The organism is Streptomyces sp. NPDC001292 (assembly GCF_042896465.1).
Lineage (GTDB): Bacteria > Actinomycetota > Actinomycetes > Streptomycetales > Streptomycetaceae > Streptomyces.
The window spans coordinates 57154-114824 of the sequence record NZ_JBIAXG010000025.1 but is presented as its reverse complement, the minus strand read 5'-3'; the positions used below and the strand labels follow the sequence as shown (position 1 = coordinate 114824).

Annotated in this window: 41 protein-coding genes and 3 pseudogenes (2 of these 44 only partly in view); 28 read left to right on the top strand and 16 right to left on the bottom strand. The window is 70.5% G+C overall.

The features are described from left to right. Positions 1-108, bottom strand: the 5' end (the start) of a protein-coding gene (locus ACFY4A_RS24885) for a hypothetical protein (protein WP_390831559.1). It extends 243 nt beyond the left edge of the window; only the first 108 of its 351 coding nucleotides appear in the window; the start codon lies at positions 106-108; the stop codon falls past the left edge of the window. 179 nt (positions 109-287) lie between these two features. On the opposite strand from ACFY4A_RS24885, the gene ACFY4A_RS24880 reads away from it, so the two are divergent. Both ACFY4A_RS24880 and ACFY4A_RS24875 read left to right on the top strand, forming a co-directional pair. Beyond that, positions 288-1403, top strand: coding sequence for a PLP-dependent cysteine synthase family protein (locus tag ACFY4A_RS24880; RefSeq protein WP_390831558.1), 1116 nt, complete (start codon positions 288-290; stop codon positions 1401-1403). After that, a complete protein-coding gene (locus ACFY4A_RS24875) occupies positions 1400-2641 on the top strand; it encodes an MDR family MFS transporter (RefSeq protein WP_390831557.1) in 1242 nt (413 codons plus the stop codon). The genes ACFY4A_RS24880 and ACFY4A_RS24875 overlap by 4 nt, the downstream gene beginning before the upstream one ends. A 19-nt stretch (positions 2642-2660) precedes the next feature. On the opposite strand, the gene ACFY4A_RS24870 is transcribed toward ACFY4A_RS24875, so the two are convergent. Next, positions 2661-3050 carry an ArsR/SmtB family transcription factor gene (locus ACFY4A_RS24870; protein WP_390831556.1) on the bottom strand — a complete coding sequence of 130 codons (390 nt, stop codon included), beginning with the start codon at positions 3048-3050 and terminating at the stop codon, positions 2661-2663. Positions 3051-3187: 137 nt separating this feature from the next. Here ACFY4A_RS24870 and ACFY4A_RS24865 point away from each other — a divergent pair, with 137 nt between their 5' ends. From ACFY4A_RS24865 to ACFY4A_RS24855, 3 genes are all read left to right on the top strand, one after another. Continuing rightward, positions 3188-5170 (top strand): heavy metal translocating P-type ATPase, encoded by a 1983-nt coding sequence (locus ACFY4A_RS24865; protein WP_390831555.1) that lies wholly within the window; start codon positions 3188-3190, stop codon positions 5168-5170. Continuing rightward, a complete protein-coding gene (locus tag ACFY4A_RS24860; protein ID WP_390831554.1) occupies positions 5167-5562 on the top strand; it encodes a (2Fe-2S) ferredoxin domain-containing protein in 396 nt (131 codons plus the stop codon). The genes ACFY4A_RS24865 and ACFY4A_RS24860 overlap by 4 nt, the downstream gene beginning before the upstream one ends. 899 nt (positions 5563-6461) lie before the next feature. Next, on the top strand, positions 6462-6698 hold the full coding sequence (locus tag ACFY4A_RS24855; protein WP_390831553.1) for a hypothetical protein: 237 nt from the start codon (positions 6462-6464) through the stop codon (positions 6696-6698). 162 nt (positions 6699-6860) lie between these two features. Here the strand turns inward: ACFY4A_RS24855 and ACFY4A_RS24850 are convergent, their stop codons facing one another. From ACFY4A_RS24850 to ACFY4A_RS24835, 4 genes are all read right to left on the bottom strand, one after another. Continuing rightward, positions 6861-7445 (bottom strand): TMEM165/GDT1 family protein, encoded by a 585-nt coding sequence (locus ACFY4A_RS24850; RefSeq protein WP_390831552.1) that lies wholly within the window; start codon positions 7443-7445, stop codon positions 6861-6863. A gap of 1036 nt (positions 7446-8481) precedes the next feature. Next, positions 8482-8922 carry a YkvA family protein gene (locus ACFY4A_RS24845; RefSeq protein ID WP_390831551.1) on the bottom strand — a complete coding sequence of 147 codons (441 nt, stop codon included), beginning with the start codon at positions 8920-8922 and terminating at the stop codon, positions 8482-8484. A 13-nt stretch (positions 8923-8935) separates the two neighbouring features. Continuing rightward, on the bottom strand, positions 8936-9553 hold the full coding sequence (locus tag ACFY4A_RS24840) for a Chromate resistance protein ChrB (protein ID WP_390831550.1): 618 nt from the start codon (positions 9551-9553) through the stop codon (positions 8936-8938). 284 nt (positions 9554-9837) lie between these two features. Continuing rightward, positions 9838-10845: a DUF1259 domain-containing protein gene (locus ACFY4A_RS24835; RefSeq protein WP_390831549.1), complete on the bottom strand. Its 1008-nt coding sequence runs from the start codon at positions 10843-10845 to the stop codon at positions 9838-9840. Positions 10846-10946: 101 nt separating this feature from the next. Here ACFY4A_RS24835 and ACFY4A_RS24830 point away from each other — a divergent pair. Then, positions 10947-11231: pseudogene (locus tag ACFY4A_RS24830) on the top strand (flavoprotein); the annotation flags it as partial. Positions 11232-12305: 1074 nt separating this feature from the next. Here the strand turns inward: ACFY4A_RS24830 and ACFY4A_RS24825 are convergent. Then, positions 12306-12701, bottom strand: a complete 396-nt coding sequence (locus tag ACFY4A_RS24825) for a hypothetical protein (protein WP_390831548.1) — start codon at positions 12699-12701, stop codon at positions 12306-12308. Between the two features lie 228 nt (positions 12702-12929). Here ACFY4A_RS24825 and fabI point away from each other — a divergent pair, with 228 nt between their 5' ends. The 13 genes from fabI (at position 12930) to ACFY4A_RS24760 (ending at position 37570) form a co-directional block, all read left to right on the top strand. Beyond that, complete coding sequence (gene fabI, locus ACFY4A_RS24820; RefSeq protein ID WP_390831546.1) at positions 12930-13766, top strand: enoyl-ACP reductase FabI; 837 nt, start codon at positions 12930-12932, stop codon at positions 13764-13766. Between the two features lie 261 nt (positions 13767-14027). Beyond that, complete coding sequence (locus ACFY4A_RS24815) at positions 14028-15053, top strand: zinc-binding alcohol dehydrogenase family protein (protein ID WP_390831545.1); 1026 nt, start codon at positions 14028-14030, stop codon at positions 15051-15053. A gap of 4 nt (positions 15054-15057) precedes the next feature. Then, positions 15058-16404 carry an NAD(P)/FAD-dependent oxidoreductase gene (locus tag ACFY4A_RS24810; protein WP_390831544.1) on the top strand — a complete coding sequence of 449 codons (1347 nt, stop codon included), beginning with the start codon at positions 15058-15060 and terminating at the stop codon, positions 16402-16404. Between the two features lie 50 nt (positions 16405-16454). Continuing rightward, positions 16455-25226, top strand: a complete 8772-nt coding sequence (locus tag ACFY4A_RS24805; RefSeq protein WP_390831543.1) for a type I polyketide synthase — start codon at positions 16455-16457, stop codon at positions 25224-25226. Next, positions 25223-29689, top strand: coding sequence for a type I polyketide synthase (locus ACFY4A_RS24800; RefSeq protein WP_390831542.1), 4467 nt, complete (start codon positions 25223-25225; stop codon positions 29687-29689). The genes ACFY4A_RS24805 and ACFY4A_RS24800 overlap by 4 nt, the downstream gene beginning before the upstream one ends. Continuing rightward, on the top strand, positions 29686-31344 hold the full coding sequence (locus tag ACFY4A_RS24795; RefSeq protein WP_390831541.1) for an FAD-dependent monooxygenase: 1659 nt from the start codon (positions 29686-29688) through the stop codon (positions 31342-31344). Before ACFY4A_RS24800 ends, ACFY4A_RS24795 begins: the two co-directional genes overlap by 4 nt. 128 nt (positions 31345-31472) lie before the next feature. Next, positions 31473-32894: an FAD-binding oxidoreductase gene (locus tag ACFY4A_RS24790; protein ID WP_390831540.1), complete on the top strand. Its 1422-nt coding sequence runs from the start codon at positions 31473-31475 to the stop codon at positions 32892-32894. Between the two features lie 39 nt (positions 32895-32933). Beyond that, a complete protein-coding gene (locus ACFY4A_RS24785) occupies positions 32934-33188 on the top strand; it encodes an acyl carrier protein (protein ID WP_390831539.1) in 255 nt (84 codons plus the stop codon). Next, complete coding sequence (locus tag ACFY4A_RS24780) at positions 33185-34522, top strand: beta-ketoacyl-[acyl-carrier-protein] synthase family protein (protein ID WP_390831538.1); 1338 nt, start codon at positions 33185-33187, stop codon at positions 34520-34522. Before ACFY4A_RS24785 ends, ACFY4A_RS24780 begins: the two co-directional genes overlap by 4 nt. 64 nt (positions 34523-34586) lie before the next feature. Then, positions 34587-35309, top strand: a complete 723-nt coding sequence (locus ACFY4A_RS24775) for an ABC transporter ATP-binding protein (RefSeq protein ID WP_390831536.1) — start codon at positions 34587-34589, stop codon at positions 35307-35309. Continuing rightward, positions 35309-36046, top strand: a complete 738-nt coding sequence (locus ACFY4A_RS24770) for an ABC transporter permease (RefSeq protein WP_390831534.1) — start codon at positions 35309-35311, stop codon at positions 36044-36046. The genes ACFY4A_RS24775 and ACFY4A_RS24770 overlap by 1 nt, the downstream gene beginning before the upstream one ends. 26 nt (positions 36047-36072) lie before the next feature. Then, a complete protein-coding gene (locus tag ACFY4A_RS24765; RefSeq protein ID WP_390831532.1) occupies positions 36073-36696 on the top strand; it encodes a TetR family transcriptional regulator in 624 nt (207 codons plus the stop codon). A gap of 202 nt (positions 36697-36898) precedes the next feature. Further along, positions 36899-37570: a response regulator transcription factor gene (locus tag ACFY4A_RS24760; RefSeq protein ID WP_390831531.1), complete on the top strand. Its 672-nt coding sequence runs from the start codon at positions 36899-36901 to the stop codon at positions 37568-37570. Between the two features lie 513 nt (positions 37571-38083). On the opposite strand, the gene ACFY4A_RS24755 is transcribed toward ACFY4A_RS24760, so the two are convergent. After that, entirely contained in the window at positions 38084-39550 is a 1467-nt protein-coding gene (locus ACFY4A_RS24755; protein ID WP_390831530.1) for an amino acid adenylation domain-containing protein, read from the bottom strand. Next, positions 39547-40683: an acyl-CoA dehydrogenase family protein gene (locus tag ACFY4A_RS24750; protein WP_390831529.1), complete on the bottom strand. Its 1137-nt coding sequence runs from the start codon at positions 40681-40683 to the stop codon at positions 39547-39549. The genes ACFY4A_RS24755 and ACFY4A_RS24750 overlap by 4 nt, the downstream gene beginning before the upstream one ends. 433 nt (positions 40684-41116) lie before the next feature. Between ACFY4A_RS24750 and ACFY4A_RS24745 the strand changes: the two genes are divergently transcribed. The 6 genes from ACFY4A_RS24745 to ACFY4A_RS24720 all read left to right on the top strand — a co-directional run bounded on the left by ACFY4A_RS24745 (position 41117) and on the right by ACFY4A_RS24720 (position 45809). Beyond that, on the top strand, positions 41117-42400 hold the full coding sequence (locus ACFY4A_RS24745; protein ID WP_390831528.1) for a cation:proton antiporter: 1284 nt from the start codon (positions 41117-41119) through the stop codon (positions 42398-42400). Further along, entirely contained in the window at positions 42397-43089 is a 693-nt protein-coding gene (locus tag ACFY4A_RS24740; protein WP_390831527.1) for a 4'-phosphopantetheinyl transferase family protein, read from the top strand. Before ACFY4A_RS24745 ends, ACFY4A_RS24740 begins: the two co-directional genes overlap by 4 nt. Before the next feature lie 159 nt (positions 43090-43248). Then, the gene (locus ACFY4A_RS24735) at positions 43249-43539 is read left to right on the top strand and encodes an acyl carrier protein (protein WP_390831526.1); all 291 of its coding nucleotides are present in this window, start codon (positions 43249-43251) and stop codon (positions 43537-43539) included. Positions 43540-43730: 191 nt separating this feature from the next. Then, positions 43731-44378 carry a helix-turn-helix domain-containing protein gene (locus ACFY4A_RS24730; protein WP_390831525.1) on the top strand — a complete coding sequence of 216 codons (648 nt, stop codon included), beginning with the start codon at positions 43731-43733 and terminating at the stop codon, positions 44376-44378. After that, positions 44362-45030, top strand: a complete 669-nt coding sequence (locus tag ACFY4A_RS24725; RefSeq protein ID WP_390831524.1) for a TetR family transcriptional regulator — start codon at positions 44362-44364, stop codon at positions 45028-45030. Before ACFY4A_RS24730 ends, ACFY4A_RS24725 begins: the two co-directional genes overlap by 17 nt. Continuing rightward, on the top strand, positions 45027-45809 hold the full coding sequence (locus tag ACFY4A_RS24720; protein ID WP_390831523.1) for a thioesterase II family protein: 783 nt from the start codon (positions 45027-45029) through the stop codon (positions 45807-45809). The genes ACFY4A_RS24725 and ACFY4A_RS24720 overlap by 4 nt, the downstream gene beginning before the upstream one ends. A 59-nt stretch (positions 45810-45868) precedes the next feature. Here ACFY4A_RS24720 and ACFY4A_RS24715 read toward each other — a convergent pair. Together ACFY4A_RS24715 and ACFY4A_RS24710 are read right to left on the bottom strand one after the other, a co-directional pair. Further along, positions 45869-46792 (bottom strand): annotated as a pseudogene (locus ACFY4A_RS24715) (lipid II flippase MurJ); the annotation flags it as partial. After that, positions 46738-47207 (bottom strand): annotated as a pseudogene (locus ACFY4A_RS24710) (TetR/AcrR family transcriptional regulator); the annotation flags it as partial. The pseudogenes ACFY4A_RS24710 and ACFY4A_RS24715, both read right to left, overlap by 55 nt. A 70-nt stretch (positions 47208-47277) precedes the next feature. On the opposite strand from ACFY4A_RS24710, the gene ACFY4A_RS24705 reads away from it, so the two are divergent. From ACFY4A_RS24705 to ACFY4A_RS24695, 3 genes are all read left to right on the top strand, one after another. Beyond that, positions 47278-48471, top strand: coding sequence for a hypothetical protein (locus ACFY4A_RS24705; RefSeq protein ID WP_390831522.1), 1194 nt, complete (start codon positions 47278-47280; stop codon positions 48469-48471). A gap of 398 nt (positions 48472-48869) precedes the next feature. Further along, on the top strand, positions 48870-49304 hold the full coding sequence (locus tag ACFY4A_RS24700; RefSeq protein ID WP_390831521.1) for a hypothetical protein: 435 nt from the start codon (positions 48870-48872) through the stop codon (positions 49302-49304). Beyond that, entirely contained in the window at positions 49229-52327 is a 3099-nt protein-coding gene (locus ACFY4A_RS24695; RefSeq protein WP_390831520.1) for an AAA domain-containing protein, read from the top strand. Before ACFY4A_RS24700 ends, ACFY4A_RS24695 begins: the two co-directional genes overlap by 76 nt. Here ACFY4A_RS24695 and ACFY4A_RS24690 read toward each other — a convergent pair. From ACFY4A_RS24690 to ACFY4A_RS24670, 5 genes are all read right to left on the bottom strand, one after another. Next, positions 52303-52938, bottom strand: coding sequence for a M15 family metallopeptidase (locus ACFY4A_RS24690; RefSeq protein ID WP_390831519.1), 636 nt, complete (start codon positions 52936-52938; stop codon positions 52303-52305). The genes ACFY4A_RS24695 and ACFY4A_RS24690 overlap by 25 nt on opposite strands. A 75-nt stretch (positions 52939-53013) precedes the next feature. Then, entirely contained in the window at positions 53014-54213 is a 1200-nt protein-coding gene (locus tag ACFY4A_RS24685) for an NUDIX domain-containing protein (protein WP_390831518.1), read from the bottom strand. Between the two features lie 29 nt (positions 54214-54242). Next, the gene (locus ACFY4A_RS24680) at positions 54243-55070 is read right to left on the bottom strand and encodes an NUDIX domain-containing protein (protein WP_390831517.1); all 828 of its coding nucleotides are present in this window, start codon (positions 55068-55070) and stop codon (positions 54243-54245) included. A gap of 324 nt (positions 55071-55394) precedes the next feature. Continuing rightward, the gene (locus ACFY4A_RS24675) at positions 55395-56885 is read right to left on the bottom strand and encodes an NUDIX domain-containing protein (RefSeq protein WP_390831516.1); all 1491 of its coding nucleotides are present in this window, start codon (positions 56883-56885) and stop codon (positions 55395-55397) included. A 57-nt stretch (positions 56886-56942) separates the two neighbouring features. Beyond that, positions 56943-57671, bottom strand: partial view of an NUDIX domain-containing protein gene (locus tag ACFY4A_RS24670; RefSeq protein WP_390831515.1) — the 3' portion only. It continues 411 nt past the right edge of the window; 729 of the gene's 1140 nt are visible here — the last part of the coding sequence; its start codon lies off the right edge, out of view; the stop codon is at positions 56943-56945.

Below are 57671 nucleotides of genomic sequence, written 5' to 3'. Positions count from 1 at the left end.
GCCGATGCCACCGTCGACCTCGGGTCCGGTCGCATCGGTGCGGATGCCGCAACCTCCCCGGTGGCGGGTGCCACGGCCGCGTACGCCGCCTGGGCCGGTCAGCTTCATGTCCCGCGTGCCTCGGACAGCCGTGGCACCCTCACGCTCCACTGCGTCTGGCGCGTCTAGGCGCCGTCCGCACGCCCGACCTCGCCCTGACACGGTGACCGAGGCGTGCCCGCGCGCCCATGAACCGCAACGACCGCACCCACCGAGGCAGGAACCGGGTGCGAAGGAGCCGCACGCCCATGTACGTCCCCCTGCTCACATACCGCGGGGCGCACGCCCCGCTGTCCGCGACCGCCCACCGCCCCGCGCAGTTGGTGGGCAACACCCCCGTCCTGTGGATCGACGAACCCTTCGCGCCTCCCGGCCGCGGTTTCTACGCCAAGCTGGAGGGAGCGAACCCCGGCGGCATCAAGGACCGCCCCGGCCTGCACATGGTCCGTGAAGCGCGACGGCGCGGGGAGCTCGCGCCGGGCGCGCCCGTCGTCGAGTCCTCCAGCGGCACCCTCGGCCTGGGGCTCGCCCTGGCCGGACTCACGTACGGTCACCCGGTCACCGTGGTCACCGACCCCGGCATGGAACCCTCCATGGTCCGGCTGCTCACGGCGCTGGGCGCGCACGTCGAGCAGGTTTCGGTCCCACATCCGGAGGGCGGCTGGCAGCGGGCCCGCCGCGACCGTGTCGGTGAACTGCTGGCCCTGACCCCGGGCGCGTACTGCCCGGACCAATACCACAACCCCGACAACAGGGCCGCGTACCAGCCGCTGGCCGCGGAGCTCTTCGCCCAGCTCGGCCGCGTCGACGCCGTGGTGGCCGCGGTGGGCACGGGAGGCCACTCGGCCGGTGTTGCGGCGGGACTGCGCGAGTGGTTCCCCGGGCTACGGCTGATCGGGGTGGACGCGGTCGGCTCCACGATCTTCGGGCAGCCCGCGGGCCCTCGTCTCATGCGGGGACTGGGCTCCAGCATCCATCCGTCGAATGTGGACTACGACGCGTTCGCCGAGGTCCACTGGGTGGCCCCGGCCGAGGCGGTGTGGGCCTGCCGCAGGCTCGCCCGCCGGTACCACGTCTCCGGTGGCTGGAGCGTGGGAGCGGTCGCGCTGGTGGCCGGGTGGGCCGCGCGTACGCTGTCCGCCGGCACCCGGATCGCCGCGATCTTCCCGGATGGCCCGCACCGCTACCTGGACACGGTCTACAACGACTTCTGGTGCCAGGAGCACGGGATCCTCGGTCAGGAGCCACCGTCGGAGCCGGACGAGATCGCCGAGCCGGACGCGTGCGTGGTGACCTCCTGGACGCGGTGCAGTCAGGTCCGCGATCCGCTGGGCCGCGAGACGGCGAAGGCGGGTGTCCGATGAGGCGGTTGCGGGCCCAGGTGGCCTCCTTCGACCGCCCCGCGCGGCTGCTGATGGTCAACCAGTTCGCCATCAACCTCGGCTTCTACATGCTCATGCCCTACCTGGCCGACCACCTCGCCCACGGCCTCGGACTGGCGGCCTGGGCCGTCGGCCTGGTGCTGGGCGTGCGCAACCTGTCCCAGCAGGGCATGTTCCTCGTCGGCGGCACGCTCGCCGACCGCTACGGCTGCAAGCCGATGATCCTGGCGGGGTGCGCGCTGCGGACCGTCGCCTTCGGGCTGCTCGCGGTGGCCGGCAGCCTGCCGGTGCTGGTCCTGGCCTCAGGGCTGACCGGTCTGGCGGGCGCGCTGTTCAACCCGGCCGTACGCGCGTATCTGGCGGCGGACGCCGGTGAGGACCGGCGTGTCGAGGCGTTCGCCGCCTTCAACGTCTTCTACCAGGCGGGCATCCTCGTCGGCCCGCTCGCCGGACTCGCCCTGCTGACCTGGGACTTCGGCGTGGTGTGCGCGGTCGCGGCGCTCATCTTCGGCGCACTGGCCGCCCTGCAGGTCCGCGCCCTGCCCGCCCGTCCGCCGGCCGGCCGCAGTGCGGAACCCGCCTGGCGGGCCGTGGCCGCCGACTGGCGCACCGTCGCGGCCAACCGGCCGTTCCTCCTCTTCGCCGCCGCGATGAGCGGCTCGTACATCCTGGCCTTCCAGGTCTACCTCGCCCTTCCACTGCGCGCCCGCGAACTCTTCGGCGCGCACACCGGGCTGGTGACCGGCGCGGTCTTCGCCGTCTCGGCGCTGGCCGCGCTGTCAGGGCAGCTGAAGCTGACCGCGTGGGCGAAGCGAAACCTGTCCGGTCCGCGGGCGATCGTGTACGGGCTGGTGCTGATGGGAGCGGCGTTCCTGCCGCTGCTGCCCCGGCCGTACGAGGCTGTGGCCGGAGTGGGTGCGCTGACGCTGTGCGCCGCGTTGCTGTCCTGGGGCGGGGCGCTGCTCTATCCCTTCGAGATGGACACCGTCGTACGGCTCTCCGGTGACCGGCTGGTGGCCACGTACTACGGCGCCTACAACACGGCTTCCGGTGTCGCCGTCTCCCTCGGCAACCTGGCAGTCGGCGCGCTCTTCGACACCGGTGTGCGGTGGCTGCCGTGGGCGGCGCTGGCCGCCACGGGCCTTGTCTGCGCGGGGCTGGTGCTGCGGCTGCACCATGCCGGGTACCTCGTGGCGAGGCCGGTTGCCGTACCGGGATGAGGCGAGGCGACCGCTCGGCTCAGAGGGCTCCGGCCACCGTGGCCGGAGCCTCGGCCGGGGCGTCGCGCAGGCCGAGGCGCAGGTGCTCTACGTGGTAGAGGGCCTGCTCCAGCAGCTCGGCGACGTGGTTGTCGTACAGCGCGTAGACGACCGACCGGCCCCGGCGCTCGCCCGTCACCAGCCCAAGGTTGCGCAGCAGGCGCAGCTGATGGGAGCAGGCCGACTGCTCCATACCGACGGCGTCGGCCAGCTCGGTCGCCGCGCACGGGCCTTCCTGCAGGCGGGCCAGGATCCGCAACCGGGAGGGGGTGGCCAGGGCCTGGAGGGTGGCGGCGACGTCGGTGGCGCCGACGGTTTCGAGGCGCTCGCGCGCGGTGGCGGTGGTTTTGGCGTCAGCTCTGTGGCCCATGGCTTTCATCCTACGGAGCGGAACCCATGAACACATGAACGGCTCTTCATGTGGTCCTGTACGGTGGAAGGTAGCGGCGCCGGCGTTCCGGCTGTCCGCGATCACGTCATGCCGTCGCGAAGGGGACCTCCGCACCGATGACCTCCACACTCGCGCCCGCCACGGCCGCCGACCGCGCCGCGCTTCCCCACGACGGTGGTGCGCCCGGTCGCCGTACCCGGGTCTTCGCGCTCCCCGAGGCGCGCTGGGCAGCTGTGGCCACCGTCTTCTTCCTGCTCGCGCTGCCGCTGCAGCTGACCGGCGCCCCGGCATGGGCGTGGGGCCCGCTGTACGCGCTGACCTACGCGGCCGGTGGCTGGGAGCCGGGCTGGGCGGGTCTGCGGACGCTGCGGGAGAAGACCCTCGACGTCGATCTGCTCATGGTCGTGGCCGCCCTCGGCGCGGCGGCCATCGGGCAGGTGATGGACGGCGCGCTGCTGATCGTCATTTTCGCCACCTCCGGTGCTCTGGAGGCGCTGGCCACCGCCCGCACGGCCGACTCCGTGCGCGGGCTGCTCGATCTGGCTCCGCCCACCGCCACCCGCGTCGACGCCGACGGCGGTGAGGAGACCGTCGCGGTCGAGGCGCTCACCGGCGGCGACACCATCCTCGTACGGCCCGGTGAACGCATCGGCGTCGACGGCCGAGTGCTCGACGGGGCCAGTGACGTGGACCAGGCGACCATCACGGGTGAACCGCTGCCCGTGGCCAAGGAGAAGGGCGACGAGGTCTTCGCCGGCACCCTCAACGGCACCGGTGCGCTGAGGGTTCGGGTCGAGCGCGACGCCTCCGACACGGTGATCGCCCGCATCGTGCGCATGGTGGAGGAGGCGTCCCGGACCAAGGCGCCCACCCAGCTCTTCATCGAGAAGGTCGAACAGCGTTACTCCCTGGGCATGGTGGCGGCGACCCTCGCCGTGTTCCTGGTGCCGCTCGCCTTCGGCGCGAACCTCACCGACTCGCTGCTGCGGGCCATGACCTTCATGATCGTCGCCTCGCCGTGCGCGGTCGTGCTGGCCACCATGCCGCCCCTGCTGTCGGCCATGGCCAACGCCGGGCGGCGCGGTGTGCTGGTGAAGTCGGCGGTGGTGATGGAACGGCTGGGACAGGTCGACGCGGTGGCGTTCGACAAGACCGGCACGCTGACCGAGGGCACCCCGCGGGTGACCGACATCCGTCCGGTGTCCGGTTCCGGGCTCGACGCGGGCCAGTTGCTGATCCTCGCGGCTGCCGCGGAGCACCCGAGCGAGCATCCGCTGGGGCGGGCCGTCGTGGCAGCGGCGCGTGAGCGCGGGCTCGCCCTGCCGGTGGCGGAGGACTTCGCCTCCACCCCCGGTGTCGGCGTGAGGGCCACCGTCGAGGGGCGCGTGGTCGAGGTCGGAGCCCCGGCCCGGCTGCTGGGCGAGTCCGCAGACAGCAACTCGGCGCAGGCCGAGGTGCTCGCCGGTGAGCTGGAGGACGGAGGCCGGACGGCAGTGCTGGTCACGGTGGACGGAGCGCCAGTGGGCATGCTCGGCATCGCCGACCGGCTGCGCTCCGACGCCGCCGCGGCCGTCGCGGCGCTGACCTCCCTGACGGGGACGCCGCCCCTGCTGCTGACCGGCGACAACCCGCGCGCAGCCGCCCACCTCGCCGCCGAGGTCGGCATCGAGGACGTACGGGCCGGGCTGCTGCCCGAGCACAAGGTGAACGCGGTCAGGGAACTGGAAGCCGCCGGCCGCAAGACGATGGTGGTCGGCGACGGCGTCAACGACGCACCTGCGCTGGCCGCCGCCCACACCGGCGTCGCCATGGGCCGGGCGGGCTCCGACCTGGCTCTGGAGACCGCCGACGCGGTCATCGTCCGCGACGAACTCGCCACCGTCCCCACCGTGGTCTGCCTGTCCCGCCGGGCCCGCAGCCTGGTCGTCCAGAACCTCGTCATCGCCGGAGTCTTCATCGCCGGCCTGGTCGTCTGGGACCTGGTCGGCCACCTGCCTCTGCCGCTGGGCGTCGCGGGCCACGAGGGCTCCACCGTCATCGTCGGCCTCAACGGACTGCGGCTGCTGCGCGAGGCGGCCTGGAAGCGGGCCGCCGAGTGAGCCGCCGCAAGGCTCCCGCCCAGGCGGCGCCCCGGTGCACGGTGACCGTGTGCCGGGGCTGCTGCTGCGGTACGGCCAAGATTCCCGGTGCCGACCACGCGGCCCAACTCGCCACGCTGAAGGCCGCGCTGGGCGCGGTCGCCCAGGTCCGGGCGGTGAACTGCCTCGACGCCTGCGAGCAGGCCAACGTCATCGTCGTACAGCCGTCCTCGGCGGGGCGCGCCGCGGGTGGGCGGCCGGTCTGGCTCGGGCTGGGCAACGACCCCGACGCGACGGCCGACATCGTGGCGTGGGTGCGGGCCGGCGGTCCGGGGCTCGCCGAGCCGCCGGACATCCTCGACCTGTACCAGTTCGGTCCGTCCCGGCGCGTGCGGCGGGCTGTGGAGGACTGAGATCCGTCCGTTCGTCAGCGAACGAGTCTTTCCACGCGAATCCCGGACCGTTCGTCCACTTCTCGAACGGCGAATGTGCCGCGCATCCACGCCGGTGCCTACCGTGCGATGTCACGACATCAAGGACCAGCAGTACGCGTCAGCGTGACCCACCTCGGCCGCTGCTCGTCGACCGCCCGTGCCGGCCGGGTGCAGGTTCGCATGGTGTTCCCCTTCTTGTGCTGCCGAACTCGTGCGCGGTAGGCGGTGCTGCCGAGTTCGTGCGCGGTAGGCGGTGAGCCGTCGAGTTCTTGATCGTCGTTCATGGTCTTGTAGCGCCGAACGCGACTCGTGCAGCGATCACAGCGACCGAAGGATCACCGGCCTGTCAGGTAAGGATCAACGGCCTGTCAGGTGGGGTGATCGCTGAACCCGTCGCCGAGCTTGGCCCGTTGTGGCACGGACGGCACGAGACAAGGCTCGCGTCCCGGCCGCGGAAGCGAGCCGTGGGCGCCGGTGCGAGGCACCGGCTCGCATTCCGGCAGGCCGTGTCACACGGTTTCCGCCAAAAACGGCAATCCAAAACGGCGCCGCTTACGTAACCGAGGTACGGCTGCAGCCTGGGATACGTCCCTGGTCGGCTGGTTCCCGTGCAGCGGGGATCCTGGATGCGAGACGTGCTCCTCGAACGCGCGGGGCGACGCCCATGACCGTGCCGATCCCTTGCGGCCGCGGTCATCCATTTCGTGCCGCCAAGACCGCGCCGGCCCGGCCACACGGGCCGACGCGGCAGAAGGAAGAGTGCATTCACCATGCGAGTAAAAGGCGCTGGGCGTCTTGTCGCGACGTCAGCCGCCATTTTGATGGCCGGCGGCGCCGCAACCGGCGCGGCCGGCACGGCCGCAGCAGCAGCCCCAGCCGTGCACACCCATGTGACCACCAGCCGGTGCTTCGGCGACGACTGGCGCTGCTTCGACCACGGCGGGTTCCGCTTCGATGACGACTTCGACCACGGCGGGTTCCGCTTCGATCACGACTTCGACCACGACGGGTTCCGCTTCCATCACCGCTTCGACTTCGACCACGACGGGTTCCGCTTCCATCACCGCTTCGACCACCGGTTCGACGGTGGCCCCATCGTGATCATCGTGCGCTAGTAGCGGTCGCCGCTGAACCCAAGGGGCGCGCTCATCACGGGCGCGCCCCCTTGCCGTAGAAGATCAGTAGGCGTGCGGTCCCGCTTCCCCGTCCAGGCGCGTAGGTCTCCGCCCGCCGTCGGGGCCGCACCGCGTGTCCTGGTTGGTCACCGGTTGGTCGGGTCAGCCGGTGAAGGCTTCGACGAGGGTCCAGATGGCCAGTGCGGCCATGCAGGCGCCGCCGATGCGCTGCACGGTCTTCAGGGGTACGCGCTTGGCGATGAACCGGCCGACGAGGAGGGCGAGAGCGGAGACGGACATCAGGGCGGCGGCGGAGCCGATGGCGGTGGGGAGCCAGCCGCCCGTGGCGGCGAGGTTGGCGGTGGTGATCTGAGTGAGGTCGCCCCATTCGCTGATGAAGACGGCCATGAAGGCGGTGGTGTAGACGGGCCAGAAGCCGGTGACGGTCTTGGTGCCGGCTTCGTCGTCCTCGTCGTCGCTCCCGCTGCGCAGGAGCACGAAGGCGCCGAAGGCGAACAGGGCGGCCGAGACGAGTTTGACGGCCAGGTCAGGCAGGAGGCCGAGGAGGCTGCCGGCGCCGACGGCGATGGCGACGTGGACGATGAATGCGGTGGAGGTGCCGAACCACACGTACAGGGGCCGCATGCGGGTGCCCATGGCCAGTGAGGCGAACATCGTCTTGTCGGGGAGTTCGGCGAGGAAGATCAGCCCGAAGGCGGTGATGATCGCCAGGGGGTCGAAGGACATCGGAGTGCTTTCTGCTGGGGCCGGGCCGCGGGCTCGTACGGCACCCAGGCGGGCGACGGGGAACCTTCTCGGCCCGGCACGACGGAGCCGCCCGCACGGTCGGTGCAGGCGTAGGTCATGCGTTGGCCGAAGGTCTCGTCCACCACGGCAGTTGCCGAGGCCCGGTGGCCGGGACAGTGCCCTGTCCAGCGTGTCGACCAGCGGTATTGCGGGACTACTCCCCTTCGCTGCTCCAATGCTAAATGATCAGCAAAGGGAATGTAAGGCGGGTACTTGTGCCGCCTGTCACCCGCTGCCCGCGCGGCCCTGTGGGGGCAGGCCCTGATCGGAATCCGCCGGAAGACTGGTCGACCTCCTGTTGCCTGCCGTCGGCACGACCATCCGCAGAGCGTGGTGGGGGTACGGAGGCCATGCCGGATTCCGCCCGACGGTCGGCCGACTGGACGAACGGTGGCGTGGACCCGTTTGCCGAACGGTTCGATACGTGTCGATGCGGTCACAGAGCGCGCTGACGATCTCCATTCCATACTGCCCTCCGCGCTCTGCATCACCGTGGCGCAGGGCGGGCGGTCCGGGAGGTGTACCAGACGCTTCCACGGTGTGAGGCGTTGGGGGCCAGGTGAGCAGGCAGCGGCCTGGTGCGCGGCGGCAGGAGTTGGTGAGCGGTTCGCTGACTGCGAGTTGGACGGTCTCCTGGGCGTGGCGGGGCAGGGTGTGTTCGAAGGCGGCCTGTGCTTCGGTTCGTAACGCGCGGGCGACGGCACGGGCTTCGGCGACGGGCCGGGTCGCCGTCAGTGCGGTCCGGGTCCGTCCGGGTGTGGGGCGCCGGTCGAGGGTGGCTGCGGAGCCGACGGGGGAGGCGGCCCCGCAGCCGATGCGGATGTTACACCCGTAACATGGAGCTCTGGAGGGTCTCGTGCACTCGATCAGCACAGACACGCGGGAACCGTGGCGGCCACGAGCCGGACCGGGCCCAAGAAGCCTCGCATCGTCAAGCGCATGACGACGCCCGGCGGCCGGGGGGCGATGTGCCGGCCTACGGCTGCGAGTCGGAGAGCAGCGCAGAGTTGTCGGCGGCGCGGTTCAGTCCGGTCAGGCGCGCGAGGGCACAGAAGCCCTCCTCGGTGCCGGGCCAGTGAGCCCGCACCGCCTCGATCCCCGCGCGCCGTACGACGGAGCGCAGGGTGAACGCGACGATGATGGCGTCGTCCGCGTGGCCGATGACCGGCAGGAAGTCGGGGATGAGGTCGATCGGCAGCACCAGGTAGACCATCAACAGCCCGAGCCGCACCCGCACACCCTTGGGGAGGGTCTTGTCGGCGGCCAGGCGCCGCAGCAGGCGCACCAGGTCCGGCAGAAGGCGCACGGCCTCGGAGAGCAGCGCGCCCCTGGGGCGGATCAGCAGCAGTGCGATCAGCAGTGCCACCCAGGCGGCGAGCACGCCCGCGCCGGTCGCGATGAGTATGTCCCACCACATGTAACGGCCCCTCCTACTCGACGGCGCGCAGCTTGGCCGAGGCCGGCAGCACGCTCTCGTCGGACTCGACGGCCGGGTGGGTGCCGGCTTGCGCGGCGATCGCCGCGTCCTCGAACGCTGCCAGCGCTGCGCGGCACCGCTCCACTGCCTCCCGCGCCGCCGCACCACCGGGCGCGCCGAAGTGGTCCCGGGCGTCGATCTTGGCGAGCCACTTGTCGAACCGCTCCAGGTCCGCCTCGGACTCCTCCACCTCCGCGTAGGTGGCGTTGCCGCGAGCCGTCTCCATCTGAAGCTCCTTCAGCAGCTCCGGGGCACGCTCGACGACCTCGCCGTACTCGGCGTCGCGTTCCGCGTTGAACTCCGCCACCAGCTGCCCGTACTCCGCCTCGTCTGCGATGTCCACCGCCAACTGCCGCGCGGTGCCGCCATCGGCGCGTACCGAGGCGAGCAGCCGCGCCACCTGACGGCGGACCGCATCACGGTCGGGCAGCAGACACACCGACTGCTGCAGATACAGCGCCCCCAGCGAGCGCAGCTTCCGCCATACGCGCACCCTCGTCGCCGCAGGCGCGTCCGCGGTGCTCACCGACACCAGCAGGAACCGCTCCCGGTCCCCCGTCGTCTCTGTCATGTAACGACCGTAACATTCGCCATGAAACCATGAGCACGCGGATCCGTGGAAGGGTCCGGGCGTGTCCATAACCGACGACCCCGTGGCCGTTTTCCCGGTCAGCCGGCAGGACACCGGCTCCGGGGTGTTCACTCTGGCTGCCGCGTCGCCCTGGGGGGTGGGCCCGCTGAGCGCCCACCTGCCCGCCGTACGGTCGGCTTGGTGTGCTTGCTGGCCGCACTTCCCGCCTGGCTCGTGGACATCTATCAGTGGTTGTACTGACGAGGCTGCTCAGGACTGATGCGTTAGATGGTGGGTTGCGCGAGGTTGGTGACGTCGAGTGCTGGGCGGATGGCCTTGGCGAGGCGTGTGCCGTCGCCGTTGGCCCAGAAGTGCAGGTAGAACAGGCGTGGTTGGTCGTTCAGCATGTGGTTGTGGATTTCGACGATGTCGATGCCGCCGCGCCGCAGGGCGCGGATGACTTTGTTCACCTCGTCGGCGGTCATGACGAAGTCGCCGTTGATCGCGGCCTTGCGGTTGCCGAGGGGCTGGAAGTTGACCGAGGTGGTGATGCCCAGGGGCGGGGGCAGGATGTGCCGGCCGTCGGTGACGGTGTCCCGGCGGGGGATGGAGAACTTGTAGATGCCGCCGTCGGCGGTGCCCTGGCGGCCCACGGCGCTGTTGATGGCGGTGGTGTCCAGGTCGATGCGTGGCTGGGTCGGCTTTGTCGGTGACGCGGCCGGGAGGCTCGTGGCCGTGAGGGCCTCTTTGACGCCGCGGGCGAGGGTGACGGGGTCGCCCATCCCGTGGATGTGGGTCCACCAGATGGCGGGGGACTGCTGCAAGAGGTGCTTGTGGAGTCCTGTCTGCTCGATGCCGGCCTTCTGCAGGGCGTCCGTGACCCTTTGCAGTTCGTCCTCGGTGACCACAAGGTCGCCCATCACCATGGCGCCGTCGCGGTACTTGGCGAAGTTCGCGTAACCGCCGAGCGAGAGACCCGCTTTGATCGGCACGCCCTTGCTGGTGACTTTGAGGTCCGTGCGGGGCAGCGCGACGTGGTAGACGGTCCCGCCCATCAGCGATCCGGTACGGCCGAGAGCGTCGGCGACCGGCTTCCAGTCGGATTCCTTGGTGGACAGCGGAGCGGCGGCCTGTGAGGTGGGATCTGTGCCTCCCCCGGATATGACGGTACGTGGGGCCTCTACGGTGGCCGACGCTCCCATGAGGCTGGAGCCGACCAAGATCAGCGTGGACGTTGTCAGCAGGGCCAGTGCCAGCGCGCCGGGGTTCGATGAGTGCCATCTGCGAGGCATCGGACCTCCTCTGTATCGAGAGCCATCTCTCGCTAAAAGTAATCATTCGACTGCAAGGAGTCCGTATGGGTGTGGCGTTCGAGTGAACCGGTGATTCGCACCGACCTCACTGGGCCGCTGACGCGACCGCGGTGGCTCCAGCCACCTTCAACACGGTCAGCAAGTGGGTCGCCGGCATTCCCCACGCCCTCGCCCTGGGCATCCTGTGCGAGGCGTACGGGGAGGGGCATCCCCACCGCCGTGCTGCCGTACCTGAACGCGGCCCTAGCCGCCCACCCGCCTACCGGGAAAGCTTGGAGCAGCTGCGAGGGATGGGAGCCCTGATCGGTAGCCACGAGCCGCACCAGCTGCACACGGGCGACCAAGGCTGCGAACCCGCCCGGTGAACGCCCTGGCCGGTCGGCGGTGCGAGCAACAGCGGCGTGATCTGAAAGCCCAGGGTCAGCCACTGGGTCCAAGGAACGGTCGCCAACACCTCAAGCGCGGTGATCCGTCCGTCGTTCTCCCTGACCAAGCCGGTGATCAGCCGGTGGCCGAGCACCACCAGGACGATCGCCCACGCGCGCGAGAAGTCGACGTAACGGTCTCTGCAGCCCGCCAGCCCGGCCGATGGTCCAACTTCTGGCCGACGGTTACTCATTGCGTGTGGGGCCGTTGTACTCCTGGTCGGTGATGGGCTCGGCGCCCACACCGTTTCGGCGTGTCATCGCCGGTGCCTTCCCGCAGGGCGATGTGCTCCACGAGCCGGTCGGGACACCGGGCCCGTGCGCCCCGTCGGGCGGGCAGCTGACTGCTTTATCGGCGTGTGCCTGGAAGACGACGCCGTCACGGATGCCGATCAGGGGCGACGTCGGAAACTACGGGCAGGGCCTGCCCTGCGGTGTGGGAGTGCCGGTTGGTGAGTGCTACGCCACCTGCTGGATCCTTCCCTGAATCGATCCCTGGGGAAGCGGCGAGGCTCCGACTGGTCCGTGGCTGGTCCGGGAGTCACGCCGATTCAGGGTGAATTATGGCGGGTGGTTGCTGGGCGTTCCCGGACAGTGGCTTCGAGCCCGAGGTGCCTGGAGGGGCAAAGATCCCTCCAGGCAACCGACTTGATCCCTCTAGAACTAGAGCTCGCCCGCCGTCAGAGGGTCAGGGTTCGGCCGTCGCCGACATCCGAGCATGGCTCGATGAGCCGTCCGGCATCAGCTGGTCTACGGCAGACAGATACCACGCTGTCACCACTGCCCTGGGGACCATTTGAGGCACGATGCTCGCGACCCTGAACAGCACGCGCGGGGACGCACGTCCTGCACCCTAGTTCGGCCTGATATGTGCAGGTAGTTCCTATGGCTCTCACTCCTGGGGGTCAAGGGGTCGCAGGTTCAAATCCTGTCGTCCCGACGTGTGAAGCAACAGGCCTCTCGAGCATTCCCGGGGACCAGGCGGTCACGTCCGCTCAGGCGATCCCGGGCGGGTCAGTACTCCGTCATCCGATGCACCTCGTCCGTGAGGGCCTCGAACTCCGGGGACTGCAACGACGGCAACATCGAGCGCAGGCGGGCCACGTCGCCACCCGGGCGGATCTTGCCGGTGATGAGCCCGACGAGCGGCTTGATCTCGCCCGTGGTCAGTTTGACGCTCGTCCGGTACGCCATGCGCAGTGAGCACATGGGCTGTTGCAGTGTCCCGCGCCTGGCCTCCACCAGCCGGCCGTCGCGTATCCGGAAGTAGTACTCGATGTCGCCGCCTTCCGGTGTCTCCCTGATGACGTGCTGAATCTCCACGTTCAGCCCGGGCTTCTCGGGCATTCTGCTCCCGCGGTTTTCCAGCTCCGCCAGGTATTCGGGAGAAAGATACTTGATCTTCGGCATGGCATCTCCAGAGGAGGCGTCGGTTCGAGAACGGTATCCGGATCTCCTTTCGACGTCCTCATCAATGGTGGCGAATCATGCGGGCGGGAGGCTGCCCAGTCCCCTCCGAAAGAATGAGGCCGTGCGGTCGTATTCAGTCCGCTCCAGCACGTGAATTGTGAAGGGTCACGGAGTGATGGCGAGTGCCGGGGAGAGCCCGGGGGCCGGACGAGTCAGGAGAGCGGACCCATGCTGCTGGAGAACAAGCGCCTGCTCATCACGGGCGTGCTGACCGAGTCGTCGATCGCGTGGCGGGTGGCGCGGCTGGCCCAGGAGCAGGGCGCGGAACTCGTGCTGACCGGCTTCGGGCGCGGGCTGCGGCTGACCGAGCGGATGGCCGGGCGGCTGCCGCACCCGCCCGAGGTGCTGGAACTCGATGTGACGCGTGAGGACCACATCGCCGCCGTCGCGCAGGCCCTCGACATCCGCTGGGGCCGGGTGGACGGTGTGCTGCACGCGGTGGCCTTCGCGCCGCAGCACACCCTCGGCGGGGGCTTCCTGGCTGCCCCGTGGGCGGACGCCGCGACGGCGTTGCACGTCTCGGCGTACTCCTTCGTCGCCGTCGGCCGGGGCTTCGGCGACCTGTTGGCCGGGGCGGGCGGCGGCTCGCTGGTCGGGCTGGACTTCGACGGGAGCGTCGCCTGGCCCGCGTACGACTGGATGGGCGTCGCCAAGTCGGCGCTGGAGAGCTGCTGCCGCTATTTGGCACGTGATCTGGGAGGCCGCGGCACCCGGGTCAACCTGGTCGCGGCCGGCCCGCTGCACACCGTTGCGGCAAGGGGCATACCCGGGGCGGAGGCCGTGAGCGGTCCATGGCCGCATCGTGCACCGCTGGGCTGGGACCTGGCCGACACCGAGCCGGTCGCGCGGGTGGTCTGCGCCCTGCTGTCCGACTGGATGCCCGCCGTCACGGGCGAGATCGTGCACGCCGACGGAGGGGCGCATGCGGTCGGTGCCCCTCCGCTCCCACCAAAGGATGAGCACTCATCCTTTGGTGGCACCCGGCGAATTCATCAGGGCGACTGAAGACGGGCAGAACCCCGCGAACATAGTTTTCCAGGCATCGCGTCGAGGGACCGTGAACGCCCCGGCGTGCATGATTCCGAACTCACCGAGGGGTCTACACAGGTGATCACCACCGATGCATGGGTATTGCATGCGGGACCCGCCTCCGAGGAATCCGGAGATCCCGTTCCAGGCGAATTGGTGCGAGAAGAAATCAGCTTTCCGGACATTGCCGAGAACGAGGTCCTCGTGGCGCCGCTCTACGGTTCCTGGGAAGCCAACATGAGTCATGCGCTCGAACGCTCTCCGGTGGACGTCTGCCGGCAGCGCGGTGAGGACCGCATGGTCATCGGGAACTTCGGGGTCGTACGGGTGGTGCGCCCGGGGAAGGCGGTCACCCGGGTCCGGGAGGGGGACCTCTGCCTGATGCAGGCCTTCGCCCGCACCGACGACCACGGCTACGTCAAACTGGTCCACGCCTACGACGCCCCGGGGACCATGGGTGTCCTGGCCCGCCGGACGAAGATCGGCGAGCATCTGCTGCTGCCGCTGCCCAAGGACTCCCGCTATTCGCTCCAGCAGTGGGCGGCGTCCTACGGGCGGTACTGGACGGCATGGGACAACTGGAAGGTCGCCTACGCCTGCTGGCGCTCCCAGGTGCGCATGAGCCCGAGCGAGATGGACCCTGCGCCGCTGGTGTTCGGCTGGGGCGGCGGGGTGGCGGTGGCCGAACTGGAACTGGCCCAGCGTGAGGGCTTCCGGGTGGCGATGGCCTCCGGCAACCCGCAACGACTGGCCGAGATCGAGGCCAAGGGCATGATCCCGGTGGACCGCCGCCTCTTTCCTAACCTCCACTACGACGAGGACCGCGCCGCGGCCGACCCGGACTACCTGCGGCGGTACCGCCAGTCCGAGCGGACGTTCCTCAGGCTCGTCAAGGAGTACAGCGGGGGCCATGGAGCCGCTGTCGTCATCGACAACATCGGCAAACCCGTCCACCGGGCGACCCTGCGGGCCCTCGGCCGGCAGGGAGTACTGACCACCGTCGGCTGGAAGCACGGCATGCGGCTGGAGAACGTACGGGCGAACGAGTGCATCAAGCGCCATATCCACGTGCACACCCATGCCTGCTGCTTCCATGACATCGAGGAGATTCTCGAATTCCAGGAGAGCTCGGGCTGGATGCTCGAACTGGGGGACCAGCGTGTCTATCGGTTCGATGAGATCCCGGAGCTGGCGCGCGACTACGCGGCGGGAAATCTGGATTCCTATTTCCCGCTCTTTCAGGTAAACGGGAACGAGAGGTAGAGCTGTGTCTGAGGTTGACTTCGATATCGGCATCATCGGCGGTGGTCCTGCCGGCTCCACGGCTGCTTCCTATCTGACCAAGGCAGGTCTGAACTGCGTGGTCTTCGAGGGTGAACTCTTCCCGCGCGAGCACGTCGGCGAATCGCTGATACCCGCCACCACCCCGGTGCTCGCCGACATCGGGTTCCTGCCGCAGATGGAGGAAGCAGGATTCCCCAAGAAGTACGGTGCCGCTTGGACCTCAGCCGCCGAAAAGGGCATTCCGACCATGGGATTCCAGGGGATGTCCCATGGATTCAGGTCGGCGGAGATCGAGTTCCATGAGCGTGAACAGCTCGGGGTGAACCAGGACTACACGTACCATGTGGACCGCGGGAAATTCGACCTGCTGATGCTCCAGCACGCCAACGCGCTGGGCGCCAAGGTCTACGAGGGCATCCGCATCCGCAGGGTGGACTTCTCGGAGCCCGACCCGCGGATCGTCTTCCCGCTCGGCGGCCGCGAGTCCTCGGTCAGGGTGCGCATGGTCATCGATGCCAGCGGGCGCCACACGTTCCTCGGCCGCCAGCTGAAGCTCAAGGTGAGCGACCCGGTCTTCAACCAGTACGCCATCCACACCTGGTTCGACGACCTGGACCGCTCCGCCCTCGCGGTCAACAAGGAGCAGGCGGACTACATCTTCATCCATTTCCTCCCGGTCAACGACACCTGGGTGTGGCAGATCCCGATCACCGACACCATCACCAGCGTGGGTGTCGTGACCCAGAAGAAGAACTTCAAGGCCTCCAGCTCGGACCTCGAAGGATTCTTCTGGGACTGTGTGGCCAGCCGTCCCGATCTGCGCGACGCGCTGAAGAACTCCCAGCAACTGCGCCCCTTCAAGTCCGAGGGCGACTACAGCTACGCCATGAAGCAGATCTGCGGCGACGGCTGGGCCCTCGTCGGCGACGCCGCCCGCTTCGTCGATCCGATCTTCTCCAGCGGCGTCAGCGTCGCCCTCAACGGCGCCCGACTGCTTTCCGGCGACGTCATCGCCGCCGCCGAGAAGGGCGACTTCAGCAAGCCGTCGTTCCACAACTACGAGTCCAAGCTGCGCCGGGCCGTCGGCAACTGGTACGAGTTCATCTCCATCTACTACCGGTTGAACATCCTGTTCACGGCCTTCGTGCAGGACCCGCGCTACCGCATGGACGTCCTCAAGATGCTCCAGGGCGATGTCTACGACGACGCCGAGCCCAAGGCGCTCGCCGCCATGCGGGAGATCACCCGCCATGTCGAGCAGAACCCCGACCACCTGTGGCACAAGCACCTGGGGTCGCTGCGCGCCCCGAGCGCGGCGCCCCTGTTCTGACCGCGGTACCCAACGATCGAGAGCCGGAACAGCCGGAGGGGGACTGGCCGATGCACGACGCGATCGCCATGGTGGGAGCGGGATGCCGGTTCCCCCGTGGAGCCCACGGACTTCCTGAATTCTGGCGTCTGCTGCGCGAGGGGACGGACGCCATCGAGGAAGTCCCGTCACAGCGGTGGGACGTGGACCGTTACTACGACAGCGACCCCCACAAGCGCGGCACCATGTACAGCCGGTGGGGGTCCTTCCTGGAGGGCGTCGACCAGTTCGATCCGGCCTTCTTCGGCATCGCACCACGCGAGGCCCACGAAATGGACCCCCAGCAGCGGCTGCTGCTGGAGGTCGCCTGGGAGGCGCTGGAGGACGCCGGACAGGTCCCCACGGCCCTGGCCGGCACCCGGACCGGCGTCTTCACCGGCGTCATCGGGATGGACTACGCCCTGCTCCACGCCCGCCAGGCCGGGCTGGCCGGCATCGGCGCCTGGTACGCCAGCGGCCGTGAATTCAGTTTCGGGCCCGGCCGTCTGTCCCACGTGCTGGGGCTCCACGGCCCCAGCATGTCCCTGAACACCGCCTGTTCGTCGTCGCTCGTCGCCGTGCACCTGGCCTGCCAGAGCCTGCGCACCGGCGAGTGCGACCTCGCTCTGGCGGGCGGGGTGAACCTGATCCTGTCCCCGGAACTGAGCATCTTCCTCTGCAAGATCCGCGCCATGTCCCGGGACGGGCGCTGCAAGCCGTTCGACGCTTCGGCGGACGGGATCGTGCGTGGCGAAGGCTGCGCCATGGTCGTCCTCAAGCGGCTGCCCGATGCCCTGGCCGACGGCGACGACATCCTCGCCGTCATCCGGGGCAGCGCGGTCAATCACGACGGGGCCAGCGCCGGGCTCACCGTACCCAGCGGCGAGGCACAGCAGCGGCTGCTGCGCGACGCCCTGGCCATGGCAGGCGTCGCGCCCGCCGACATCGACTACGTGGAGGCCCACGGCACCGGTACGCCGCTCGGGGATCCGATCGAGCTGGGCGCACTGAGGAACGTGCTCGGATCCGACCGCCCGGGCGAGCACCCGCTGTTCGTCGGCTCGCTGAAGAGCAACTTCGGGCACATGGACTCCGCGGCGGGCGTCGCCGGACTGCTGAAGGCCGCTCTGGTCCTGCGCCACGGGCAGGTCCCCGCCACCCTCCACGTGAGGGAACGCAATCCGCGTATCCGCTGGGACTGGCCGGTGGACGTGCCCACCGAGCTCACGCCCCTGCCGCAGACCGCCGGGGCCAGGCTCCGGCTCGCCGGGGTCAGCGCCTTCGGGCTCAGCGGCACCAACGCGCATGTGATCATCGAGGCCGCCCCGTCGCGTGACGACGCCCCGGTGGCGGAGTCCGAAGGCCCGGTACTGCTCCCGCTCTCCGCGCGCACCGACGCCGCTCTCACCGAGCTGGTCCGCGGCTACCGCAACCGTCTCACCGGCGCCGCCGACGTGCCCTTTCCGCGGGATCTCGCCCACACCGCAGGCGTACGCAGGGCCCACCACAACGAGCACCGCCTCGCCGTCACCGGCCGCGGCACGGACGAAATCGCCGCGCGGCTCGGCGCGTTCCTCGACGGCAGGCCGTCACCGGGGCTGGCCACCGGCAGTGGCGAGGAAGAGGAGGAGCCACGCGTCGTCTTCGCCTTCTCGGGCCAGGGCTCCCAGTGGCCGGCGATGGCCCACGACCTGTTCGGGCGTGCGGGCGCAGACGACCGGAGCGCCTTCCGGGACACCTTCGACAACTGTGACGCGCTCGTCCGGGAGCTGGCCGGCTGGTCGCCGAAGGAGGAGATCGAAGCCGCGGAGGGAGCCTCACGGCTCGCCCGTACCGAGGTCGCCCAGCCGGTGATCTTCGCGGTGCAGGTGGCGCTCGCCGCGCTGTGGCGTTCCTGGGGCATCGAACCGGCGGCGGTCGTGGGCCACAGCATGGGTGAGATCGCCGCGGCACACGTCGCCGGCGCGCTCACCCTGGAGGACGCCGTCCGGGTGGCCGTCCACCGCGGCCGGCTGCTCGCCGAATCGGCGGGCCGGGGCCGGATGGCCGCGGTCGAGCTCTCCCCATCCGATGTGCAGCGCGCCCTCGAACCCTACGCAGGACTGCTCTGGCCGGCAGCCGTCAACAGCTCCCGGAGCACGGTCGTCTCCGGCGACGGGGAAGCCCTCGAACGGCTGACGGCCGACCTCACGGAGCGAGGGACCGGCTGCCGCCCGCTGCCCGGCGACTACCCGTTCCACAGCCCGTACATGGCTCCCCATCAGGACCGGCTGGCGGAACTCCTGGACGGTCTGCGGCCCGGCGCGCCCACCGTCCCGGTGGTCACCACCACCCCCGCGGGGGCCGGGGGAGAGCGGCTCTTCGACGTCGCCCACTGGGTACGCAACATCCGCGAACCGGTCGACTTCGCGGGGGCCATGGACGTCCTGCTGGCACAGGGCCACAAGACGTTCCTGGAGATCGGCCCGCACCCGGTGCTGGCGCTCCCCATCACGCACGCCTTCGACGACAACGGCACCGAAGGCACGCTGGTGGTGCCGTCGCTGCGGCGTGACGTCGACGCGACCGAGACACTGCTGGCCTCCCTGGGGGCTCTCTACGCCGCCGGGGCCACCGTCCGCTGGGAAGCGGTCCCGCCCCTGGGCGGCCGTCCGGCCAAGCTCCCCCATTACCCGTGGCAGCGCCGGCGCTACTGGATCAAACAGGAACCGCACCGGACGGAGGAACGGGCCGATGAGCAGCCGACTCCCGGTCGACGCCCGTCGACGCGAGGACCGGCGGCGGAACCGTCCCCGGCGCCGGAGCGGCCACCGGCGGAGCCGCGGCACCCGGCCCCTGCCGCAGGCACCGCCGAGTCCGCGCGCGATCGAGAGCAACTGGAGGAGATCGTCGCCCGGTCCGCCGCCCAGGTGCTCGGGCTCGAACCCGCCTCGATCCGGCGCCGGCAGGGCTTCGCCGACATGGGCATGGATTCCCTGACCTCGCTCGAACTGCGCAACCTTCTCCAGCCGCAGGTCGGGCCGCTGCCCACGACCGTCGCGTTCGACCACCCCACGGTCGATCGGCTGACCACCTACCTGTGGGAACGGCGCACCGACCGGCAGGCCGCGAAGAGCACCGAGCCGCAGCCGGAAGGAGCGGCCGAAGCACCCCGGCCGTCCGCCGTCGAGCCGGAGCCCATCGCGGTCGTCGGCATCGGGTGCCGCTTCCCCGGCGGCGGCAACGGGCCGGACGGCTATTGGCAGATGCTGCGCGGCGCGACCGACGCGATCACCGAGTCCCCTGAGGGGCGCTTCGACGACAACACCCGCTGGAAGGGAGCGTGGCTGGACGACGTCGACCACTTCGACCCGCTGTTCTTCCGGGTCCCCCCGCGTGAGGCGAAGGTCATGGACCCGCAGCAGCGGCTCTTCCTGGAAGTGGCCTGGGAAGCCCTGGAGCACGCCGGCCAGACCCCCGACCGCCTTGCCGGCACCCGTACGGGCGTGTTCGTCGGGATGAACTCCCACGACTACGTGGAGCTCATCGCCAACGCCCCGCAGAACGTCGACGCTTTCTACGGCACCGGCAACTCCTTCTGCGCCGCCCCCGGACGGCTCTCCTACTTCCTGGGCGTGCACGGGCCCAGCCTGGCGGTCGACACCGCGTGCTCGTCGTCACTGGTCGCCGTGCACCTGGCCGTGCGCAGCCTGCGCTCCGGCGAGAGCGACATCGCTCTCGCCGGCGGGGTCAACGTCATCCTGCGCAGCACCATCCACCACGCCAGCCGGGCCGCGGGCGCCCTGGCCGGCGACGGACGCTGCAAGACCTTCGACGCCTCCGCCGACGGCTACAACCGCGGCGAGGGGTGCGGTGTGGTCGTCCTCAAACCGCTCTCCAGGGCCCTCGCCGACGGCGACCGCGTGCTGGCGACGATCCTGGGCTCCGCGGTCAACCAGGACGGGCCGAGCAGTGGCCTCACCGTCCCGCACGGTCCCGCCCAGGAGGCGCTCGTCCGCGACGCGCTCGACGACGCCCGGGTCGCGCCCGCCGAGATCGGTTACGTCGAGGCCCACGGCACCGGCACCCGGCTCGGTGACCCGATCGAGCTCCAGGCCCTCGGCGCGGCACTGAGCGGACTTCCCGACGGCCGGCGCGTCACCGTTGGCTCGGTGAAGACCAACATGGGGCACCTGGAAGCGGCCTCCGGGATCGCCGGGCTGATCAAAACCGTTCTGATCCTGCATCGCGGTGAGATACCGCCGCACCTCCACTTCCGGGAGCCGAGCCCCGCGATCCCCTGGAGCGAGCTGCCGTTCGACGTGCCGACCCGGGCGATCCCGTGGCCGCAGGCCCGACGCGTCGCCGGGGTCAGCGCCTTCGGCTTCAGCGGCACCAACGCCCATGTGGTGCTCGGCACGGCGCCCCCGCAGCAGGAACCGTCGCTCGGGGGCCACCCCGCCGAGGAAAGCCGGCCGTACCTGCTGCCGCTCTCGGCGGCCGACGAGGCGGCCCTGGTCGCCCAGGCTGCCAACCACCGCCGGCTGCTCACCGACGACGTCGGCGGCGGGGAGCGGCAGCCGGGCGGCGACGAGACCACCACGGCATCCGGGATGCCGCTGCGCGACGTGTGCTTCACCGCGAGCACGCGCCGCACCCACCACACCCACCGCCTCACCGTCGTGGGCCGCACCCGCACCGAACTCGCCGGGCGGCTCGCCGCGTTCGAGAACGGTGACCGCGGCCTCGGCGTATCCACCGGGCGCGCGGACGGTGGCGCGGAGCGGAAGCTGGCGTTCGTCTTCTCCGGCCACGGCTCCCAGTGGCGTGGCATGGCCCGGGGCCTGCTGAGCCAGGACCGGGAGTTCCGCGAGGCCATGGCCTGGTGCGACGGACACCTGCGCCCGCTCATCGGCTGGTCGGTCCTCGACCACCTGGAGCGCGGCGCGGACACCCCGTCGGGGCCGCGCCAGCAGGAGCTGATCTTCGCGGTCCAGACCGCCCTCGCCCGCCGCTGGCGGTCGCTCGGTGTGCGCCCTGCCGCCGTGGTCGGCCACAGCATGGGCGAGGTGGCGGCGGCGCAGGCGGCCGGCGTTCTCGGCATCGACGACGCGGCACGGCTGATCCACGAGCGCGCCGCCGTCCAGGGACGCCTGGTCGGCACCGGAGCCATGGGAGTGGTCGGCCTGCCGGCCGACGAGGCCGAGGCGGCACTCGCCGGATACGAGGACCGGCTCTGGGTGGCGCTGTCCAACAGCGCCCGCAGCACCGTCCTGTCCGGGGACGAGGCCGCCCTCGAGGAGGTGCTGGCCGGTCTGAGGCGGCGCGGGGTGTTCAGCCGCCGCATCGACGCCGCGGGTGCCGGTCACTGCCCGCTCGTCGAGCCCCTGGACCGGGAGTTGACGGAGCGCCTTTCCTGGATCATGCCCGCGGCGGGAGATGTGCCGTGCTATTCGTCGGTGTCCGGGGGCCTGCTGGACGGAGCCGCGTTCGACGCCGCGTACTGGGGGCGGAACCTGCGGGAGCGGGTGCGGTTCTCCAGCGCGGTCCGGGCCCTGGCGAGCGACGGGTTCGACACCTTCCTGGAGATCTCACCGCATCCGCTCCTGCTGACCTTCATCGAACAGGATCTGCGGGATCTCGCGGTGGAGGGCGTGCTCGCACCCTCCCTGCGCCGGGACAGCGACGACTTCACCGTCATGCTCGACTCGCTCGGCACGCTGCACGCCCACGGTCATCCTGTGAACTGGGAGCGGATGTACCCGGCGGGCGGGCGGCTCGCCGACACGCCGGCCTATCCGTGGCAGCGCAAGCGCTACTGGCTGGCAGCTCCACAGGGCGAGGCGCCGGGCGGGGTGGCCCACGGCGCGGGCCGGCACGAGGGTGGCTCAGCCCCCCATCCGCTGCTGACCCGCCGGACACGGGCCGCGGGCAGCGCGGGGACCCGGCTGTTCGAGGCCGACTTGGACGCCGGGCTGCTCGGCAGCATGCCCACGGGCGCCCTGTGGGGAGCGAGGCTGGTGCCGGGCGCGGCCTGGTTGGAGATGGCGCTGGCCGCGGGCCGGGAGCGCTTCGGCGCGGGGCCGTTGAGCGTGGAGGCCGCCGAACTGCCTGAGCCGCTGCTGCTCGACGCGCCGGCAGCGGACAGCACCGGGAACGACCCCGCGGCCGGGATCGCGCAGTTGACCCTGACGGACAAGCACGACACACCGGGGGCACCGGACGCGGCCCATTTCACGGTGCACACCTTCGCCCGCTCCGCGGAGTACGGGGAAGCCGCGGTGCTGCGGGCCCGGGGCCGCGTGACGGCCCTGGCGCACACGGCGGACGCCGCGGACCCGGTGAACACGGCGAACACACCGGCAACGGCAACCGCCGCGACGCCCCTGTTCCCCACCGATACCCCTGACGAGGGGGGCCTGCCGGATCCGGCTGCCTTCCTGGCCGCGGCCGGCGTCGGCGTGGACGAGCTGCGGGTGACCGCGGCCGGTCGCGGCGACGGCACCTTCACGGCCGAGTTCGCGTGCGAACCGGCAGGCGCGGGATGGATCCTGCCGCCCGGGCTGTTCGAGGCGGCGCTCCACACGCTGGCGCTGGCAGCGGGGGCGGCGCCGCACCAGCCACCGCTGCTCCCGCGGTCCGTCGCCCGGCTGGTGCTGCTGCGCGACCCGGCCGGGCCGCGGCTGACGGTGCACGCCCGACTCGTCGACCACTCCGGCTTCGGACTGCGCGGTGACGTCCTCGTGGCGGACGAGGACGGAACACCCGTCGCCCTGTTCTCGGGCGTGGCACTGGAACCGCCGAGCGTCACGCCCGTCGCCGAGGCCACGCGGGACCTGCTCTACACGCTCCGATGGCAGCCCGCACCCCGTCCGGCACCCCGTCCCGCCGCACCCCCCGCCGCCGAGTCGGCGGACGGCGCGTGGTGGCTCGTGCTCGCCGACCGGGGCGGGGTGGCCGAAGCGCTGTCCACCCAGCTGGTCGCCCGCGGGGAGAAGACCGTGCTCATCGCCCCCGAGGACGCCTCGGGACCCGGTGGCCTCGTCAAGCACCTCCAGGACAGCCTCCGCATCCCCGGCTGCCGCGGCGCCGTTCATCTGTGGGCCCTCGACCTCCCCTTCGGCCAGGGCCCGGCCGCCCTCACCGCCCCGGCCGCCGGGTGCGCCTACGACGCCGTGCTCAGCCTCGCCCGGGCGCTCGGCGCGGCCGGGACCGCGCGGCCCGTCTGGTACGTCACGCGCGGCGCCTGCGCCCCGGGGACCTCCGGCGCGGCGGACGTGCCGGTGGCCGAGACCCACGCACCGCTGTGGCCCCTCGCCGCGGTCGCCGCCCTCGAACACCCCACCGCCTGGGGCGGTCTGCTCGACCTGGACCCGAACACTGCAGGACCCCACGCCGAAGCCGCCGCGATCGTCGACGAACTCCTCGCCTCCGACGGGGAGGACCACATCGCGCTGCGCTCCGGACGGCGCCTCGTGCAGCGCGTGGCACGCGACCGTACGGCCCCGCCCGCGCTACCGGTACGAAGGACCGATCCGGGCGGCGCGTATCTGGTCGCCGAGGGCGGGAACCTGCTCGGCCTGCACATCGCCCGCTGGCTGACCGAACGCGGTGCCGGACGTGTCGTGATCACCTCCCGTCCGGGAACCGGTGCGCCCGGTCCGGTCATCGCCGAGGAGCTGGAGCGGCTGCGAGCGGCCACAGGCACGGACGTGCGGACCATGTCGTGCGATCCGGCCGATCCCGCCGCCCTGGAAGGCGTGCTGGACACCGCGTGCGCGGACGGCATGCCGCTGCGCGGAGTGGTCTGGCTCGCCGTCGACTGGGAGCTGGGCGACACCGCGGCCGTCGGCCTGACCGAGATCACCGACGCCGTCCGGGACCGGGCGCTCGGCGCCTGGCACCTGGACGAGCTGCTGGCCGCCCGGGACGCCGAGAGCACCCTGGAGCTCTTCGTCGCCTTCAGCGGCATCGCCTCGTCGTGGGGCTCGCTGGGCGTCGCCCGCCAGGCACCCGCCGACGCGTTGCTCGCCGCACTCGTCCAGCGACGCCGTGCCCGAGGGCTCGCTGGCCTGTGCGTGCGCTGGGCGCCGTGGGACGAGGTCGGCCGGCTCACCAAGGAGAGCAGGGCGAAGCTGCTCAGGGCCGGTCTGGAGCCGTTGCGGCCGGAGACGGCGATGGAGGCGCTCGACCATCTCGTCGCGGCCGGTCCTGTCGAGGCGGGCGTCTGCCAGGTGGACTGGGGCATTGTGTTGCCCCTCTACCAGTCGGCAGGCTGGCCGCTCTTCCACGGTCTCGAGGCTGGCGACGACACATCCGCCGCCACCGCGGCTGTCGCCGTGCTCCAGGAGCTGGCGGCGCTGGACCCCGAGGAGCGCCACAGCGTCCTGGTGGGCCATGTTCTGGCCGAGGCGGCCGTGGTGCTCGGCGCCGACTCGGACGACGAGTTCGACTCCCGCCAGGGCTTCTTCGACCTCGGGATGAATTCGATCACCGCGCTGGAGATGAAGGTCCGGCTGCAACGGCGCTTCGACTGCCGGCTGTCCAACACCCTCGTCTTCGAGTACCCGAACGCCGAGGCACTGGCCGGATATCTGGCGGCGGACGTGCTCGGCCTCGGTGCCCCGGACGCCTCCGACGGCACCCGCCGCCTCCCCGTGGAGACCGAAACGCCCGACCCGGCCGAGCCGTTCGCGGCCGGCGGCCCGGACGACGACCTCGCGGCCCGCTTCGAGCGCGAGATGGCCGAGGTCGCGGCCCTGGGCCGCCGGCGTACCGAACGAACCCGTGCAGCCACCAAGTACCGCGGAGAGGCGGAGCAATGACCGGAACGGACGTGGACGACCGGGCCAGGCTGTCCCGCGCCCTCGACACGATCGCGCAGCTCAGGACCCGGCTGGAACACTACGAGCAGAACGACGGGCCGGTCGCGATCATCGGCATGGGCTGCCGCCTTCCCGGCGATTCCGATTCGCCGGAGGCGTTCTGGCGGACCCTCCGCGAAGGCACCGACACCATCAGCCGCTTCCCGGCCGACCGCAGTGATCCGGAGGCGGTGTACGACCCGGACCCCGAGGCGCCCGGCAAGGCGTACTGCGTCGAGGGCGGGTTCATCGACCGGGCCGACACCTTCGACGCCTCGCTGTTCGGTATCTCGCCGACCGAGGCGGTGGCGATGGACCCGCAGCAACGACTCACCCTGGAGGTGGCCTGGGAAGCACTGGAGCGTGCCGGTGTCGCCCCCGACAGCCTGGAAGGCACCGCGACGGGCGTCTTCCTCGGGGCGAGCACGAGTGACTACGTCCGCATGCGTCAGCAGCTCACCGACCCGACGGACGTGGACCCGTACCAGCTGATGGGGGAGCCCGCCTTCCTCGCCGGGCGCGTCGCCTACCACTTCGGGCTGCGCGGCCCCGCCCATGTCGTGGACACGGCCTGTTCCTCGTCGCTGCTCGCGGCCCACCTCGCGTGCCAGAGCCTGCGCCGCGGCGAGTGCGATCTCGCGCTGGCCGGAGGCGTCAGCCTGATGCTGACGCCGTACGGGTTCGTCCTGGTGAGCAAGACGGGGGCGCTCTCGCCGGACGGGCGCTCCAAGGCGTTCGATGCCTCGGCCAACGGCTACGCCCGCGGCGAGGGGTGCGGTGTCGTCGTGCTGAAACGGCTCTCGGACGCACTGGCGGACGGCGATCCGGTGGTGGCCGTCATCCACGGGAGCGCCGTCAACCACGACGGACGCTCCAGCGGCATCTCGGTGCCCAGCGGACAGGCGCAGCAGGAGGTGATCCGGGCGGCCCTGGTGGACGCCGGGGTGGGCCCCGGCGAGATCGGGTACATCGAGGCCCACGGCACCGGGACCATGCTCGGCGATCCCATCGAACTCCGGGCACTGGAAGCGGTGCTGGGTCCTGGCCGGCCGCTGGACCGGCGTGTCTTCGTCGGGTCGGTCAAGACGAACGTCGGCCACCTGGAGGCGGCCGCCGGGGTGACCGGGCTGATGAAGCTGGCGCTCGCCCTCCAACACGGGCAGATCCCGCGAAGCCTGCACTTCACCGAGCCCAACCCGAATGTGGACTGGGACAGCCTGCACCTCACCGTCCCCACCACCCTGACCGCCTGGCCGGATGCGGCCGGCGGCCGCTTCGGCGGTGTGAGCTCGTTCGGTGTGAGCGGCACCAATGTGCACCTCGTGCTGGGCGACGCCTTGCCTGCCTCCGCCAGGGAGCCGCTGGGGACGGCACCGGAGCGGTCGCACGACCTGCTGGTGCTGTCCGCGATGTCCAGGACGGCGCTGAGCGAACTCGCGGCCCGCTACGCGGCCCACCTCGGCCTGACGCAGCAGGAGTACGCAGCCGGGGCGGCCTCGGCAAGCGCGGACGGAGGCACGAGGGGCGGTGGTGCCTCGTTGGGGGAAGTGTGCCGGGCCGCCGCCCTGGGGCGTGCGCACCTGCCGCAGCGGCTGTCGCTCGTGGCCGGCTCCGTCGATGAACTGCGGGACCGGCTGCACCGGTTCGCCGACGGCCAGGCCGCGCCGGGGGTCACCACGGGGCGGGTCTCGTCCCGCAGGCGCGCCAAGGTCGCGTTCCTCTTCAGCGGCCAGGGCAGCCAGTACCCCGGCATGGGACGCGGACTATACGACACGGAGCCCGTGTTCCGTGCCGCCCTCGACGAGTGCGACGCCCTCCTGCGCGACCGTCTCGACCGCCCGCTGCTCGATGTACTCCACGGCGGCCCCGAGGACACGGCGCTGCTGGACCGCACCGCCTACACCCAGCCCGCCCTGTTCGCCGTCGAGTACGCCCTCGCCCGGCTCTGGCGCTCCTGGGGCATCCGGCCCGGCGCCGTCCTCGGTCACAGTGTCGGCGAGTACGTGGCCGCCTGCGTGGCCGGCGTGTTCGGCCTCGAGGACGCTCTCGCGCTGGTCACCGCTCGTGCCGGGCTCATGCAACGGCTCTGCGAGCCCGGCGCCATGATCGCTGTGCCACTCTCCGCCGAGGAGGCCGAGGCCGAGGCGGCCGCGGACGGTGGCCCCGTCGCGCTCGCCGCCGTCAACGGCGAACGCGACACCGTGCTCTCCGGCACCGCCGACGCCATCGACCGTATCGTCGCGCGACTCGACGAGCGGGGGATCCGGGCCCGCAGGCTGCGTGTCTCGCACGCCTTTCACTCGCCCCTGGTCGAGCCGTCGCTGGCGGAACTGCGTGCGGCGGCATCGCGGATACGGTTCGCCGCGCCGCGCATTCCCGTGATCTCCAACCTCAGCGGTGAGCCGGTCGACGCCGACACCCTCGCCGACCCCGACTACTGGTGCCGGCACGCCCGTATGCCCGTCCGGTTCGCCGAGGGCCTGCACTCCCTGGAACGGCTTGGATTCGGCACCTTCCTGGAGGCGGGCCCCGGCCGCACACTGCTCGGCCTCGGCGCTTCGGCCCTGCCCGGTCAGGACCGCACCTGGCTCGCTTCCCTGCGCCGGACCGTCGATGACGCCGAGCAGATCCGCACGGCTCTCGGCGGCCTGTACGCGGTCGGTGCCCCGGTGGACTGGCAGGCGGTGCAGGCCGGGTCACCCGCCGGGCCCGTGGCCCTTCCCACCTACGCGTTTCAACGTGAGCGCTACTGGTTCGAGCAGCGGGGCCCGGCCGTGCCCGCGGCCCGCCCTGCCACCGCAACCGGCAGCGGGACGAGGACCGAACCCGACGAGCCGTCCGCTGCCGACGAGGGAACCCGGGACGCCGACGAGCCGCCGGCGCTGCTCGCACGTCTGGCCGACGCGGCCCCGGACACGCGGCCCGGTCTTGTCGCCGCCCACCTCGTGCAGCTGCTCGCCGCAGCACTGTGGATCCCGGCGGAGGAGATCGGTCCGGACACCGATCTGCTGCAACTCGGGGTCGACTCGCTGATGGTGATGCAGGTGGTCACGGCCTGCAAGAACGAGTTGCGGCTCGGTCTGTCCCCGCGCGAGCTCTTCGAACGGCCGACGCTCGCCGAGTGGGCTGCGTTCGTCACCACGCGCTGTGAGCAGGAGCACGGCCTGCCCGGAGCGGCGGACCGGGGCGTGGCGGCCGCGGCCCCCGACTGGACCGATGCGGCCGTGCTCAAGGCCGAGGCCGTCCTCGACCCGGACATCCGGCCCGGGGGCGGGCCGGGAGAGTCCTGGCGGGACCCGGTCGATGTCCTGCTCACCGGCGCCACGGGTTTCGTGGGCGCCTACCTCCTGGACGAACTGCTCAGCTCCACCAAGGCGAGGATCCACTGCCTGGTGCGCGCAAGCGACCCGGATGCCGCTCTGAACCGGCTGCGCGCCAACACCGAGCGCTACCTGCCCTGGCGGGAGGAGGACCAGGAGCGGATCGTGGCGATCCCCGGTGATCTGTCCCGTCCGCTCCTCGGCCTGCCGGAGGAGGTGTTCGACGCGCTCGCCCACCGCGTCGACGCGATCTACCACAACGGAGCCAACGTCAATTTCGTACAGTCGTTCCAGCAGCTCAGGGCCACCAACGTGGGCGGTACACAGGAGATCCTGCGGCTGGCCTGCCGCGGCCCGCTGACCCCCGTCCACCACGTCTCCACCTTCGCCGTCTGGGGTGTGCCCGAGGATCTCACCAGCACCTTCGCCGAGGACGACGCCCTCGACCGGGCCGGCCGTCTGCCCAATGGATATCTGCAGTCCAAGTGGGTGGCGGAGAATCTCGTGGTCGCCGCCCGCGAACGCGGTGTGCCGGTCAACGTCTACCGGCTCGGTCAGATCATGGGCGACTCGCGCTTCGGCGCCTGTGTCACCAACAGCTTCACCTGCGCGGTCCTCAAGGGCTGCATCCAGTTCGGCTCTGCGCCCGAGCTCGACATGCTCGTGGAGATGACACCCGCCGACTACGTCAGCCGGGCGCTGGTGCACGCTTCCACGACGGCCGAATTCGGGCAGAACTTCCACCTCCTCAACCCCGAGCGCATGCCCTTCGAGGAGTTGATCCGCCATGTCCGGAGTTGCGGGTGGCAGGTCGACCTGAGCCCGGGGCCCGAGTGGGTGGCGGAGTTCCGGGCCGGGGTCGGGATCGAGGAGAACGCGCTCCACCCGCTCATCGACACCATCAGCGAGATCGTAAGGGTCGGCCAGGACTCTATGACGTACCGGGTGGACAACCTGCTGCGGGCTCTGGACGGCAGCGGCATCACCTGCCCCCCGCTCGACAGCACCCTCCTGGACACCTACTTCGGCTGGATGGTCGGCACCGGCTTCCTCCCCTCACCCGACCAGTCCCGCGCCCAGCCCCGGACGGAGAAGCAGCGATGAACACCCATGAGCCACAACACACCAGCGAGTCCGACTGCGACGTCGCCATCCTGGGCGGCTCCCTCGCCGCGGCGACCCTCGCCACCATCCTCGCCGCCCATGACGTGCGGGTCACGGTGGTCGACGACGCCGAGCCGTCCCCCTTCCCGCAGGGCGAGATGGGAGTGCACGCGGCCGGGGTCTTCCGCATCCTGGCCGAGCGCTACCACGTGCCCGAACTGGCCCACCTGTCCACCGTCAAGGACATCCACGAGCACATCACCCCGACCGTGGGCGCGGAGCACTGCCACAGCTTCCTCTACCACCGCGAGGGGCGGCACCAGGATCCGTCCGAACTCCTCCAGGTCTGCCCGCCCAAGGGCGCGCCGCCCGAGCCGCACTTCCACCGGCCGGACATCGACACCCACCTGTTGCGTACCGCTGGAGACCGAGGAGCCGACGTCCGCCGGGGCGTCAAGGTCACCGGGGCGGTGCCGGGCCCGGACGCGGTACTGGTCTTCCTCTCGGACGGAGCCCGGATCCGGGCCCGGTACCTGGTGGACGCGGCAGGACCCGATTCACCGCTGGTGTCCGAACTGGGACTGCGTGAGGACCCCGTCCGTTTCACGACCGTCTCCCGCACGCTGAGCACCCATATGACCGGGGTGCGGCCGTTCGCCGAGGTGGTGGCCGACCGGGCAGCGCAGTACAAGGTGCCGATGCCGTGGGCGCGGGGCAGCATGCACCATCTGACCGACGGTGCCTATCTGGCGGTGCTGCCCTTCGGTAATCACCCGGATCCCGATCCCCGCATGCTCAGCGTCTCCCTGACACTGGACGCCCGCCGCTTCCCCGCCGGCAACAGCGCGGGGCTGTCCGCGGAGGGGGAGTTCCGGGCCTTCGTGGCCCGCTTCCCCACACTGGCCGCGCAGTTCGAGCATGCGGTCGCCGAACACCCCTGGCGGTCCACCGAGCGCAACCAGTACGCGGCCAGCCGCACCGTGGGCGACCGCTGGTGCCTCATCGCGGACTCCGCCGGCTATGTGGAGCCCTTCATCTCCAGGGGGCTGGGTATCGCCCTGGAGACCGTGAACGTCCTCGCCTGGCGGCTGCTGGACGCCGTACGCGACGGTGACTTCTCCGCCGAACGCTTCGCTCCCGTGGACGGCTTCACCCGCTCCCACCTCGACGCCAACGACGACCTCGCAGCCATGGTGCACGCGGCGCTGTGCGACCCGGCGCTCGTGAAGTCGGTTCTCTTCGTCCTCGAAGTCGGTTTCCGCTACGGCGGATTCCCACTGCTCACCGCCTACTCGCAGCTGCGCTCCACGGGCAGCGACGCGGCGCTGCGCGCCCTGGAGACGGTGCCGTACCGGGGCCACGTCTTCGCGGGTCACGAGGGCTACCACCGGCTCTTCGCCGCGACCGCCGCTACCTGTGCGGCGGTCGCCGCCGGCGAGCTCGATCCCCATGCCGCGAGCGAGCGTGTCTTCCGGTCGGTCCGCGAGGCGGAGTTCGTGCCCAGGGCGTTCGGGCTCGAAGATCCCGCGGTGCGCTCCCTGCAGATCACTCCGGTCACCATCCTCCGCCTCGCCCTGTGGACCCTCCGGGGGGCACCCAGGGACATCGCCCCGCTGATCCGCGCAGGGATCAAGAGCGTCCTGCGCGGCGGCTGACCGGCGCGCCCGCATCCGCTCCACCGCGGGGGTGTTCCCGCCGCCGCACCGATCCAGCCGGGGCCATCACGCCGGCTGCACCCTTCTCGTCCCGTCTGGCTTCCGCACGGAAGAAGCAAGGAGTAGGCATGGCAACCCCAGCCCGTTTCACCGGCACCGTCCTCACCCCCGGGGACGCACGTTTCGAGGACGCGAGCCGCACATGGAACGCGTGTTACGCCTCCCGTCCCCGCGAGGTGATGGTCTGCGACAGCACCCAGGCGGTGGTCGACGCCCTGCGGAGCGTGCGGGAGCGCGACCTGCCGTTCAGGGTCCGCTCGGGCGGTCATTCCATGGCCGGGCTGAGCAGCCTGGAGGACGGGGTGATCATCGACCTGGGCGGCCTCGATTCCATCACCCTCAGCGAGGACGGCTCACTCGTGACCGTCGGCGGCGGCGCCCACCTCGGTGATCTCTACCGTGTGCTGTGGAAGGCCGGCGTGACCATACCGGCCGGCACCTGCCCGCGGATCGGCATCGGCGGCCACGTGCTGGGCGGCGGCATGGGCATGCTCTCCCGCTCGCGCGGCGCGCTCGTCGACCACCTCGTGGGCCTGGAACTGGTCGGCGCCGACGGCCGGGTGCGCCACGTCGACGAGGGCGAGCACCCCGATCTCTTCTGGGCCTGCCGCGGGGGCGGAGGCGGCAGCTACGGCATCGCCACCTCGTACACGCTCCGCACCTCGCCGATCGGCGACGTCACGATCTTCACCATCGGCTGGGACTGGGGGCGGTTCGCCCCGGCGGTGAAGGCCTGGCAGAGCTGGCTCGCCGCCACCGACGACCGTGTCAACACCTTCCTCTCGCTGTTCCCGCGGGAACAGGACCTGCTGGTGGCCTTCGGCGTCTTCGACGGCCCGGCCGCCGAGTTCGAGGAACTCGTGCGCCCGCTCCTGGCGGCGGCGGAGCCCCAGACCCAGGTCATCGAGGTGGTGCCGTTCATCCAGGCGGTCGACACCGTGGAGGCGCTCCAGGGCGAGGCGGCCGTGGCCGACCAGGTGCGGGCCCAGGGGAGTTCGGCCATCATCGGAGAACCGCTCGACGACGAGGCCATCGCCACCCTGCAGGAGTTCCTCACCGACCCGCCGAGCCACCGCGCCGAGGTGGCCGTCTACGGCATGGGCGGGGTCATCGGCCACCGGTCGCGCACCGAGACCGCGTTCGTGCACCGGACCGGGCTGATGGCCTTCGAGTACCGCACCGACTGGGACCTTCCCGAGAACGACGCGGAGAACCTGGCCTGGGTCAAGGCGCTGCGGCACGCGATGGCCGAGCACACCACGGGCGCCGCGTACGTCAACACCATCGACCTGGCCCTGGAGAACTGGCTGTGGGCCTACTACGAGGAGAACCTGCCGCGGCTGATCGAGGTCAAGCGCCGATACGACCCCGGCAACGTCTTCCACCACCCGCACAGCATCCCGGTGTCCCTGACGGAGCAGGACATCGCCCGCCACGGCATACCCGAGACGGTCGCGGCCGAGCTCAGGTCCGCCGGGCTGCTGAGCTGACGGCACATCACCTACCGGACGACAGAGGAGCCCTACCCCATGGCAGGAAACGAGCAGGAGATCCTGGCCGGAGTCGCCGAGATTCTGCATGACGTCTGCGGGATCCCGCCCGCCAGCAGCACCGAGGAGAAGTCCTTCGTCGACGACCTGGACGTCGACTCCCTGTCCATGTACGAGATCGGGATGACGGCCCAGGACCGGTTCGGGGTCGACGTGCCCGACGAGGACATGAGGGGACTGCGCACCGTGGGCGACCTGGTCGCCTACATCCAGCGGGCGGGAGTCTCGGCGTGACCGTCGGTCACGCGGCCGACCCCGTCCCACCGCCCGGCGACGACCGCGAGGTGGTCGTCACTGGGCTGGGGGCGTACAGTCCGCTCGGCGGTGACGCCCCGGCCACTTGGAACGCCCTCCTCAGGGGCGTCTCCGGGGTGCGCCGCATCGAGGCGAAGTGGGCGGACGAACTGCCGGTGCGCATCGCCGCCCCGGTGGCCCTCGAGCCGGCCGAGCGGCTGGCGAAGCACGAGCTGCGCCGGCTGGGCAGGGTGCAGCAGCTTGCCCTGCTGGCCGCCCGCGAGGCGTGGGCCGACGCGGGGGCGCCCGAGACGCCGCCCGAGCGGTTCGGGGTGGCGGTCTCCTCCGGAGGCGGGGGAGTGGGGAGCCTGCTCGATCAGTACGACGTGCTGCGGGAGCGCGGTTGGCAGCGGGTCTCCCCACTCACCCTTCCGATGTACATGGCGAACGGCCCCGCGGCCTGGGTCTCCCTGGAGTTCGGTGCCGCGGCGGAGCTGCACGCCCCCGCCAGCGCCTGCGCGTCCGGCGCGGACGCGCTGGCCCGGGGGCGTGAGCTGATCCGGTCCGGGCAGGCGGACGTAGTGCTCGCCGGCGGCGCCGACGCGATGATCCACCCGGTCGTCGTGGCGGGCTTCGCGGCCATGCGCGCGCTCTCCCGGCGCAACGACGATCCGAAGGGCGCCGCCCGGCCCTTCGACGTGGCGCGCGACGGCTTCGTCCTGGGCGAGGGCGCGGGCATCATGGTCCTGGAGTCGGCAGGGCACGCGGCCGGGCGCGGGGCCCGCGTCTACGCCGAGCTGGCGGGGGCGGGCCGGTCCGCGGACGCCCACCACATCGCCAATCCCGATCCCTCGGGCGCGGGCGCGGCCCGGGCGATGCGCCGGGCGCTCGCCGACGCCGGAGCAGCGCCCGGCGAGATCGCCCACGTCAACGTGCACGCGACCGGCACTCCGATGGGAGACGCGGCGGAGGCCGAGGCGCTGTGTCAGGTGCTGGGCCCGGACCTCGGCAACGCCTCGGTGTCGGCCACGAAGTCACTGACCGGGCACCTGCTCGGCGCGGGTGGCGCGGTGGAGGCGGTGATCACCGCATTGACGCTCCATCACGGTCTCGCTCCGCCGACGGCCAACGTCGACGAGCCCGACACCGCGCTCCCCGACGGGGTGCTGCGGGCCGTCGTCCGAGGCCAAGCGGGAGCGCTTCCCGAGGGTGCCGCGGCGGCGCTCAGCAACTCCTTCGCCTTCGGCGGCCAGAACGTCTCCCTGGTCCTGCGCCGCCCGCGGCGACCGCTCGACGCGGTCAACAGGACCTCACCCGGGCCGGTTCACGCCTGACGCTTTTTCACCTATGATGAATTCAACGTCAGGTGAGTTTTCCTTCGGGGCGAGGAGAGGGCACATGAATTCCGCGATTGAGGTCCAGGACCTCGTGGTGATCCGTGGCGGCAAGGAGGTGCTGCACGGCCTGTGTGCCCACATCCCCCGCGGCGGGATCACCGGGCTGCTCGGACCGAGCGGCAGTGGCAAGACCACACTGCTGCGTTCGATCGTGGGAGTGCAGCGAGTGAAGTCGGGACGGGTCACGGTGCTCGGCGAGGAGGCGGGTTCCCCGGCGCTGCGCCGGAAGGTGGGCTACTTCACCCAGTCGCCGAGCATCTATGCGGACATGACCGTCCGGGAGAACGTCCGGTACTTCGCCAGCTTCTACGGCCTCGGCCGGGCGGAGGCCGAGAAGGCGATAGAGGAGGTGGGCCTGCAGGAGCAGGCCGGCCAGATCGTCCGCACCCTGTCCGGCGGCCAGCACAACCGGGCCTCGCTCGCCTGCGCCCTCGTCAGCCGTCCCGAACTGCTCATCCTCGACGAGCCGACGGTCGGCCTCGACCCGGTGCTGCGCGAGGAACTGTGGTCTCACTTCCGCCAGTTGGCGGCGGACGGCACCACGCTGGTGGTGTCCAGTCACGTGATGGACGAAGCGAACCGGTGCGACCGGCTCATCCTCATCCGGGAGGGGGCGGTCGTCGCCGACGACACACCGGCCGCGATCAAGAGCCGGACCGGGACGGACGATCTGGACCGGGCCTTCCTCACCCTGGTCCAGCAGGACAAGGTGGAGGTGGCGTGATGTCGATGGCGCTGATGATGAGCACCGTGGGTCGGGTCCTGGGGCAGCTCAGGCACGACCGGCGCTCCGTGGGCCTGCTGATCGGCGCACCGCTGCTGCTGCTCACGCTCATCTACTTCATGTTCGAGGAGAACGGCAGAGTCCTCGACCGGGTCCTGCTGATCATGCTCGGGATCTTCCCCTTCCTGCTGATGTTCCTGGTGACCAGCATCGCCATGCTGCGGGAGCGCGCCTCGGGAACGCTGGAGCGGCTCTTCACCACCCCCCTCGGCAAGCTGGACCTGCTCTTCGCCTACGGCATCGCCTTCGGTCTGGCCGCCACCGTGCAGGCCACCGTGGCGACGACGGTCGCGTACTGGCTGTTCGACCTCGACACGACGGGCAGCGGGGCACTGGTCGTGCTGATCGCCGTCGGCAACGCCCTGCTTGGAGTGGGCCTGGGCCTGTTGTGCAGCGCCTTTGCCCGGACCGAGTTCCAGGCGGTGCAGTTCCTGCCGATCGTGGTGCTGCCGCAGATCCTGCTATCCGGCCTCTTCGTGCCGCGCACGCAAATGGCAGGATGGCTGGAGGGCGTCAGTGAGGCCATGCCGCTGGCCCATGGAGTGGACGCGCTTCAGGAGATCGCGGTGAACGCCGACGCGACAGCCGAACTGTGGCGCGGCTACGGCATCGTGATGGGATGTGTGGTGTTGGCACTGGTGCTGGCCGCCGCGACACTGCGGCGGCGCACCGCCTAGTCGTCATTGGGGAACGAGGAGTGCTCGTGCGCAGACGTAGCGGCCGCCGGCCCGGCAAACCGGACACACGGGGCGCAATCCTGGAGGCCGCTCGTGCCACGTTCGCCGAGCGCGGGTACGACGGATCGTCCATCCGCCAGATCGCGGCGAGCGCCGGTGTCGACCCGGCGCTCGTCCATCACTACTTCGGCAGCAAGGACGAACTCTTCCTCGAGGTCGTGAAGCCGCCCATCGAGCCCGGCGCGGTGATGGACAGGATCTTCGCGGAGGGCATCGAGGCCGCACCGGAGAACGTGGTGCGTGTTTTTCTCGGCGTGTGCGAGGGACCGGTGAGCGGTCCCGCCTTCCTCGGGCTCCTGCGCGGCGCGGTGGGCCATCCGTGGCAGGCGCTGCTGCTCCGCGAGTTCTTCTCCACCCAGATCGCCCGGCGCGTGGTGCGCCGCCTGGAGGAGGCCGTCGACCCCGCGGAGCTGCCGCTGCGGGCATCCCTGGTCTCGAGCCAACTCTTCGGTCTGGCGATGACCCGATACGTGCTGCGCATCCAGCCGCTGGCGGACGCCTCGACCGAGGTCGTGGTCGCGGCGATGGCCCCCAACATCCGCCGTTACATCTTCGGCGATCTGGGTGCGGCGGACCTCAAGGCCGGCTGAAATCCGGACGTTCGTCGTCCGCGGTTTCAAGCGTCGACCACAATTGGGCGCCGGACGTGGAATTTCCGATCATTATGTTGATCCACTAATCCGGTACGGTCGTGCGGAAATCAAACCCTGCCCACATCTTCGAAGGGGATGTTCACAACCACCCCCCTATGTTACCTTGATTAAGTGATGAGGCGCCAGGCGGGGGTACTGAATGCGCATATTAGTCGTCAGTGACAGGGCGGTCGTCAGAGCCGGTTACCGCAGGCTCTTCGAAGGTAAACCGGAACTTGAGGTTTCCGGAGATGCCGGTGATCTTCTGCAGATCGCCAGCAGCGTGGAGAGTCAGCGGCCCGACATAGCGGTCATAGATTCGGAAACGAATTCACTGGACGCGGCAGAGGTGATTCGGTTCTTAGGGGTGGAGACTCCGAATTCTGCTTCTCTGGTCCTCGTCGGTGAATTCGACGAGCAGGCGCAGCGACTGCTGCGCGCCGGTGCCCGTGGCCTGTTGCTCAACCGCTCCTCACCTGCGGAGATCGTATCCGCGGTCCGATTGGTCGCAGCCGGATACTCGCTGCTCTTCCCCTGTCGTGGACGCAGACTCCTCGACCTGGACCCGGTGGACCGTGAGGACGAGGATCCGGGGCATGAGGGATTGGGAAGGCTGACGCGACGTGAGGTGGACGTGCTCCGACTCATTGCGCGCGGCTGCAGTAATGCCGAGATTGCCGATGTGCTTTATGTAAGTGAGAGCACGGTGAAATCGCATGTTCAGCGCATGCTGGACAAGCTCGATCTGCGTAATCGGGTGCATGCCGTGATCTACGCCTATGAGATCGGCATGGTCCAGACCCCGAGGCTGTCCACGGGGGTACTGGCGTGACCCGCGCGAAGCGTGGAGCCCGTATTTCCGCGGGCTCCACACCGGGCGCGATGCGTGCTCGAGCTGCACCTGGTCACCCACGCCGGGCCGACGCACTACGGCCTGGTCGCCCGTGCCCCTCCCGATGAGCGGCTCGCGAAGAGGGCACCCGCTGCCGAGCGAGGGGAAGAGCGGGCGCACTCTGCCGACCGCGTGGATCGCCCGGCGTCGGCCGGTGCGCCCCCTTCAGGACGGAGCCGCTGGAGGCCAGGCAGGGCGCCGTGCTCACCGTGGACACCACCGGCCGCGGCGGCGGCAAGACCCTCGCCGGCGCCGAACGCGCCGTCGCCGCCGTCCTGAACGAGATTCCCGACGCGGCCACTCCTGCCCGCTGCACGCGTGAGAGCCGGGCCGTCGAGGTCCGGCTCCTCGCAGGGGACGCACGTACAGGGCCGGCGGCGAACACGACCGCGACCACTCCGCCGCCGGCCACGAGAACCCGGCATCACCAGAGGCGGTGTTCTCGCTGGTGATTCATCGAACTTCTGTGATGTCCCGGGACATCCGTCTGCGGTCCTTCTTGCCGTTCTCCGTGCGCGGCAATTCATCGACCACGTGCAGGGCATCGAGGATCATGTACGAGGGCAGCCGCTGCGCCGACCACTCCTTGAGTGCGAGCAGCGAGAGCGGCACCTCCGGGTCCTTCTTGGTGACCACCGCGTGGAGCGCCGCGTCCAGGCCGGACCCGATGACCAAGACGGCGGCGTCCGCCACCGCCGGATGGGCGCCGATCACGCTTTCCACCTCGCCGAGCTCCACCCGCTGGCCGCGCACCTTCACCATGTGGTCGCGACGGCCGGTGTACTCGAGATTCCCGTCCTCCCCGACCCGCACGATGTCGCCGGTCGGATACGGACCGGCATGCGGTTCCCGTCCCCAGTAGCCCAGCATGACCGTCGGGCCGGAAATCAGCAGCTCGTACTCACCTTCCCGCTCGTGCGGGACCAGCGTCGTCGAGTCGCCGCAGCAGACCGTTCCGATCGGCAGGGGTGTGGAGCGCAGCAGATCGTCCGCCGTCACCTCGTAGGAGGTGCAGACATTCGTCTCCGTGGGGCCGTACCAGTTGAACATCCGCACGTCGGGCCACTGGGCGCGCAACTGCTGGACCAGTGGAAGCGGGAAGGGCTCTCCGGCGAAGAGGCAGACGCGCAAGGCGGGAGGCGGCACCTCGTCGAAGAGCCCTCCCTTGGCCATCATCAAGGACAGCACCGACGGCACCGAATACCACACGGTCAGCTCGTGCCGGCGCAGATACCGCACCAACTGCTCCGGCGCGTAGGCCATCTCCTGTGAGATCAGATAGACCGCCGCACCCGAGTGGAACGCCGCGTACAAGTCGAAGACCGAGAGGTCGAAGTTGAACGGAGCATGGTTCGCGAGCCTGTCCCGCGGCCCGAGCTCCAGTTGTTCGCAGGCCCAGGTCACGAAGGCGAGAGCGTTGCGGTGGCTCAGGCACACACCCTTTGGCTCCCCGGTCGACCCCGAGGTGTAGAGGATGTAGGCCGGGTCGTCGGGGGAACCGCCGACCGGCGGCGGCGCTCCTTCTCCTTCGGCCAGGAGCTCCTCGAAAGTCACCAGCGTGCCGGCGGTCCACCGGCTTCCCGCGGCACGCTCCGCACCCGCCGCGTCAGTGACCGTGAGGGCGCAACCGCAGCCCTGGCCGATCCGGGTGATCCGGGCGGCGGGATTGGATTCGGTCACCGGCACATAGATCGCCCCGCGTCGCAGGCAGGCCTGCATCATCGCCACGGCGTGTGTGCTCTTCCCCGCCCACAGCACCACCCGGTCGCCCGGGCGTACGCCCCGCGCGGTCAGCGCCGCACTGTAGCGATCCGCCAGTGCGTCCAGTTCGCGGTAGGTCACACACCCGTCGGCGGCGTGCACCGCCAGGGCATCGGGGGTGCGCAGGGCGGCGTCGGCGACCAGCTGATGCAGCCTCATAGCCCCAGCTCCTTCGCCGCCAGCTCCTTCTGGATCTCCGAGGTGCCGGAGAAAAGGATGCTCGGCACGGCATTGCGCAGCTCGGCCTCGACGCCGGCATCCGCCAGGAATCCGCGCCCGCCGAAGATCCGTATCGCGTCCAGGGCGGTGGCCACGGCGCCCTCGGACGCCGCGAGTTTGGACAGCGCCACCGCCAGCCGGGCAGGCCGCCCCTGGTCCATCTCCCAGCAGGCGCGATACAGCAGCAGCCTGGCGTTCTCCCTTCGCATCGCCATGTCGACGATGCGATGCGACACCGCCTGGAAGTCGGCCAGCCGACGGCCGAACTGGCGCCGCTCGCGGGCGTGTTCCACGGTCCGATCGACGATGCGGGCCATCATCCCGACATAGCCCGCGAAGAGGCAGGCACGCTCCCAGCCCATCGAGTGCTGGAAGATCGTTGCGCCCATCCCGGGAACGCCGAGGACCTGATCGGTGGGCACGAAGCAGTCGGTGAAGGTCACGGTGCCGGCCGGCGTGGACCGCAGGCCCATCTTGTCGAAAGGCTCTCCCGCCTGGATACCCGCCGTGTGGGCGGGTACCGCGAAGGCGGTCTGCCCGAGATGGCCGGCCTCCGGATCGGTCGTCGCGTAGGTGACGAGGAGGTCGGCGGCGGGGCCGTTGCTGACGAAGCTCTTTTCGCCGGTCAGCAGGTAGCCGCCGTCCACCTGGGTCGCGGTCAACCGGAGTCTGGACACGTCGGAGCCCGCATCGGCCTCGGTCATGGCATTGGCGGCGACGACCTCGCCGGAGCAGATGCCTGGCAGCCACCGCGACTTGAGGTCGTCGGAGCCGAACTCCGCGATCGGCACCGCGCAGGCGAAGAGGTGTGCGCTGGCCGCGAAGACCAGCCCGGTGTCGCTGCATCCCTCGCCCAGAGCCTCGTACATCCGCGCGGTGTCCAACGCGCCCAGCCCGAGCCCGCCGTACTTGTCCGGCACGCAAGCGCCCAGCAGACCCAGACGTCCGAGCGTCGTCCAGTCCGTCCTGCTGAAGGGCTCCCGTGGCACCCGCCCGGCGGGGAAGGCACGGCGGACGGCCTCCAGCGTCTGCCGATGGCGCCCTTCCTGATCAGCGGTCCAGCCGAAATCCATGAGACTCCCCGATACTGGTCGTGTGGTGGCGCGTCACGGTGCGCCGGCGGGGTGGCGGAGACGTCCGGCGCCGACGGGCAGGCCACGCGGCCACATGCGCTCCCGCATCGGATCGGTCCGCCGACGGGACCGCTCCGCGTCGCCTCACGCCGACACGCAAAGCCGGCGGAACGCCTTGTGCACGCAAACCCTGCCACGCCCCGTCGAGGCGGTGCGGCCGCCCTGCCCAGAATTCATCCCTTCTGCTGGGTCTCCTCCTCTCGGGGCCCTCAGGAGTACTGATGGGCGCCGCGGGCTTCCCTCCCACGGCCCATGGCGGCGGCGCGATCCGGCTCGCAAGAATCGTCACCCCGTGCGCACCGGACCGGCACGGCAGACCAGAAGTCTGGGAGGACGAATGGCAGCGGTGGGGCTTCCGACGGAAGCGATAGCCATGGCCGATGTGGCCATCGTGCTGCTCGCTGGCCGTCTGTTCGTCAGGCTGAGCCGAAGGCTCCGCCAGCCGCCGGTGGTGGCGGAGATCGCCATCGGCATCACGCTCGGACCGAGCGTTCTCGGCTTGTTGCCGGGGGACTTGACCGAGCGGTTGTTTCCTTACGACGCTCTGCCGATGCTCTCCGCCGTGGCTCAGGTCGGGCTGCTCGCCTTCATGTTCCTCGCGGGCTGGGAGATGGATGTGGGCCAGCTGCGCAGCCGTGGCAGGTCCGTCGGCGTGATGGCCGGTCTGTCCATGGCGACGCCGTTGTTGATCGGCGCCGGGGCGGCGGCCCTGCTCGCCGAGCGCTACGCTGGCAGCGGGCGGAGCACGACCGCGTTCGTACTCTTCCTGAGCACGGCGTTCGCGATCACGGCCTTCCCGGTGCTGGCCCGCATCATCACGGACAGCGGGCTCAGCGGGACTCGCGTGGGAACCACGGCGATGGCCTGCGCCGCGGTGGGAGACGTACTGGCCTGGTGCGTGCTGGTGCTGGTCGTGGCGGTCTCCGAAGCGGGCAGCCCGGCGAACTTCCTCACCGTCGTCGGCCTCACCGTCGCGTATGGGCTGGTGATGGCACGCGTCGTCAGGCCCCTGCTCCGTTTCGCGGTCAGGCGGTCGTCGAGGGCGTCGTCCGGTGCGAACACGCTCGCCCTGATCGCCTCCGGTGTCTTCCTGTCCGCCTGGGTGACCTCCTGGATCGGCATCCACGCTATCTTCGGAGCGTTCGCCTTCGGTCTCGTCATGCCGCGTGAGGCCCGGGAGGAGCTGCACGCGAACGTCTCAGCCCCCTTGAGCGGAATCGTGGCGCTGCTGCTGCCGGTCTTCTTCGTCGTCACCGGCCTTTCGGTGGACGTGGGAGCGCTGGGCCTGGTGGGACTGGGGTATCTCGCCCTGATCCTGTGCGTCGCCGTCCTGGGCAAGTACGCCGGCGCGGTGCTGCCCGCCCGTATGTCTGGGATGTCCTGGCGGGAGGCCGGGGCGTTCGCGACGTTGATGAACACCCGTGGGCTCACCGAGATCGTCATCCTCAACGTCGGGCGGGAACTGGGCGTCATCGGGCCCGAGATGTTCACCATGATGGTGATCATGGCGCTGGTCACCACGGCCATGGCCGGGCCACTCCTGCACGTGCTGGGTATCACCCGCGCCGCCGGCGCGCCCAGGGCGAGCGGGCATCGGACTCCGGCTTCGGCCGGGAGCGGCGTCGGGCCGGCTCCTGCCGTGAAGGCCCGCCCGTGAGACCGTCCCAGCGCGTCGGACGCTCCCTGAGTCTGTGGCACGGGACCGCGCTCCGACCGTCGGCCGGGGACTGGGCGGTGCTCTCGCGGGAGGAGCGGCACCGCGCCCGGCGCTTCAGGGACCCCGCCGAGTCCGGGCACTACGTCTGCGCCCATGCCGCGGTCCGGCGGATCATCGCAGGACTGCTGGACTGCGCCGCCGACGCCGTCGGTTTCGGCCGCGAGCGCTGTCCGGGCTGCGGCGACGGCGAGCACGGCCCTCCGCGTGTCGTGGCACCGCCCACCGCGCTGCGCTTCAGCCATTCGCGCAGCCGAGCCACCTGGCTGCTCGCGGTCGCCTCCCAGGGGCAGCGGGTGGGTGCCGACGTCGAACGGATCAGGCCACTCAGCGGGTTCAAGGGAATGATGGCGACCTGTCTGGCCCCCGACGAGCGGGCCCACGTCACCCAGGACGCGGACCCGGTGCTCCGCCGCCGTCGCTTCTACCAGTGCTGGGCGCGGAAGGAGGCGGTGCTCAAGGCCGTCGGGACCGGCCTCGCCGGCGGGATGGCGCGGTTCGACGTACGGCCCTACGAGCGGGGCCCGGCCGTGGTGGGCGTGGACGGGCCCGGCGCCGGGACCTTCCTCGTCCATGACCTTCCGCTGGGGCCCGACGTGGCCGCCGCCGTGGCCGAGGAACTGCCCGGCTGAACCGGTGAGTTACTGCGCGGCTCATCCTAAAGGACCGGTCTCGAGTTCATCAAAGCAGCCGAAGAGAAAACCCGAATGTGCTGACTAACGTGATGGTCGCGGACGTCGCGGTCCGCACGCCAGCCCATCCTTACGGCTTGTAGTCCCGGAGGCACAGCAATGTCGGAGAGCGCCAGCGCATACGAGTACGACGAGGTCATCGCCGAGCTGACACGCTATGTCGAGGAACGCTTCCTTCCCGAGGGAGAAGTCGGCCTGCAGCCCGGAACTCCGCTTCTGGAATGGGGCATACTCACCTCGCTCACCACCGCGGAGCTGATCTCCTTCATTCTTGAGCGCTACCGGGTCTCCATTCCGCCGGAGAAAATCGTCGGAGCGAACTTCAAGAACCTCGACGCCATTTCGCGGCTGGTCGTCTCTCTGCAGGGCGACCCGGCGGGCACCCTCTGATCCCCCGCCGTCTGCCGCCTCCCGGGCGGCGGCCCGGTCCGACACGGCAGTCGGGCCGGGCGCACGCGGTTCCGGCCCGCCGCCGGTGGCCGAAGTCGGCCATATCTCGCTCCAGGCGTGGTTCCTGGTACGGAGGTTGGCTACTCTATTAATTCACTGTCCGATGAATCTCGCCTCCGCGGGGGTGGCCCATGAACGGTCGGCCGACCAGAGACCGCATCCTGGACGCGGCACGCGAGGAGCTGGCCGCACATGGCTACAACGGCACCTCTACCCGCGGCGTGGCCCGGCGCGCCCAGGTGGACATCCGGCTGATCCACCACTACTTCGACTCCAGGAGCCACCTGCTGCGCACGGCCCTTCAGACCGCCCAGGGTGCCGCCGGCACCCAAGAGGCGCCCCGCTTCCCGATGACGGAGCGTTCGCTCCCCGACGCCCCCCGCCGTGACACCTGCGCCGACGCCGCTCGACTCACCGAGCGGCTGAGGACCCTGTGGAACACCGACCCGCTCGGCCGACGGGCCCTGGTGGCCTCCGCCCTGACCGACGGCCCGACCGGGTCCCGCCTGGTCTCCTTCATCACCGGTCTGCTGTGCGACCAGGAGTCGGCCTCCGGCTCGGACCGCGACGAGCCGGAGTACGGCGAGACGGGCCGGGCCGTCGTCACCGCCCACATGCTGGGACTGGCGGTGCTGTGCGAGTCGGGAGCGCTGCACCGGCTGGTCGCCGCGAGCGGCGAAGCCACCTGTCAGGCCGACGAGTTCAGTCTGGAGTCCCAGCTCGACGCGGTACTCGCGGCCGTCTCTGCCGCCGGAGGCCTCGATGCCGGACGGCGATGAGGCGGACAAGTGGTCCCGGCGACCCCGCCCGGACGGCACATCCAGCCGTACCACCATCCTCCGGGCCGCCTGCGAGGAGATATCCGAGCACGGCTACGGAGGCAGCACCATCCGTGGCATCGCCCACCGGGCCGCGGTCAACACCAGCCTGGTCCACTACTACTTCGGCTCCCGGGACGGTGTGCTCACCGCGGCCCTGCGTGAGGCCGGTCGGCTCCTGGCGTCAGCTGCGGACGGCGCCGCACCTGACGGCGGGAGCCTCGCAGGAGAGGAACTGCTCCGCCGCGGGTTGCGGCTGTGGGAGCCCGAGGAGCGGCGCAGCGCCGCTCTCGCCCTGATCCGCAGCTCGGTGACGCACGCGGACGCAGGGCAGCACCTCGCCGACGTACTGCGCCGGGTTTTCCCGGATCCCGCCGGCCCCTGCCCGCACACCGTCATGATCAGCGCCCAGCTGATCGGCCTGATGGTGGTACGCCACATCACGCTCGTCGAGCCCGTGGCGTCCGCCGACCGGGATGAACTGATCGCACTCCTCGCGCCCGTGGCCCGGCACATCCTCGCCGACCACGGCCCGCGCCCGGCCGGGCCCGTCCAGCCATCGGTCGGCATCCCGTCCCAGCCGTCGTCAGACCGTCTCGGAGAGGCACCATGAAGGACTACGGAACCGACCGCGGTGGAACACCGCCAGGACCCGTCGCGGACGCGGGGGCCGAGCCGGTGAGGCCCCAGCTCTTCTGCCTGCCGCACGCCGGCGGCAGCGCCGCCGGTTTCGCCCCGTGGAAGCGCCGCATCGCCTCACACGCGCGCGTTCACCCCGTGGAACTTCCCGGCCGCGGCACGCGCTGGGGGGAGCCCCTGCCCGACCGCCTCACCACCCTCGTCGGAGATCTCGCCGCGCGCATCAGCGCGGAGGCGGACGGTCCGTACGTGCTGTACGGCCACAGCTTCGGCGCGCTCCTCGCCTACGAACTGGCCCACGCGCTGCGCCCCGTCCTGGGTGAGCCGGCCGCCCTTCTGGTCTCCGGCCGCAACGGCCCCGGCGTCGCACACCCGCAGCTCCCGCTCTACGGTCTGCCCAAGGACCGGCTGATCGAGCAGCTGCGGAGGCTCGACGGTGCGCCGCGCGCCCTGCTCGGCAATCCTGACCTGATCGATCCCTTCCTCCCGGTACTGCGCGCCGACGCAAGACTCGCCGAGCTCTACCGGCGCGGGCGCCATCCGGTGCTGAGCTGCCCGATCCGCGCGCTGGCGGGTGAGACCGACCCGCTGGCCGATCCGGCGGGGCTGCGCCGATGGGAGGAGGAGACCACGGGCGGCTGCGAGGTCGAGACCATCCGGGGAGGCCACATGCTGACGGGGAACCCGGACTACCTGGAGTGGGTCCGGCGGACGTTGGGCGGGCTCGCGGCGCACAGCACCCTAGGCGTGTGAGGGCTGACCAGGCACCGCCACGAGCCGCTACCCGCCCGCGAACGACGCCGACGATCACCGCAGACCAGCCTGGTGTACGCGCGTCGCAGCGCCCCCGTGTCGAGGCGGGCGCCGGTTCTCCTGCGCAGCAGCCGTGAGGTGAGGACGAGGCCGGCCAGGTAGGACAGGGCGTAGGCGCCGGCCATGCCGGTGACCGCCCAGCGAGCGGGCAGCAGCAGGTGGCAGACGGTGGCCAGGGCGACGTTCACCACCGCGATCCAGACCGCCAGGAAGAACGGGGTGCGGGTGTCCTCGATGGCGTAGAAGCCGCGCAGCAGCAGGTACTGCGCGAGAACGGGATCAGGCCGAGGCCGAAGGCCTGGAGCATGTGCCCGAGCGGCTGCGCGGAGGCCGCGTCGGCGGCGCCGTGCGCGAACAGCAGCGTGGAGATCCGCGGGCCCAGGGCCAGGAAGAGGAAGGCCGCGGGCACGATGACGAGACCGCTCACCCGCAGCCCCCGGGACAGGTCCGCGCGCAGGTCGGCGATCCGTCCCTCCGCCGCGGCCCGGCTCATGCGCGGCAGCAGCGCGGTCACCAGGGAGACGGTCACCACCGACTGCGGCAGCATTCAGATCGTCTGCGCGTACGTGTACGCCGTGTAGCCCACACCGGCGTCGGGCAGTGCCTGGTCGGCCGCGTTGGCGAAATTGGTGACGACCCGTCAGGGCGACGAGGTTGGTCAGCACGAACAGCAGGGTCCACTTGGCGGCGTGGACACCGGAGCCCAGACCCGAGCCGCGCCAGTCGAAGCGCGGGCGGAAGCGGAACCCGGCCGCGCGGGCGACGGGGACCAGGGCGAGGGCCTGCACCGCGATGCCGGCCGTCGTGCCGAGGCCCAGCAGGCGGACCTGGGCGTCGGTGATGTCCTCGACCCGCTCCGGCACGGTCATCAGGCCCAGGTAGGCGCCGAACATGCCCAGCAGGACGACTGTGCGAACGCGCGGTCAGTGAGGGCGGCCGGGTCCTGGGTGCCGTCGCTGTCGCTCCGGCGCTGCAGGACCGTGTCGAAGGCGGTGAGCGTCACCCCGGCGGCCAGCCGTGCGCGCAGATCGGGATCGGGGCCGGGCGGCAGGCGGTGGCTGAGTTCCACCGCGAGGTCGTCGCGCCACTGGGCCTGGCGCTCCAGGAAACGGGCGCGCAGGGCCGGGTGCGCAGGATCAACCGGACCACGCGCAGGGCGGGTTCGGCGTGGTCGGAGCGGCCGGCGCACTCGGCGACCGGCACCTGGACGGTGTGCCGCAGGGCGACCGAGGGGGGCTCGTCGGCGGGGCGGGCCGCCAACTCCGCACGCATCGCCTCGCCCATGCCGGACAGGAACTGGACGACGACGTCCTCCTTGGACGCGAAGTACCGGAAGAAACGTCCGCACCGGGTGCTGGAGGACGTCCACCCCCTGGCCGGGCCCCGCAGACGGGATCCGGTGTACCGGGTGCGCCGGATCCTGGTCCACTCCACCGCCGTCGCGGCGGGCCAGCGCCAGGCCCGCGAGAAGCGTCTGGCGCGCGCCCGGGAGGAGACGGACAAGCTCGCCGGTGCGGCGGGCGGCCGGCACTACAAGACCCGCGAGAAAATCGCGGCCCGGGCCGGGGTCGTCGCCGCCAAGCGCCGCGTCACCGCCTGTCTGCGCTGGAGCATCACCACCGACGAACACGGCACCCCTGCCCTGGCCTGGCACTTCGACCAGGACGCCCTGGACGCCGAAGCAGCCGTCGACGGCTGGTACGCATTGCTGACCAGCATCCCCGCCGAGCAGGCCGGGCCGGCCCAGGTCCTGATCCACTACAAAGGCCAGAGCGCGGTCGAGCGCCGCTACCACGACTTCAAGGGCCCCCTCGCGGTCGCACCGGTCTTCGTCCAGCACAACCGGCGCGTCGCCGCCCTGATCCAGGTCATCTGCCTTGCCCTGCTCGTCTTCTGCCTGATCGAGCGACAGGTCAGACGCGCGCTCGGCCCCGAGCAGACCATGACCGGTCTCTACCCCGACAACCGGCGGGTCCGCCCCACCGGCCGCGTGATCTTCTACCACCTTGGCGAATACACCCTGCGCATCGGCAGCGTCACCGACCCGCCCACCGTCCAGATCACCCGCGGCGTCCAACTCCACCTCCTCGACCTTCCTCGACACCGACATCACACGAACCCGCTGGCCACAGACCTAAAAAGGCGACCCGCGAAGTCCGGGTCTAGAAGAACCCAAGTTTCTTCGGGGAATAGCTACAAAGAAGGTTCTTCGTCTGCTGGTGGTACACGCAGGATGACTGCTTTGATCTGCGGAAACGATAGTGCTGTCGGTGGTGGCCGCCAATTTGGTCCGGGAATGGCCCGGACGGTGACCGACGGAACACCTCCCATCGCGCGGAGGTGGTGCACCGGTCCAGGTGCTGAGGGCGCCGACGGTGGCTGCCGCGCACGGCCGTGCCGTCGCCGACGACGTCCGGGAGCATCCTCTGCAGGTTTTGGGCCGTTTTTCTCACCCCCTGCTGTTGCGGCAGGGTCTGGTGAGGCTCCAGATTCAGCCGAGGAGAAGGAGGTCAGCAGTGCGTCAGCACCGGACGATACGGATCTCGCTGAGCCTGACGTTGTGACAGCCCTTCACTCTGCTCCTCTCCTGGCTGCTCCTTGAAGGCAGTCACGTCGGCCGCGCTCAGTCCGCAGCAGCCGATGAGGGCGGTGTCGAAGCGCAAGTGTGCCAGGGAGGCGAGGGGCTGGTGAGTACCCCGTAGCCGCACATCCGTGTGCTTCTGCGTTCGGTTGTGGCATGTCGTGCGACGTGGTCCTTTCTGGGATTTCGCTGGTCCGTGAGGAACCTATGGGCGCTGTGCGCGCGTGCTCTGGGATGTCGGCCGCGGCACGGCGGAGCGATGTTGTGCCGCACGCGGTGGCGGGTGGGTGGTGTCGTCTCATCCCTGATGGTTGGTTTCCTTGCCGTTTGGAGACGAAGCCGTATCGGAGGCGATGGTCTATTGAGATGATGGTCAAGGACTTGAAGGTGAAGGGCAGTTGCTGGGTGAGGAGCCGCGTGTGACCGGCATGATCAACGGGCGGTTTCATCTGCTGCCGCAGGCGGAGAAGCGCCAGGGCGGTATGTCCGAGGTGCGCAAGGCAGTGGATGTCCTGAGCCCGGAGGGCGCGTACGCGGCGGTGAAACTGCTCAAGCGGCGCGACGACGAGGAGAGCACGCGGATCTTCCTCGACCGCGAGACGGCCTCGTTGCGGGCGCTGACCCATCCGAACATCGTGCGGATGCTGGACTCGGGCTGGGACGAGGGGCTGGAGCAGTACTTCATCGTCCTGGAGTGGGTCGACAGGAGTCTGAAGGACGAGATGAGTGGGGCCGGCCGCTGGACTGGCCGGCCTACTTCGCCCGGATCGGCGGGCCGTTGGCATCTGCTCTCGCCTACGCTCACGAGCAGCGGGTGGAGCACCGGGACATCAAGCCCGGGAATGTCCTCCTGACCAGTGACGGCACGGTCAAACTCGCCGACTTCGGGATCGCCAAGGTCGTGGAGACGGCGGCGGCGCCCGCGACGGACCACACGGTCGCTGACTACGGTTCAAGTCTGTACAAGCCGTTGGAGAAGAGCAGCGTCGGCTGGGTCAGGGACGTCTACGCGTACGCCGTCCTGGCCATCCAGGTCCTGTCCAACAGCAAGGCCCGCGACTACCCCGGACTGCTGTCCGCGCTGGACGAGCTGGAGATGGACACCGATGTCCGCGCGATTCTGAAGTCCTGCATCGACCTCGAACCGCAGAAGAGGCCGGCCAACGCCATCGTGCTGGAGCACCAGCTGCTGGAGGCGGAGCGACGGTGCGGCAACCGTGACGCGCGGCAGCGCAACTCGGTGTGGCTGAAGATGACCAAGGCCGCCGCAGAGAAGCTCGTCACCGTGCCGGAGGGCGAGGAGCTGAGCCTCGACCAGGTCATGGCGCGCGCCAAGTCGGAGGTGATGTCCGATATCTCGGGCACGGTGCACGTCGATTACGGTTGGAACCCGGCCACGAAAGAGGTCGACGCCGAGACGGTGCGGGTCTTCGGCCGGAAGCTGTTCCTTCGCATGGTCGGCGACGACCACAACTCCGACCGGTGCGTCATCGTGTCCGCGGAAGAGCGGCCGGAGGAGTGGCTGGCGAAGCGCCGGGAGTCTGCGCTCAAGCTTGATCCGATTCTGAGCTGGACCTTCTACGATCCCGGCGAGGACCCGGCCAACCGCGGGCTGAACGTGCTGCTGGCGGGCCTCGACACGCATGTGGAGGCCCGCGAGGAGAAGGGGCGCGGGGACCGGCGGCAGAACCTCGGGGACCTCTTCGACGGCTGGCGGCACGTCCTGGACGCCCGCGAGGAGATCGCGGCGAACGGGCGGCAGCCTGTCGCCTACGACAGGACGGAGGGCACCTCGTACACGCGGCTCTTCCGCTTGGGCGCCACAGAAACGGTGGTAGAGATCGGCGACGAGTGGTCGGTCGTGGAATACCCCTACAGCCGGCCCATCGACCGGGGTGTTGTCACCGGTCGCACCGAGGACACCATCCAGCTCCGGATGACCCGTGCCAAGACGACGCTGCCGCGCCGCGGTTACCTGCTGCCCTTCCTCGGTCCCAGCCAGAGCGCCATCAACCGGCAGCGTGACGCGCTGTCCATGGTCGCCGCTCAGCAGAGCAGCAACCCCCATCTGGGTAAGATCATCGAGGATCCGCAGGGGATGCCGGTCCTGCCTCCGGTCGAGGTCACCTCCTGGGTCCGCGCCGACCTCGACCAGAGTAAACGGGATGTCGTCGTGCGCGCGCTGGGGACGCAGGACCTGGTGCTGGTCGAGGGCCCGCCCGGCACCGGCAAGACCACGGTGATCGCGGAGATCGTCGAGCAGACCCTCAGCCGCAAGCCGGACGCACGGATCCTCATCGTCAGCCAGAGCCACATCGCCATCGACAACGCACTGCGCCGACTGGAGGAGGCGGGTATCGACGGGTTGGTGCGCCTGGGCCGCCCCGACGATCCGCGCATCGATCCCGCCGCGCAAGCGCTGCTGCTGGACCGGCAGGTCAAGAGGTGGACGCAGAGCGTTCGGGCCCGGGCGGAGAGGCACCTGGAAGCGGTCGCAACCCGGCAGAACCTGGAGGCACGGCACCTGAAGGCGGCACTCCTGCTGGAGGAGGCGGCCGCCGTCGCTACCGACCTCGCGCACGTCGAGGCCCGGCTCGCGGAACTGACCGCTCAGCCTCTGCCCGACCGCACCACCTCCGCGCGGGAACTGGGAGAGGAAGCGGTCACCGTCGGTGCCCGCCGGGAGACACTCCTCGAACAGCGCGCGGTCCTGGTCGCCGAGATCCAGAGCGCCCTGGACGGTGACCTCACCCTGCGCGAGGCCATGACCGCGCGGGAGTGCCGGGACGCCGTCGAGGCCCTGTTTCCGGCAGCGGGCCCCGGACAGGACCTCATGCGGCTGCTGCGCCTGCAGGGCGAATGGCTCAAGCGGATCGGCAGCGACCCGCACCTGATCGCCAGTTTCCTGCGGACCCGGAACGTGGTGGGCGGCACGGCCCTGGGCTTCTTAGGGCATCCGGCAGCACGTGCCTTGGACTTCGAGCTGTGCATCTTCGACGAGGCGTCGAAAGCGACCGCGACCGAGGCGCTGGTCCCGCTGGCCCGCGCGAAGCGGTGGGTGCTGGTGGGGGACACCAGGCAGCTCCCGCCGATCGACGAGGACCTGCTGCGCAACGGCAAGGCCATGGAAGACCACCAGCTGACCCCGGAGATCGTGCAGACGACCCTGTTCCAGCACCTGGCGGACAATACACAGCCGCCGGTCAAGCACCTGCTGCGCGAGCAGTACAGGATGACACCCGCCATCGGCAACATGATCAGCAGCTGCTTCTACGACAACGAGCTGCTCTCTCCCAATCCGCACGAGCTGCCGGGGTACAGGGGCATCAACCGGCCTGTGCTCTGGATGGACACCAGCTTTCATCCGGGGCGGCGTGAGACGGAGCGGTCCGGCATCGAGACCAGCGTTTCCAACCGGCTTGAGGCGCAGATCGCGGAGAAACGTCTGGAGGTCATCGACTACGCGATCGGGAAGGGGGTGATCCAGCCGCCCGGCGGCAAGCCTCTGGAGGTTCTGGTCATCGCGCCCTACGGCCGTCAGGTCGAGACGCTCAAGAAGCAGCTGGCCAAGAAGAAGCTGAGGCACTTTACGCCCGAGGTGCTCTCTGTCGATGCCGTGCAGGGCCGCGAGTGCGACCTCGCGGTCTTCTGCGTGACCCGCAGCAACTCCGACGGCCGGTTCGGGTTCCTGGGGCAGCCCTACTGGCGGCGCATCAATGTCGCCCTCTCCCGCGCCCGGTTCGGGCTGATCATCGTCGGAGACGCGCCGGAGCCGGTGATCCCGATGAGCAGGACGGCGGTCGGCTTGCTCACGATGTCGCGCTCCCTCGCGGTACTGCTGATAGCTGCTGCTTACGTGCGGTCGCGTGGTCCGTAGACGGCGGCTGCCTGGCCGGTGTGGAGGGCCCAGTATCGGTCTCCGTAGCTGAAATGCCACCACTCCGTTGGATAGTTCACAAAACCGGCGGCTGACATGACGCGGCAGAGCGTGTCGCGATGGGCCCAGGCAGCGCCGCTGATCGAGTTCGCGTGGGTGTAGCAGGCGCCGTCGCTTTCCTCTGGGGAGGCGTTCATCCTCGTCCCCATGTCCACCTCCTGGCCGTCCGGGGCGGCGAGGGTCAGGTCGACGGCCGCGCCGGCGCTGTGCGGCGCGATCTCCGGTGGGGAGACGTAGCGGCTTGCGGCCTCGTGGACGCGGCTGTCGCTCCAGTCGGGGTTTCCGCGACGCAGCTTGGTCGCGTACTCCTCGAAGTACGCCCGCTGGAGCGCCGGAGGCCGGTACCCCTCGACGACGAGCAGGCGGAACTCAGTGGGAAGCAGTCGCTGGGCGTGTTCCAGGCGCTCGATGAGCCCGTGCCGCAGGTGCGCGAAGTGGCCGTCGGAGTCCTGCTTGAGTTGATCGACGAGGAACAGGCCGGACGCCCGTATGTCGATGAGTTCCTCGCCGCAGTCCTGAACGGGGATGGCGGCGACTCGAGGGTCGGACATCAGCACGATCTTCAACTACGTCTCCTTCGACGCTAAAAGAGGAGCGGCGCGACAGGTGTACGTCGGTGTCGGCGGTCAGGCCAGGCCGTCGCCAGGCATAGCCGCTGGTCCGGATGCGAAATGCGTGAAGTGCGCTGGCGAGTGGTCGATGGCCAGGTCGGGCCGCCATGCGGTGAGGATCTGGGCGCTGCACACGAACAGGCCGTCGGGGAGCTGATCGAGCGGGTGCCAAGCCCAGTCGCCGACGCTCTCGTCCGGCTGCGTGGTCGGCTGCCCCTGCCAGGCATGGACGAGCGCGCCGACGGTGACCCGCAGGACACTTCCGACGTGGTCGACGAGCGTGCCCAGGAGCTGGACGTCGCCGGTCCGAGCGACCAGACCGGTTTCCTCGCCGAGTTCTCGGATCACCGCGTCCACGAAGGATTCCCCGGCCTCCACGCTCCCACCGGGCAGTTCGAGGGTGCCGCGTCGGTGTCGGCCCAGCAGAATGCCCTGTTCGCTCAGCAGGATCGCTCCGACGCCGACGGCTGCGTGGGCTGCCGGCGCTCGGGTGCTGCGGGGCCGGCTGGAGACTCGCGCCGGCCGGTCGGGAAGGCGCCGGGCGCGGATGAGCTGCTGGATGACCGTGGCGCCCTCGTCGGGGTGAGGCAGCAGGTCGATGGCCTCGACGCGGAAGCCGTACTCGGTGAGCAGGTCCTCCCACAGCTGCGGTGACAGGACCCACATCTGCGTCGGCAGGGGCGGATCGTCGCGCAGCAGGATCATCTGCTCGCGCGGCACCACCTCCGTGGACGGGCCGCGGCCGTGCAAGTCGGTGTGGAGGAGCGACAGGATCAGAGGGGCACCGGGGCGCAGTCCGTCGCGCAGCGCGGGCAGAGAGCGGTGCGGATCAATGAACCCGAGCGTCCCGATCGCGTATGCGGCGTCGAACGGCGCGGTACCGGTCAGGTACTCGGCCACGTCTCCTTGGACGAACTCCACGTCCTCCACGTTCGTGTGGACGGAGACGGCGCGTTCGTGCTGGGTCGGGGACAGCTCGATTCCGGTGACGCGGGCTCCGTGCGCTTGGGCGAGATGGACGGCGTGGTGGCCAGCTCCCGAACCAATGTCCAGGACGCGGCGGCCGGTGACGTCACCGAGGACCTCTGCTCCCGGTCCGACCCCTTCCCAAGGCGTCCAGGTGAGCTGGTCGGGGACGGGCGGGGTGTAGGCGTGAGCCAGTTGTCGCTGGCCATACACATGCCAGGCCCGTGAGTTGGTGTCCTCGGCGGCCACGATTGCCTCCTGGGTGCGTGCGCTGGGGATCAGGTGTGCGTGGTGAGGTAGGCGGGGCCTTCGCCACGACGGGCCTGTTCGATGGCGTCGAGGCGGTCGAACGCGCGCGGCGCCATCAAGCGCTGCCAGGTGGCGAGGTCGTGCACGGCCCACATGTCGTGCTCGGCGGGATCGAGTCGGATGCGACCGAGCTGCTCTGCGGTGAGCCGGCCTCCGTCGAAGATGAGCCCTACCTTGTTCAGCGGCAGGCGGGGCCCGGCGTGCAGGAAGTGCGTCAGGAGAAGCCTCGGCGTATCCAGGCCCAGTTCGAGGCCGGTCTCTTCGACCGCTTCGCGGCGAGCGGTTTGCAGCGGGTCCTCTCCTTGGGCGTCCAGGTTGCCGCCCGGGAACTGCCAGAGGCGCGAGCCGTAGACCGAGCGCAGTTGAACCGGCCGGTCGTGTTCGTCGCGGATGTACAGGCAGCCGTACACCGTATGGTGGGGGACGGTGTGCGCGTACTGCGCGGGCGTCATCGGCATCGGTCGGCCTGGTCGTGCAGGGCGGTGGTCGAATGCGAAGGCGAGGACGCCGAGGCCCTCCATGGCTGGCGGGTAAATGCTGCGCAGGTTGGCGAGCAGTTCTCCGGGCGGCCCGTTCGGGTCGATGCGCGCAGGGTCCTCTGAACTGAGCAGATCCTCGAAGGAGGGGTACGGGGTGATCCGCTGCACGATGACGTCGAGCTCCCGGCCGGTGTCGCGGTCGTGGAAGACGACCGTGTCGCCGACGGCAACGGCGCGCTTCCGCGGGGTGGCCACCCTCACTTCGATCGTCTTGCGGCCTGCTTCCACTTGGCGGTAGTACCGCGGGAGGAGGTGCATGTGGTGCTCTTGCCGTTCCTCTCTGGCCGCCGGACTCGGGACGGCTGGGATCGCCTGTTGGGCGTCGTCAGGCACACATGCCTCCGATAGATGCGGTGTGGTTCGTTGCGTTCAGCGGCCCATGGAAGGTGAACGGGGGGTGCTCCGTGACGGAATCTTCAGGGTGGACCATTTCCCGCTCCCTGCTCCGTCGGCCCGTCACACCCGGCTGCTCTCGCGGGCCACAGAGGTGTCCGACCAGCTGGCGATGTAGCCCACTGCTTGTTTCGGCGAGCTGCCGCACTTCCTCGGGCGGGAGGTCCGGGTGCATGGAAGCGGGCATATTCACACCCAGCCCGTTTCGGAGTAGGAGCGGCCGGCCCGGATGCCCTCGATGGCGACCCCGGTATAGGGGACGAGGTCCTCGGGGAGGGCGGCCGGATCCCAGAACTTCCACTGGGTGCACTTGTCCGGCTCGCGTAGTTCCGGCTCGCCGCCCCAGGTCCGAGCGCGGAAGAACAGGCCCATGCGGGGCCGGCCCCCGGCCCGGTCGATGTGGTGGACGACGTGGACGAGTTCGGCGTCCTGTCGTTCGATGCGCAGACCGGCCTCCTCCCATGCCTCTCTGATCAGGCAGGTAATGGCGCTCTCCTGCTCGCAGTGGCCAGCCAGGACGTGCCAGGTGGAAGGCGCGAAGTTGGAGTTGGGGTGGCGCAGCCCGAGCAGTACCGTCCCGTCAGGCCGTTCCAGGTAGAGGTGAACGCCGATGATGTTGGGAACCGTGCCGTGCGGAGCGGCCGGGCGGCGCCCCTCGTGCGATGCGGGCCCGCTCTGCGACGCGGTGCGGGATGCGCCGGCCGGGCGGCTGGCGGCGTGGCGCCGCACGAGGGCGCTGGTGGTGTCTGCGATGCGGAGGCGGTGGAGGTCGTCGGGAGCGAACCAGGCCAGCATCACCCCTTCCGTCAGGTGGAGTTCGCGGGGGTCACCGTTCCAGCGGCCGGCGTAGATGGCGATGGGTACGGTCACGCCGGCGTCGTCGGTTGCTTCCTCGATGCCGAACGGGGTCAGGTCGGCGATGTGGAGGCCGGCTTCCTCGGCCAGTTCGCGCCGCACAGTGTGCTCCAGGGTGGCGTCCTGGGGCTCTCGGCCGCCACCCAGCAGTGACCACATCCCCGGCTCCCAGATCCGGCCGGGGAAGTAGTCGCGCAGGTGGAGCAGGTACTCGCCACGGTCGCTGTAGATCAGGGCCGAGGCGTTGGCGGTCGCCGGTCCGGTTCCGGGCGGGAGCTTGAGCAGCTTCTGGCGCACGGAGGGGGAGGCCACCCTGTCCGCGGGACGCCATTCGATGCCACCGACCTCTTCTTCCTGCAGCACCAGCGGCACCTCTACCGCGGTCTGCAGGCGGAAGAGGAACCGGAGGTCGAAGTGCCGGTGGCCGGGTTCCCCCTTGCCCGGGTGGGCGTCGATGTCGTGTATGTCGATGTCGAACGGGACAGTCTCGTAGCCGGGCCACGGTGCCACGGCCTGGGGCGGGATCCCGGTCTCCTCGTGCAGCTCCCGAAGAGCCGCCCCTGCCAGGGACTCCTCCTCGTGCTCGGTGTGTCCGCCGGGAGCGAGGACTTTGCCGCTCGCCAGGTGCAGCACCTGCAGGACGCGGCCGAGCGGATCGATGACGATCGCGCCGCAGGTGACGTGTCCGGTGAAGGTGGAGCGGCTGGCGATATCGGTGGGACGGTCGAGGGCGCCCAGGAGGTCGGCAAGCTGCGCGCGCTCGTGAGGGTGGCGAGCGAGGTAGGTCTCGACGGTGGTGCGGATGTGGTCGGGTGACAGCGGCATTCGGCTACCTCAGAGGAGCGTTAAGCGGGACAGATGGAGGCGGGGTAGTCGTTCGTGTCAGCTCAGCCGCATCCCCTCAGCAGGGATCTCCTCGATGGCGGCGGGCCGAGCGGCAGGCAGACCCCACCGCTCCCGGGCCGTCTCAGTGGCAAACCGGGCTTGCCGCGCTCCGGGCGGCCCCCATCCCAACAGGGCGGCTGCTTGGGCGGGGGAGGCGAGCAGGCGTGCGAAGGGGTGGCCGGTGGCAGGGTCGACGGCCGCCGGCCCGACGGCGGTGACCCGGGCGGCCAAGCGGAGCCGGGCGTTGGGCCCCACCCCGCCGTAGACCTCACCGGTTTCGTCCAGCACCCAGCCCAGTCGCACCGGGTCGGTCAGAGCGAGCTGCGCTTCCTCGGCGGCTTCCCGGTGGAGGGTGTCCTCGGGAGTCGCGTCGGTCTTCTCCACCGTGCCGCCGGGCAGCATCGGCAGCGCGCCTCGCGGGCCGGGGTCGGCCAAGAGGACGACCCGGCCGTCGGGGACGAAGCACCACGCCCAGGCTTGCTGCACGGGGAGCCGTTCGGGGACGGGGTCGCGGTTGAAGGGGCTCTCCCACAGAGGCCGGTAGCGAACGTGCACGTCATGGCGGTCCAGCACCGGGACGTCGAGGATGTGCCGGCCATCCGCGAGGTGAGCGGTCGCTGTGTTCCCGAGCCGTGCACGGTAGGCGGCGAGCATGATCTGCCCGTCCACGGGGCGCAGCCGCTGCACCGCGTCCCGGGTCTCCAGGAAGGCGTACTCGGACAGCTC

Bases quoted from the DNA above. Each gene is read 5' to 3' on its own strand.
- ACFY4A_RS24800 (WP_390831542.1), top strand. From the start codon at position 25,223: ATGACCGGAACGGACGTGGACGACCGGGCCAGGCTGTCCCGCGCCCTC.
- ACFY4A_RS24755 (WP_390831530.1), bottom strand. From the start codon at position 39,550: ATGAGGCTGCATCAGCTGGTCGCCGACGCCGCCCTGCGCACCCCCGAT.
- ACFY4A_RS24720 (WP_390831523.1), top strand. From the start codon at position 45,027: ATGAAGGACTACGGAACCGACCGCGGTGGAACACCGCCAGGACCCGTC.
- ACFY4A_RS24795 (WP_390831541.1), top strand. From the start codon at position 29,686: ATGAACACCCATGAGCCACAACACACCAGCGAGTCCGACTGCGACGTC.
- ACFY4A_RS24835 (WP_390831549.1), bottom strand. From the start codon at position 10,845: ATGCCTCGCAGATGGCACTCATCGAACCCCGGCGCGCTGGCACTGGCC.
- ACFY4A_RS24735 (WP_390831526.1), top strand. From the start codon at position 43,249: ATGTCGGAGAGCGCCAGCGCATACGAGTACGACGAGGTCATCGCCGAG.
- ACFY4A_RS24790 (WP_390831540.1), top strand. From the start codon at position 31,473: ATGGCAACCCCAGCCCGTTTCACCGGCACCGTCCTCACCCCCGGGGAC.
- ACFY4A_RS24745 (WP_390831528.1), top strand. From the start codon at position 41,117: ATGGCCGATGTGGCCATCGTGCTGCTCGCTGGCCGTCTGTTCGTCAGG.
- ACFY4A_RS24865 (WP_390831555.1), top strand. From the start codon at position 3,188: ATGACCTCCACACTCGCGCCCGCCACGGCCGCCGACCGCGCCGCGCTT.
- ACFY4A_RS24760 (WP_390831531.1), top strand. From the start codon at position 36,899: ATGCGCATATTAGTCGTCAGTGACAGGGCGGTCGTCAGAGCCGGTTAC.
- ACFY4A_RS24805 (WP_390831543.1), top strand. From the start codon at position 16,455: ATGCACGACGCGATCGCCATGGTGGGAGCGGGATGCCGGTTCCCCCGT.
- ACFY4A_RS24785 (WP_390831539.1), top strand. From the start codon at position 32,934: ATGGCAGGAAACGAGCAGGAGATCCTGGCCGGAGTCGCCGAGATTCTG.
- ACFY4A_RS24840 (WP_390831550.1), bottom strand. From the start codon at position 9,553: ATGACAGAGACGACGGGGGACCGGGAGCGGTTCCTGCTGGTGTCGGTG.
- ACFY4A_RS24725 (WP_390831524.1), top strand. From the start codon at position 44,362: ATGCCGGACGGCGATGAGGCGGACAAGTGGTCCCGGCGACCCCGCCCG.
- ACFY4A_RS24815 (WP_390831545.1), top strand. From the start codon at position 14,028: ATGAGTCATGCGCTCGAACGCTCTCCGGTGGACGTCTGCCGGCAGCGC.
- ACFY4A_RS24690 (WP_390831519.1), bottom strand. From the start codon at position 52,938: ATGTCCGACCCTCGAGTCGCCGCCATCCCCGTTCAGGACTGCGGCGAG.
- ACFY4A_RS24825 (WP_390831548.1), bottom strand. From the start codon at position 12,701: ATGCCGAAGATCAAGTATCTTTCTCCCGAATACCTGGCGGAGCTGGAA.
- ACFY4A_RS24680 (WP_390831517.1), bottom strand. From the start codon at position 55,070: ATGCACCTCCTCCCGCGGTACTACCGCCAAGTGGAAGCAGGCCGCAAG.
- fabI (WP_390831546.1), top strand. From the start codon at position 12,930: ATGCTGCTGGAGAACAAGCGCCTGCTCATCACGGGCGTGCTGACCGAG.
- ACFY4A_RS24775 (WP_390831536.1), top strand. From the start codon at position 34,587: ATGAATTCCGCGATTGAGGTCCAGGACCTCGTGGTGATCCGTGGCGGC.
- ACFY4A_RS24770 (WP_390831534.1), top strand. From the start codon at position 35,309: ATGTCGATGGCGCTGATGATGAGCACCGTGGGTCGGGTCCTGGGGCAG.
- ACFY4A_RS24870 (WP_390831556.1), bottom strand. From the start codon at position 3,050: ATGGGCCACAGAGCTGACGCCAAAACCACCGCCACCGCGCGCGAGCGC.
- ACFY4A_RS24880 (WP_390831558.1), top strand. From the start codon at position 288: ATGTACGTCCCCCTGCTCACATACCGCGGGGCGCACGCCCCGCTGTCC.
- ACFY4A_RS24730 (WP_390831525.1), top strand. From the start codon at position 43,731: ATGAACGGTCGGCCGACCAGAGACCGCATCCTGGACGCGGCACGCGAG.
- ACFY4A_RS24875 (WP_390831557.1), top strand. From the start codon at position 1,400: ATGAGGCGGTTGCGGGCCCAGGTGGCCTCCTTCGACCGCCCCGCGCGG.
- ACFY4A_RS24750 (WP_390831529.1), bottom strand. From the start codon at position 40,683: ATGGATTTCGGCTGGACCGCTGATCAGGAAGGGCGCCATCGGCAGACG.
- ACFY4A_RS24675 (WP_390831516.1), bottom strand. From the start codon at position 56,885: ATGCCGCTGTCACCCGACCACATCCGCACCACCGTCGAGACCTACCTC.
- ACFY4A_RS24850 (WP_390831552.1), bottom strand. From the start codon at position 7,445: ATGTCCTTCGACCCCCTGGCGATCATCACCGCCTTCGGGCTGATCTTC.
- ACFY4A_RS24845 (WP_390831551.1), bottom strand. From the start codon at position 8,922: ATGTGGTGGGACATACTCATCGCGACCGGCGCGGGCGTGCTCGCCGCC.